Raw genomic sequence first — 49,933 nt, forward strand, 5'->3', positions numbered from 1 at the left:
GAAAATGGAATTCTATTCAAATCGTTTAGCAATTCAAAACAACTGAAACTATTATCTGCCAATATTTCAAAGAACTTTAATAAAAAAACGTTAGGACGTTAGTGATAAATAAATTAAACTTAATTATTATTTATATATGGAAAAGATACTTGTTATTGGCTCTTTGGGACAAATAGGTTCTGAGTTAACAAATGAACTTTGCGAAATTTATGGTGCAGAAAACGTTATTGCAAGTGATATAAAAAACAAACCTTCGGGAAAGCTTTTAGATACAAGCTATTTTGAATTTGTTGATGCTACCGACAAAAATTTGCTGGCAGATGTTTGTAAAAAGCATAATATAAATATGATTGTAAATTTAGCTGCAATATTGTCGGCTACAGGTGAGCAAAAGCCAATGTTTGCATGGAATGTAAACATGAACAGTTTGCTCAATGTTTTTGAAATTGCACGTGAATATAAAATGAAACAGATTTTTGTGCCAAGTTCAATTGCTGTTTTTGGTCCGAGTACACCCGTTGATAATACTCCGCAGGAAACAATTCTTAGACCTACAACAATGTATGGTGTTACAAAAGTTGCAGGTGAATTGCTTGCAGATTATTACGTTGCCAAATATGGGCTTGACATAAGGGGATTAAGATATCCTGGAATTATAAGCAACGAAACTCTTCCCGGTGGCGGCACAACCGATTACGCAGTTGCCATTTATTACGAAGCAATAAAAAATAAAAAATATACATGCTTTGTAAAAGAAGATACACGGCTCCCAATGATGTATATGCCCGATTGTCTGAAAGCAACAACAGATTTGATGCAAGCTGACTTCTCAAAACTCAAACATCACAGCGATTTTAATGTTGGAGCAATGAGCTTTTCGGCAGGCGAATTAGCAGCTTCAATAAAAAAATATATTCCCGATTTTCAGATTAAATATGAACCAGATTATCGTCAGGAAATTGCCGATTCATGGCCCAACTCAATTGACGACAGCGATGCACGCAGCGAATGGGGCTGGAAACCAAGCTACGACCTCGATGCAATGACAAAAGATATGTTAAAAGTTATCGGCGAAAAACATAAGAAAGGATTGATTTAAATTCGGAAGTAAATTATAATGTCTCAAAAGTCCTCTGTGTAACTCTGTGTGTTCTCTGAGTTTCTCTGTGTAATTTTTTATTGTTACACAGAGTCTCACGGAGCTGACACAGAGAGCCACAGAGAAAAAAATAATAAATATTTTTCTTTTGAGGCATTCTCTTTTTTTTGTTAATTTTGAAATACTTTTTCAAACTAAAATGTACAATGAATTTAATTTATCATAAAAACCTTACAGTTGAAAAATGGTCGGTTTATTCAAAAGCCCAGCAAATACTTATGATAGCCAATGAACTGAACAGGGCAAAAAATATGCCCGAAAAAAACAAAATAAATGAAACAAATCTTTGTTATGAAAGAGCTTTTGAATTGATTGATTTGACTGTTTAAGATATAAAATGGGGAAAAACTCTGAGTGAATTATTAAGAATGCGGGAAATGTTAGGAATGCTTATGTGAATAATAATAAAGAAATAAAATTAAATAATCAGGTTCTTGATTGTCTCGTAAAAATGCACCACGACTCATATAAAATGTTTTTATAGCATATTAAATGAAAACAAAGTTTATTTTTTTTTCAATATCAGTTTTTATTTCAGTTATTGTCAATGCCCAGCAATACTATAAATTTGATGATTTTCAAATTAAACCGTTCGAAAAAGAAATTTATAAAGCAGATTCATTAAATAATTTTCACTCTTCAATAAAACCATATTCAGACATTGATATTTCAAGGATTCCAAAAAGCGATTCTGTTTCCAATATTTTAAAAAATAAAAAAACAAAAACTTTAGGTGGCAGAATATTATTTAATGAACCGCTTATAAAATTTGATAAAAAGAAATTTTATTTTGATTTGAGCATTCCCGAATTTACTGCAGAATACAATTATGATGTAAGGGAAAAACAAAGCAATTTTGAAACAGGAATCGGCGGAGAATTTAATTTCAAGTATTCCAATAAATTGGCTTTATTTGCTGATTTTACTTATAATTACTCTATGTATCCTTTGTTTATTCAGGATAAAATTGAAAAATCAAAAGTAGTTCCGGGGCAGGGTTTTGCGAATGATAATAATGCAATAATATCTACAATTCCTTTTTTTTATCGCAGAAATTATGATTATAACAACTATAATTATTACTTGTCATATAACATTTATAAATATTTCAATCTGCAATTAGGACAAGGCAAAAACTTTTTCGGCGATGGTTACCGTTCAATGTTCCTTTCAAATAATTCATGCAACTATCCATATTTTAAAATTACTACAACCATCTGGAAAATCAAGTTTGTAAATCTTTTCACCGAAATGAAAGATTTTGATTGGAATGGAAATGATATAATAAGATACAGAAAAAAATATGGTGCTTTTCATTATTTAAGCTGGAATGTTAACAAACGATTGAACTTATCATTTTTTGAAAGCGTTATAAGTTATGGGAAAGACAGTACAACAAATAAAAGTTTTGATTTAAGTTATTTGAATCCAGTTGTATTTTATCGTCCTGTTGAATTTTCAAATGGCAACCCCAGCAATAGCTTCATGGGTTTTGGTACAAAATATAAAATTGCAAAGAAAAATGTTGTTTATGTTCAAATACTCATTGATGATATGATACTAAGCGATATCAGAGCCGACATCAAACATATTTTTAAACCAATCGACAAAAAAAATACAAAGTGGGGACATTGGATGGGAAAGCAATCAGCTCAGTTTGGATTCAAAAGCTTTGACATTTTAAAAGTAAATAATCTTAATATTCAGTCAGAAATAAATTTTGTTCGTCCTTACACATATTCTCACCGTTATGTTTTACAAAATTACAGCAATTACAATCAGCCCCTTGCTCATCCCATGGGAGCTAACTTTTGGGAATCAGTGAATTTCTTGAAATATAATTTTAAAAAAATATTTTTTGAAATGGAATTCATTTATGCAGTAATTGGCTACGATACTAATGGCAGTCATTTTGGACAGGATATTTACAAACTTTCTTTCGATTCAAATATTCCCGGAGCAAATAATATTATAGTACCAAAATTTTATCATAATTACATCGGACAAGGTATAACCACGCATTTTATATACAGTAATTTTAAAATTTCTTATCTTATAAATTATAAAACAAATTTTAGAATTGAAGCAGGAATAACAAATGCAAATATCTATTCCAAACTCGAACATAAAAATCAGCAATTTTATTATATTGGAATTAGGACAACTTTGGATAATTGCTATTGGGATTATTAAGAACTTAATTTTACTAAACTTTGAAAGTTTAGTAATTAGCTATTCACAATCAATTCTGTCCATGTCAATTGTAGGAATCCACGCATCACTGAAACCGAGTTTTATTATTTCCTGTCGCAATGCTTCTGCCTCTTCGCGGGTTTTGAATTCGCCTATTATAAAGCGCTTGAGACCATCTTTGCTCACACACTCTTTAACACCATACAAAACATTAAAAGCACCAATTTTCAGGTCTATTCCTGCACCAATTTGAACGGTATAAATTACATCTCTGCCGGCAGTAAGTTTTTTCTCTGATGGAATGGTATCTGTAAATGCTGTTTTATCAAGCAGTTCTTTTATGCTTTTTGCATCTTCAACATTAAATTTTTTCACCGAGAAAATATCGGTTGTGCCGTCCAATCCTTTTTTTGCTGATGAATAAAGAATTGTTTTTCCATCATTCGAAATATTATAATACTGGTCATCATAAGTAGTATTAATTGGACAACCAAGATTAACGGGAGCTGACCAATTTCCATTTTCATTTTTACTGTAAAAAATATCGAAACCACCCATTGACTTATGTCCTCTCGAACTGAAATAAAAACTTTTTCCGTCTTCCGATGCAAACGGTGATTTTTCATCATAAGTAGTATTAATTGTACTGCCAAGGTTAACAGCTTCTTTCCATGTTCCTTCATCAAGTTTTTTTGACATATAAATATCTCTTCCACCAAAACCATCTTTTCTGTCGCTCACGAAATAAAGTGTTTTCCAGTTCTGAACAAGCCATGCATAAGTTTCATTTGCTTTTGAATTCACTGTTGACTCGAGCTTTCGCGGAGTTGACCATTCGTTGGTTACTAATTTCAGGCAATAATAAATATCGTATTGGCTGTCTTCCCTGTCGGAACTAAAAAACAAAACATTTCCGTCTGCCGACAAACTACAGAAATTATCATTTGCTTCACTGTTTGCATTTTTAAAAGGAATTGCCTCACTCCATTTATCACCTTCTTTTTTTATATAATAAATATCGCTTTTATATTGTCCGTCTTTATCGAGCGCACCGAGATTTCCTTTGCGTTTAGATGAGAAGAAAATCATATTCCCGTCTGCCGACATTTGTGCTCCATAATCAAAAAAAGTACTGTTCAAAGCCGGGAAAGATTCAATCACGACATTTTTTAAAGGATTATCAGTAAGAATTTTTGCATATCCGCAAACTTCAATCATTCTTGCTACTTCTTTCAAAAGTTTTTTATTGCTCGATGGAATTAATGATTTGAATTTTATTAAATTATTGTATGCCTCTTCGTATTTATTATCGAGCATGTATAACCGGGCTTTATAATAATAAACAAACGCAGGAGAGCGGCGTTCCGAAACGTTATCATTATAATCAACAACCGTTTGCTGTGAAGCTTTTTCGAAATACGGCAGAATAGTTGATTTTGGTGCCTTCAAATTAAAATAACAAATACCGACAAAAAAACTAAAACTATAATTATTCGGGTCCTTTTTTAGAAGCTTTTTAAAAAGAGGAAGAGCTTTATCGTATTCTTCACTGTATATGTATTCAATAGCTTCTTTAAATATTTTTTTAACTTTTCTCTTTACAAGTTTTGGTTTATCCTTCGGAAAGACATTGCTTTCTTTCAAATCATAATTGAATGAAAAGCAATATATCGGCATTAGAAAAAATATTACCAGAATTATCTTAAGAAATTTCTTCATATTTTTTAATAAATATAATGCAAAATAAACATTTTTTATTTTAAAAAATATATTAATTTCAAAATATTTGACTTTTGCTAATTTAAATCATTTTGTGATTAATTCAATATTTACTTCTTGTTGAAAAATAATCTTTTATTGTTAATAAACTATAATTATTATTTTGATTGTAAAATAATTTTTTATTATACATTTGTTGCCATTCATAAAAAAGGTAAAATTATGAGAACAATAAAAAATCTGTTATTATTTTTATTTATTATTTTCACTGTCAACATAAATAAATCTTACGGTCAGAATATCATAACAGTTGGAAACGATAAAATTTCACAGAGAAATATGCCATGCAACGGATTTTTTGATTATAACTGGTCGGCTTTGATGTACAGACAAAACGAAATAAATTCCGAAGGTTATATCTCGAAAATTTATTTTGAAGTCGATAATTCAGCAGATATAGTTTTGCAAAATCAGAAAATATATATTGCATTAACATCAGAAACGGCATTTGAAAATGGTAATAAACCTGATGTTTCAAAAATGCTTCTTGTTTACTCTGGTGATATTTTATTCAGCAAATCGGGATGGCAGGAAATTATTTTGAATACTCCATTTTATTATGATAATAAAAAAAACATAGTAATATATTATGAAAATTTTTCCGGGAAATGGAGTGAGGGCTATGCATGGTTCAATTCTACAAATACAGCAAATAACAATCTCACCTTATACAGCGGAGCTGATTTTGCTTTTCCCACAGGAATTGGCACTTTATCAAACCTCAGACCTAATGTGAAATTTGAATTCAGCAAAAATGCCGTTGCTAATAATAAATTTGAATGTTATCCAAATCCTGCAACTTCAGATATTCATATAAATTATGATGGAAATAGTAATGCCGAATTGCTCATAAGTAATATTTACGGACAGGTTTTAATACAAAAACCTATATCTGCACAAGCACAGGAATTAATCGATTTAAAAGAATTTTCAAAAGGTATTTATAATGTTTGTATTCAAAACGATGAGGGAATTGAAATTAGGAAAATAATTCTGGAATAGAATTAATTATCAAACAATTATACCGTTATGCCCGCATTAGCGGGCTTTTTTATTGATATGTCTTCAGAAAAAATCCATTAGTTATATATTGTTTTCTTTATGTCGAAAACCAAGGAAACTTTTTATGAAAAAATTGTTTCCTGAGTTTTTTATTTGTATTTTTGCAATCCTTATTATGAAAGAAAAAAGAAACAACATACTTGAAGAAGTATCACACTTGTACATTAAATACGGAATAAAAAGTGTTACAATGGACGATGTGTCCCGCGAATTAGGCATATCAAAAAAAACACTTTATAATTTTTTTTCCGATAAAAATGATTTGGTAAAGAATGTAATTTCATATCAAATAAACAAACAAACAAACAAATCATTTGAAATTATAAAACAAAAACATAATTCCATTGACGTATTGCTTGAGGCAAGCAAACATATAATAAAATTCATGGAAACTTTCAATCCGTCAATCAGGCATGATTTGCAGAAATATTATCCCGATGTATTGAAAATTTTAAAAGAACACAGAAGAAAACATATTTTTGAAAATATCAGGGCAAATATTATTCAGGGAATAAAAGAAGGGTTGTACAGAAAAAACTTGAATCCCGACATCATTTCTTCCATATATGTTTCGAGATTAGAAATATTGTTCAACTACGAATATTTTCCGAGCGATAAATTTGAATTTTCAACAATATTTGATGAAATGTTTAAATATCATATCAGAGGAATTGCAAGTAAAAAAGGAATTGAATACTATGAAAGCAAAATGTAGAAAAATATTGCACTATGTATTTATAAAATTTTGTTTCCATTTATTTAACGGATATTTTCCGCCATTTACCAATTAACTGTTCTTTAGAAATTTTATATAAAATATTTTTGTAGGAAATTAAAGTAATTCTAAAATGAGGAGAAATTTTAATATAATAACATTAATTTTTGTTGGTTTAATAATAAATTTAAATTCTTATTCTCAGCAAAATAAAAAGGATTCGGTTTTTTCATTCACACTTAAACAAGCACAGGACTACGCTTTGCAAAATAATCCTATTATAAAAAATGCAAATCTTGATATAGAAAGTGCAAAAAAGAAAATTTGGGAAACCACAGCAATCGGCTTGCCTCAGATAAATTCAAAATTAGCTTATTCATATATGTTAACTATTCCGAGTAAAGTAGAAGAGTTTTCAAGCTTAACTACGTTGGGAAGTTGGATGTATGGGGTTGACCAGGCAATGAAAAATATCACAGGCGATAACGCACATTTCGGATATGTTACTGCACCCGACCCAAATCAGAAAACTCCTTCCAGTAATGATTTGAAATGGGGATTAACTTATGATATAACAGTTTCGGAAATTATATTTAACGGTGGGTACATTGTGGGATTGCAAACAGCAAAAATATACCGTCAGCTTTCGGAACTCGGAGTTACAAAATCGCAGAACGACATTGTTGAAAGCGTTACTAATGCTTATTATCTTGTTTTAATTGCTCAGGAAAATAAAAATATTATTGATTCTACTTATTCAAATACCGAAAAAATATTTAATAATATTAAAGCAATGAATGCTCAGGGCTTGGTCGAGGAAACCGATGTTGACCAAATGCAACTCACATTAAGCACACTGAAAAATACAGCCGAGATGTTAACCCGCCAGCTCGAAGTTGTGAGAAATCTTTTGAAATTTCAATTGGGAATTGAACTTAACCAAAATGTTACATTAACTGATAAGCTTGATGCTTTAATCGGAGCAGGAGATTTAAGCTTAGCATCAAAAGAATTCAATGTGGAAAATTTTGCCGATTACAAACTTATGGACGTTCAGGCAAAACTTGCAGGACTCAATTTAAAACTTCAGAAAACATCGTTCTTGCCTGATATTGCTGCTTTTTATAATCATCAGGAAAACTTTAACAAAAATTCATTTTCATTTACTCCTCCCGATATTATTGGCTTAAATGTGAATATTCCGATTTTCGGAAGTGGCATGAAACTGGCAAGAATAAATCAGGCAAAACTCGCATTGGAAAAAGCAATTAACTCGAAACAACAGGTTTCTCTCGGATTACAAACTTCCTTTGCAGAAGCTAAATCTTCATATCTTAATGCATTAAGTAAATTTCAAACAAATAAACAGAATATAACATTAGCTGAGAAAATATATAAAAAAAATTTAATAAAATATAAAGAAGGAGTGGCAGGCAGCTTGGATTTAACGCAATCGCAAAATCAATACCTTCAGGCACAATCGAGTTATTATAGTGCAATTATAGAACTCACAACAGCTAAATCGAAACTTGAAAAAATGTTGAAATAATAAAAAATGATTATTTTATGAAAAATAAATTATTTGTTGGAATATTTGTTATTGCTCTTATAGCATGCAATAACAACAGTCAAAAAGAAAAAGAACAGACACTGAAAAAAAGCAAAGAAGTTTCCATAAGCGAAATAAAAACCCGGGAATTTTCTCACTATATTGAGGTTCAGGGAAAAGTTGACGGCGAGGATAATGTTGGCGTCTTCGCAAAAACTATTGGAGTTGTTACAAATATATTTGTAAACGCCGGTGACGAAGTTAAAAAAGGTCAGATTCTCGCACAAATAGATGACCAATTTGTAAAGCAATCAATAAAGGAAATTCAAACTCAAATTGATTTTACAACTGATTTGTATAACAAGCAAAAAAATCTCTGGGAACAGAAAATTGGCTCGGAAGTACAATATTTATCAGCTAAAACAAATAAGGAAGCAATGGAAAATCGCAAAGCAAGTGCGCTCGAGCAGTTGGATATGTTTAAAATTATTTCGCCTATTGACGGCACAATTGAAGATATTCCTATTAAAGTCGGGCAATCTGTTGCACCCGGCTTACCTATTTTCAGAGTAATTAATTTTTCTAAAATAAAAGTGGTTGCTGATGTTGCTGAAGTGTTTACTGCTAAAATAAAAAAAGGAAATGATGTTTTAATTTATTTCCCCGATTTGAATCAGGAAATGCCTGCACAACTTACTTTTTCGAGTAAATATATAAACCCAACCAACAGAACATTTGCAATTGAAATACGTCTTCAGCCCAGCGAAATCGAATACAGAGCGAATATGATTGCAATTATAAAAATTAAAGATTACACATCTGCAAATGCTTTTGCATTGCCCGTAAATATTGTGCAATCAGATGCAAAGGATAAATATGTTTTTGTTGCTGAAAATGTAAACGGAAAAAATATTGCAAAAAAACAACTTGTAAAAACAGGACAATCTTATAATGGTATTATTGAAATTACTAATGGCTTGAAGCCGGGAGATAAGGTTATTACAACAGGTTATCAGGATTTGGATGATGGGCAGGAAATTAAATATTAAATTTATTTATTGTTTAATTGCTAAAAAAATGATATTATTAATCAAGTATTGTTCTCCGTGTTCTTTGTGAAATTTTCTTTGTGAACTTTGTGGTTATCTTTTTTTACTACAAAGGTTTACACAAAGTCCACAAAGTTTAAAATTATGATTACTGTACAAAAATTAGCAATACCGTGAAACGTTTTGAACAACAATTCAACAATTTAGCGATTAAACAATTCACAAAAAAACAGAATAAAACAAAATACAATACGGAAAGACATGAAAGGAATAAAAGAATTCAAACCGACAAGTTGGTCAATTGACAATAAAACCAGTATTTATGTTTTGGTATTTATAATTTTTATTTTCGGAATAATAAATTACATGACTATTCCGAAAGAACAAATTCCGGATATTGTTATTCCTACAATACTTGTCAACACTGTGTATCCGGGAACCGGTCCTTCCGATATGGAAAACCTTATTACGCGTCCGTTGGAAAAAAGCATTAAATCCATTAACGGAGTTAAAAAAATCACAAGCAACTCAATTCAGGATTTTTCGATGATTGCCGTTGAATTCAATGAAAATGTCAAAGTTGATGATGCAAAACAAAAAGTAAAAGATGCTGTTGACAAAACAAAAAAAGACCTTCCGAGCGATTTGAGTAAATACGGCGACCCGCAGGTTATGGATATTGACTTATCAGAAATTCCCATAATGAATATAAACCTTTCGGGAGATATTGATTTAAACAAGTTGAAGAAATATGCCGATGATGCAAAAGACAAAATCGAATCTTTCAAGGAAATAACAAGAGTTGACATAATCGGAGCTTTGGACAGGGAAATTCAGATTAATGTTGACATGTATAAAATGCAGGCGGCAAGTGTTTCGTTTAACGATATTGACAGAGCTATTTCTTCGGAAAATGTTATTATTTCGGGCGGTAACATAAACATGAGCGGAATGAGCCGTTCGATAAGGGTTGTCGGTGAATTTAAAAATATCGAAGAAATAAAGAATATTTATTTTCATTCGTCAAGCGGTGCTGTTGTCGCATTAAAAGATATTGCAGAAATAAAAGATAGTTTTAAAGACCAGGAAAGCTATGCACGGTTAAACGGAAAAAATGTTGTTACACTGAATGTAATAAAGAAAAGCGGGCAAAACCTGCTTGATGCATCGGATAAAATTAAAAATGCTTTAAAAGAACTTAAAGAAACAAAATATCCCGAAAAGCTTAAAATTTCAATAACAAACGACCAGTCGAAATTTACGAGAACCACACTCGAAGATTTGAACAATACAATTATTATAGGTTTTATTCTGGTTGTTATTGTTCTTATGTTTTTTATGGGTTTGACTAATGCCATTTTCGTAGGATTGTCAATTCCTTTGTCAATGGCTCTTTGTTATCTTGTTTTGCCAAGCATGGGCTATACAATGAATATGCTTGTTATGTTTTCATTCATATTTGCACTTGGAATTGTTGTTGACGATGCAATAGTTGTTATTGAAAACACACACAGGATTTTCAAACAAAATAAAGGCAAACTTAATATTATTCAATCAGCAAAATTAGCTGCCGGCGAGGTGTTCGGACCTATTTTATCGGGAACATTAACAACACTTGCTCCATTTTTTCCGTTAATCTTTTGGCCCGGAACAGTTGGAAAATTCATGCATTTTATTCCTGTAGTTTTAATTTTAACTCTTTTTGCATCTTTAATTGTTGCATACATATTTAATCCAGTGTTTGCAGTATCTTTTATGAAACACGATGATGAAAATGAAATATCGGGAAATAAAAAGAAAATAGTAATGACAAGTTTGATTATTGCAGGTATCGGCGGGTTAGCTCACCTTGCAGGATTCAGAGGAACAGGAAATTTTGCTTTTTTTATTTCCATATTTTTTATTTTTCACAACATTTGGGGGTATAAAATTTTATTGAAATTTCAGCATAAATTTATTCCTGCAATAATGAACAAATACGAAAATCTATTGCGATGGTGCATTTTTAAAAGACGTCCTTATTATATTTTAGGAAGTGCAATAGCATTATTAATTATCACATTATTAATGTCAAGCAGTTTGAAAGTCGTTTTCTTTCCAGGTGGTGAACCAAAGTATGTTTATACATTTATAAAATTACCGGTTGGAACTGATGTTACCGTTACCGATTCAATCACAGGAGTTGTTGAAAATAAAATAAAACATGCTTTGGGTGAAAATTATCCTGATGGAAAAAATCCAATTGTTGAATCAATAATTTCAAATGTTTCGCTTGGCGCTGGCGAAAACATGTTCGACAGGTCGTCAACTTCAAATAAAGGAAAAGTTACAGTCGAATTTGTTGATTCCAAATTCAGACATGGTGAGTCAACAAACAAATATCTGGAAAAAATGAGAGAAGCAGTTAAGGGAATTCCCGGAGCTGAAATTACGGTTGATGCAAGCAAAATGGGTCCTCCTTCTGCAGGCAAACCCATAAACATAGAAATTAGCGGTGACAATATTTACGATATTGTTGCAACATCAACTGACTTAAAAAAATATATAGAGTCATTAAAAATACCGGGAATTGAGCAATTAAAATCCGATTTTGATTTGACAAAACCCGAAGTTATAATTGATATTGACCGTGAACGTGCAAACCGCGAAGGCATATCAACAGGGCAAATTGGCATGGAAATAAGAACTGCTGTTCTTGGAAAAGAACTTTCAAAATACCGCGAAGACGAAGACCAATACCCAATACAACTGCGTTATAATAAATATGTAAGAGAAAATATAGATAAAATTTTAAATCTGAAAATTGTTTATCGTGATATGAATTCGGGATTACTGCGACAAATACCTCTTTCGGCAGTTGCAAAAGTAAATTATGAAAATAGTTTCGGCGGAATTAAAAGAAAAAATCTTAAAAAAGTAATTACTCTTGGTTCAAATGTTTTAACCGGATATAACGCTAATGAAATAAATCAGGGAATTACAAAAGCTTTACCTGCTTTTAAGAAAAAAGAGGGAGTTGAAATTAACCTCACCGGCGAACAAGAAGACCAGAAAGAAACAATGATTTTTCTTCTTAAAGCCATGTTGCTTTCACTTTGCATGATATTTTTTATTTTAATAACTCAATTTAATTCCATAAGCAAACCTTTGATTATTTTATCCGAAGTAATATTTAGCGTTATCGGAGTATTGGTCGGTTATACAATTTTCAGAATGGAATTTGCTATTGCAATGACAGGCATGGGATTAGTTGCGCTGGCTGGAATAGTTGTCCGTAACGGTATTCTTCTTGTTGAATTCACAGATGTTTTAAAATCACGCGGTGTTAAAACCCGTGAAGCAATTGTGCAGGCAGGGAAAATCCGTTTTACTCCTGTTTTTCTGACTGCCACGGCAACAATACTTGGCTTGATACCGATGGCTATCGGATTCAATATTAATTTTGAAACTTTATTTACTCATTTTAACCCGCAAATCTGGATAGGTGGCGACAGTGTTCGTTTCTTCGGTCCGCTTTCATGGGCTGTAGTTTTTGGCTTGAGCTTCGCTACCTTTCTTACTTTGATTCTTATTCCTGTTATGTATTACATTATGTATGCCGGAAAAGTTGATGCTAAAAGAAGAAGAGAAAACAGACTTGCTAAAAGAGCAGTTCATAGTGATGTTTTGATATAAGATTACAGTTTATGTATGATGTAATAATTATGATTTAAGAGTTTTTTACTAATGACTACTGACAATCTCCAGAACAATCAATATTTTTTTTGCGGATTAATTATTCTGTCCTTTATCATAACGCGAATTCCTTTTGTCGGCAAATTTTTCAGAGTTGCCAACACATTAATTCACGAAAGCGGACATGCTTTTATGGCTTTGCTCACAAACGGTTCAATTGAATCGGTTGAATTATTCAGTAATACCGAAGGAGCTGCTGTTACAAAATCAAAAAATAAATTTGGTCAGTTTTTTGTTTCTATTGCGGGATATCCCCTTTCATCAGCTTCGGCATTCGGTTTATTTTATCTGATAAAAGAACAGCAATATAATGCATTGTTGTTTTGTCTTGCTTCAGTAACTTTGATAAATATTGTTGTATGGATTAGAAACTGGTACGGAACTTTGTGGTTGCTGACTTTTGCTGTCATATTGGTTGCAGTTTATTTTACAAAAAATTTATTTGTTACACATTGTTTTTCGGTGATATTATCGGGAATAATTTTAACCGATTCATTTTATTCAACTCTTGAATTGTTATATTTAAGCATACATAAATCAAAAAATGCAGGTGATGCAACTAATTTGAAAAAGCAAACCCATATTCCTGCTTTTTTTTGGGCTTTGTTTTTTGTTGCACAATCGGTATTTTTTATTTATGAAACTATAATGTTGGAATAAAAAAACTTTAATATCCCCGATAAACCATGCAAGGGTTTATCAACCCCAACCCATCACCAAAAAATCAAACCGATATTTTGAAATTATATTCCAGCAAAGCATCTTCCTGTGCATAATCAACACCTATTCTTTTGCTTGCTATTATCTTCTTTTTATCAATTTTAAGTCCTCTATCTTCGAGCCATATTTTATTTCCAAGTAAACTTTCTCCTGTGTATTTGCAGCTTATTCCCAGTGCCTGACAAACTGTTCCGGGACCAAGAGTAATTTTTTTATCAAGTTTTGTTTTGTTTCTTCTCTTTAAAATTAAATCTATTCCATCTGTTGATTTTATTGCTCTTATTAAAATAGCATGAGGAATATCTTTTTTATTTGTAACAATATTAAAAAGTGAGTGCATCCCGTAGCAGAAATAAACATAAGCAACTCCGCCTTCATAAAACATTATTTCTGTTCTCTTTGTTCTGCGGTTATTGTATGCATGCGAAGCTTTATCGGTTGCACCCACGTAAGCTTCAGTTTCGGTAATTATTCCACCGGTTATTATCTTACCATCAATTTCTGTCAATAAATATTTACCCAATAAATCTTTAGAAATTTCAACAACATCATCGCGTAAATAAAAATCTTTTCCGAGCTTTAACATAAAATAGTTTGAAGTTTAAAAAGTTATTAGTTACAAAGATAGTGTCTCAAAAGTGCTCTGTGTAAATCTGTGTATTCTCTGTGGCTCTCTGTGTAATTTTTTATTTTATTGTTACACGGAGATTCACAGAGTGATTACAGAGAACCTCAGAGAAAAAAAATATTAAAATTTTATTTTTGAGGCACCCTCATGCTAATTCCAATATTTAACCCACATTATTAATTATTAATTTATTTCAACTTCCATTTCAATTTATTTTCCTCATCATAATAAACTTTTCCGTTATCGAGAAGCCATTGAATTACTTTAATTGTTTTATCTTCCTTAATACCTTTTACTTTTGCAACAATTTCCTGAATTGATAATGATTTCGATTTCAAATCGGGTTTTATTTGTTCAACGACATTATCAAATTCAATCTGACCAAGTTCAAGTTTATTTCGTTTTTCACATACGTCGCAGATTCCGCAGCGATATGAATTATCCTCATTAAAATAAGAAAGAAGATACTGGCTTCTGCATTTGTTTGAACTTGAAACATAATGAATCATTGAATTCAAGCGTTTTTCGGCTTCTCTTCTTCTGAACTCAAGATTTTCTTTTGAAATCGTAAGGTCTTTGGCATCAATGCGTGATTCAGTAAAAATTATCTGCGGAAGATTCGTTATAGGAAGATATTTCAGTACTCCGATATTTTCAAGTTTTTTAATGCTTTCAATAATTATTTCATTTGTCGAATTTGTTCTTTTTGCAAGTTCGGTTTCATTTATTTTTACAAAATCACTAAATATGCCCGAATACGAACGCAGTAAAAGTTTAATAAAGTTATCGGATTTCGGATTTTCAACCTGAAAACGATATAGTGATTCTTTATCGGTAGTGATATGAATACGCGATGGCATATTTATTGAATCAGTTACAACAAGATATCCTTCCTTTTCAATAAATTTAAGACAGTTGTAAACATTGAGCGGTTTCAGATTATATGTATGACAAAAATCATTCATGTCGAAATTAAATGATACTCCTTTACCAGCATTGACAGCTAACTGATAATAATTTGCAATTGCCTGATAAGTGGTTTTTATTTGTTCAATTTCCGGAAAACTTTCAGTAAAATTTCTTCTCAGGTCTAAAATATCAGAATCATTGTATAAAAGCACGGCATAAGCGTTTTTATCGTCTCTGCCTGCTCTGCCTGCTTCCTGAAAATATGCTTCAAGACAATCGGGCACATCAAAATGAATTACAAAACGCACGTTATTTTTGTCAATGCCCATGCCGAAAGCGTTTGTGCAAACAATAATTCTCGTCTTACCTTTGAACCAGTTGTTTTGTTTTTCATCACGAAGTTGTGGAGCAATCCCAGCATGATAGTAATCGGCAGAGATTTTGTTTTTGAGCAGAAAATCTGAAATTTGTTTTGCACGCATACGACTTCTCACATATATAATTCCTGTGCCTTCAAGTTTTTTTGTAATGAGCAGAATTCTGTTGAGCTTGTCTTCTTCAAAAAGCACACGGTATGCAAGATTTTTTCTTTCAAAACTTTTTTTCAGAACATTTTCCTTTTTAAACAGCAGTTTTTTCTGAATATCGTCGATAACTTCGGATGTAGCAGTAGCAGTAAGTGCCAGCAATGGAACATTTGGCAGTAATTCCTTTATTTCGGCAATTTTCAAATATGAAGGACGAAAATCATAACCCCACTGCGAAATGCAGTGTGCCTCATCAACAGCAAGAAGATTAACTTTCATTTTTTTTATTCGTTCTCTCGCAATGTCGGTTGATAAACGTTCAGGCGACATATATAAAAACTTAACGTTTCCGTATATGCAATTATCAAGAACAATGTCAATTTCGCTGAAGTGCATTCCCGAATGAATTGCAATTGCATTAATGCCTTTTTGTTTTAACCGCCATACTTGGTCTTTCATCAGTGCTATCAATGGAGATATTACGATGCAGATACCGTCTTTTGCAAGTCCGGGCAACTGATAGCAAACTGATTTACCTCCACCGGTAGGCATCAGAGCCAACGTATCATTTCCTGCCAGAACGGAATTTATAATTTCTTCCTGCAGCGCACGGAAAGCTGTAAAACCCCAGTATTTCGTGAGTATTTGCTGAATAGTCATAAATTATTATCTGCAAGATTAAAACAAGTAACCGGTAACTGGTAATCAATTACCAAATATTTAAATAGATTGCTACAGAATCAATTCGTTGATACATTAGTATTCCAGACCTTTTATAGCTCCTGTATTCTGATAATATAATATTTTGAATTTGTTTTTTCTTTTAGGAAGATATGAAACTATGCCATACTGCGAAACAGAGATATTACATTGCTTCAAAATTTCATTTCCTGTTTTTAAAGTAAATTTTGTAAGAGCAGGTATTGTATAGGAAAAACCATTATTTTTTTCTTTAATTGGTATAAAATTTTTAATTTGATTTTCACCTTTTTCGATGAGTAGTGTAACTTTATTTCCCGTAGAATCTTGTTTTGACAATATTCCGTTGTCGGCATCGAATCTGAAAACAAGATTTTCTTTTTTCAGGTTTGAAGAATCGGGAATAAATGAAAATTTATATTTTAATGTATTTGTGAATGTATATCCCGTAAAAAGACGGATATAATTTTGGAGTTGACTATCAATTTCATCAATCATAAATTTTATTGTTCCGGGTTGATAGGGTATATCCGACTCACCAATGATGAGTGATATTCTTTCTTTTCGAAGTTTTGTAATTATTTCCGAAATCTCTTTTGCTTTTTCTTCATTTGATTTTTCAACAATAAATTTTGTAACTTTCTTATGCTGAATGACAGAAGTGTCTACTAAAATTTTTTCTATTGAAGTATCATATTTTATTTTCAGATTTTCGATAAATTGCAAATCAGATTTATCAGGAGAATCATCATTTTTAATAATCATCTTTTTTTCAATAATGTTTTTTTCGGGGTTGAAGTTTTTGAAAAAATTCACCGAAGAAATTATTCCATTTTCATTTAAATTAACAAACAACTTACTATGAAACTTTTTGTTTTTTGAACATTGAGGAAGTTCAACAAAAAAAGTTTTTTCTTTGTCGGATGTAAAATCATCAGAAATATTGATATCAGAAATTTCATAACTTACGGAATTGTTTATATAAACATCGGTCAAACCCAGATATTTTGAAGCATATTGAGCAAATGGTCCTTTAACAATAGTGATTTTATTTATTGCAACATCAATGTTCAGGACTGTTTTCGGAAGTGAATAGTAAACTCCGTATTTTCCGGTAGCATTGAACTTGTCATCAACATGAATAATTTTATAACCGGTACACTGAGAAAATAAAATTATTAATAATAAAAACACCAGATGAATTATCTTCATAAGCAATAGTTGTTTTAATTAAAAAAAATTCTGTTTAAATTAATAAACAAACTCTGAAGTAAAAAAAATAAAATATATCTGAATTTAATACTTTGGCTCCTTTAAAATATTATTGTTCCTTGCTTTTTCCTATTTTAAATCGCAAGCCAAGTGTAAAAATACTTTGATTATAGTCACCGAAGACATGTTTTAATTCAATAAAAGGAAGAATGGATTCTAAATTTAATTGAAAGCCCACACCTGCATTAGCTCCGTATATTGCTTTTTTAGTGCTATTGTTTTCTTTCGGGTTACCTGTAAGAGGCGAACTGTATTTAAATGCGGTGTCAATTTTTGTATTTGCGATATTTAAACCTGCAATAGGATAAATTCCGATAATATCCCATTTAAATATATAACGTAAATTAAAGTTTACATCCCACAGTGATGTAGTTTTGCTATAAGCAACAAAATCCTGATTAAGCTTGGAAAATGTTGATAAGTTAAGCTCCAGATTCATCTTCTCTTTGAAAAAAGCGAAAAGACCTCCGACATTAATTCCGGCTGTACTGATTTGAGTTCCATATGAAAATCCGATTCCAACACCGAATTTCTGAGCTCTTGTTGTTAAAGTTAAAAATGAAAATACTGCTAAAATTAATATGAACTTTCTCATGTTTTTTAGGTTTTACGTAATAAAATGTATTTTACAAAAATAAAAATTTATTTATAAAAAACTAATCTATTTTAATTTTACTTATAGTGAATTTATAATTTTAATATTTCATACTTTAATTATTTTTACAAATATACATTTTTTGATTAATTACAAAAAAAATTATTATTGCTCATAAATAGCAGTTCCTATTACATTTTTACTGCTGCTTGTAGCTGGTGTTGCATTAATTGACTTCTTTTTAGTCCAGTCGTAGGCAAGTTTTGTTTTCTTGGAATGGAACAAAATCAATGAATCACAGTATTCTTAGAATAGAAAAAAAATATAAATAGAGTTTATATAAGTTAATATTATTTTGTTGTATTAATGAAACTGGATGTTAGATGCTTGATACTTAAAAATTTTTAGCTTCTATCATCAAATTTCTAACTTCTTTTTCACGTCATTTTAAGCACTATTATATATTTTCTATTTCCATTAAAACATCGTCTTTCATCACCGTATCGCCGGGTTTTATATTTATTTTTTTTATTATTCCCGATGTGTGTGTTCTGATTTCATTTTCCATTTTCATAGCTTCAAGTATCAGCAACGGGTCGTTTTCCTTGACAGAAGCGCCTTCTTCAGCAAGAAGTTCAATAATTTTTCCGGGCATTGGAGCAAGAACATCTTCTTTTTTTGAGCCCTCAAGTATTTTATCAAGATGTTTTTTTCTGCTGAATGAAATAGGTGTTTCAACCGTAAACTTGTAACTTATGCCATTTATAAGAATGGTATATTTATTCTGACTCCTCTCAAGAATTTCTACCGGATATATCAGATTTCCCAAAACTATATAAGTGAATCCATCTGTTCCTTCTTCAATCTGAACATTTAAAACTTTTTTGTTCACCTTAATAATATTTTCAGGACTGATATTTACTTCAAATTTATTTTTATCACTAAGTGTAATATATTTTATTGTTGAGGCGCTATCACTTGATTTAAAAAGAATATTCATATCGGTTTGTTTTTAATTTATTACAAATAACTATTAACTTTAAATTATAACGATTTCATTCTTTTATTAAGTACCCATGCACTTATGTTTTTACGTCTGTCAGGTTCGAGGTTCGACTCTTTATAGCTTGTAGCTTCAGCGTGATAATCAACAGTAGCTAAAAGTGCAGCCAGCATTTCTTCTTCCGGTTCGCGGTAACAAAGGTCATCCAGTTCTTTTTCAATAAAGTCGGTGCTTATGTTTCCTTTTACGAATGCCTTATTATTTAATACTGCTTTGAAAAAAGGAACTGTTGTTTTCAATCCTTTTATTTTAAATTGATTTAATGCTTTCAGAGTATTTTGAATAGCTTTATTTCTGGTATCTCCGTAAACAATTAATTTTGCAATCATGGAATCGAAATCGGAAGTAATTGCCGAACGTTCCTGTATGCCTGTATCAATACGTATGTTCGTACCTTTTGGTAAAACAAGCAAATCAATAATTCCCGTATTAGGCGAAAAATTGGATTGAACATCTTCGGCATTTATTCTGCACTCAATTGCCCAACCTTCAAGGTTTACGTTATTTTGAGTAAATGGAAGTTTTTCACCTTCAGCAATTTTGATTTGCATTTCAACAAGGTCGGTATGTGTTATCATTTCGGTTACGGGATGTTCAACCTGAATGCGGGTATTCATTTCCATAAAATAAAATTTTTTGTCTTTGTCTAACAGAAATTCAACGGTACCTGCATTTTCATATTTCGCTGCTTTTGCCATTTTAATTGCCGTATCGCCCATTTTCTTCCTCAGCTTTTCATCTAAGGCAACAGAAGGCGCTTCTTCAAAGAGTTTCTGATGACGTCTTTGAATGGAACATTCTCTTTCTCCGAGATGAATTACATTTCCGAATTTATCACCGAAAACCTGAAATTCAACATGTCTTGGTTTATAAAGGTACTTTTCAACAAATAGAGCAGGATTATTAAAAGCTTTTTCGGCTTCGGAAGATGCCTGTTTGAAAAGCTTTTCCATTTCCGATGCTTTTTCAACAATACGCATTCCTCTTCCGCCGCCACCTGCAACAGCTTTTATAATTACCGGATATCCGATTTTTTTTGCAATTTTAATTGCATCATTAACATTTTTTACTTCACCATCACTTCCCGGAATTAAAGGAATACCAGTTTCTGTAGCAATTTTTTTGGCAATAGTTTTTTGCCCCATGTTGTAAATAACTTCATGTGAGGGTCCTATGAATATAATATTTTCTTCTTTACATCGTCTTGCAAAATCAGGATTTTCGGCTAAAAATCCGTATCCCGGATGAATTGCCATAATCTTTTTTTCTTTTGCAAGTGCAACTATTCCTTCAATATCAAGAAATTCGGAAGCAACGGCAGGATTTTCAGGAATTTCAAAAACGTCATCTGCCAAATCAAGATACAAGGCATTAGCATCTTTTCTGGATTTAATGACATAAGTTTTTATTCCGAGCCGCTTGGCTGTTTTCATTATTCTAACAGCTATTTCCCCTCTGTTCGCAATTAAAATGCTTTTGATTTTCATCTTTTTAAAATTATATTGTCAAATTGTTTAATTGTTAAATTGCTAAATTGGTGTTTGTATATTTTAAACTTTGTGAAAACCTTTGTGTTCTTTGTGGTAAAAAAAGATAACCACAAAGTTCACAAAGAATATTACGCAAAGAACACAAAGAAATATACTTTATAATAATATCATTTTTCTACAATTAAGCAATTTTAATTTATAATGGAATATTCCCATGTTTTCGTGCTGGTTTCAAGTCTTGTTTATTTTCCAGTGCTTCAAAAGCAGCAATTAATTTCATTCGTGTTGCGGCAGGGTCCATTACTTCATCAATAAGTCCTTTTTCATAAGCAACATAAGGATTAGCTATTTCCAGTCTGTATTTTTCTGCCATTTCTTTTTTGAATTGTTGTGGATTCTCAGCAGCTTCAAGTTCTTTTCTGTAAAGTATTGCTACAGCACCTTCGGGACCCATGACGGCAATTTCGGCAGTAGGCCATGCAAAATTAAAATCGCTTCCGAGTCGCTTGCTGTTCATTACACAATATGCTCCGCCATAAGATTTTCTAAGAATAACTGTTATTTTAGGAATAGTTGCTTCGCTGTATGCATACATTAATTTTGCCCCGTGTTTTATTACACCGCCATGTTCCTGATTTATTCCCGGTAAAAAACCCGGCACGTCTTCAAGTGTTAATACAGGAATATTGAAAGCATCGCAGAATCTCACAAATCGAGCTCCCTTCATTGAAGAATTAATATCCAGACATCCTGCCAGAACTTTCGGTTGGTTTGCCACAATTCCTATAGTTTTTCCATTCAACCTTCCGAAGCCAATAACAATATTCTGGGCAAAATTTTCCATTACTTCGAGAAATTTTTCCCCATCAATAATTAATTTTATTACATCTTTTATATCATAAGCTTTATTAGGGTCGTCGGGAACTATATCGCGAAGTTTTTCAACAGGACCGATTGTTGTTATACTTGCATTTGAAATTGGAGGGTCTTCCATATTGTTCGATGGAAGATATGATAAAAGTTTTTGAACGCCGAGCAAAGTATTTTCTTCATCTTCATATATAAAATGAGCCACACCACTTTTTTTTGCATGAGCAGTAGCACCTCCTAAATCTTCAAATGATACTTCTTCATTCAAAACTTCCTTAACAACATTGGGACCGGTAACAAACATATAGCTTGTTTTATTTGTCATAAAAACAAAGTCGGTTAAAGCAGGAGAATAAACAGCACCTCCGGCGGCAGGACCCATGATTACCGAAATCTGAGGAATAACTCCCGATGAAGCAACGTTCCTGTAAAATATGCTTGCATAACCGGCTAAGCTCATAACTCCTTCCTGAATTCGTGCACCACCCGAATCCATAAGACCTATAATGGGAGCACCCATTTTAAGAGCCATATCCTGAATTTTATTTATCTTGGCAGCATGAACAGAACCAAGCGAACCGCCCATAACAGTGAAATCCTGAGCATAAATAAAAACCAATCTCCCGCTGATTTTTCCGTGACCGGTAATAACTCCATCACCTAATACTTTTTTTACTGTACCAAAACCGGCATCGGCAGGTTGTGCCTGCGCATCAATTTCATCGAAAGTTCCGGGGTCTAATAAAATATCTATTCTTTCTTTAGCGGTAAGTTTACCTTTAGAGTGTTGTTTTTCCCGTGCCTCTTTTCCTCTCAGTTCCTTAATGGCTTCGTTCCTTTTAGTGAATTCCTGAAAACGCTTTCCTTTTACATCCATTTATAATTGATTTAATTATTATTTAGAGTTTGTCCAAAATGTCCGATTTCTTTGTTATTCTCGTTTTAAAAATCAGTCATTTACTACAGTAAACTCCTGATTTTTAAAACTTCGAAAGCCTCGAACTCGGACATTCTGAACCAAACTCTCGACTTTATATACGATACTATTTAGTATTTCTAAGGTTTATAAAGAAAAAATATCTTCCCAAGATATTGCAAAGGTAGTAATTTTTAAAAAACAAAAAATATTGAGGTTGGTTTTATGAAATAATTAGTTTGTCCAAAATGTCCGATTTTTTCGTTATTATCGTTTTAAAAACCACAAATTACAAACATTTAAATTTTTGGGAATTAATCAGGTTAATGATTTAAAAATATTTTTTAAAAATAAGTTAATAAAATTGTGTTTTGAATTTATTTTTTTTAAACTTGCAATATAAAATACAAGGTTTCAATAATTAAAATTTCAATGAGAAACAAATCGAAAAGTTTTAAAATAATATCAATTTTTATTCTTGTAGCTTTTTTTATTTTACAAAGAAACTTGTCTTTTGCTCAGCAAAAAGAGGAAACTACCGTAAAATCCGATACCGCTGAAAAAAATATAAAAAGTAAAAAAGAAGGATTTAAACCAGGTCCATATATTATTCATCACATTCTTGATGCTCATGTATGGCATATAGCTGAAATCGGACATACAGAAATTGCAATTAATTTGCCTGTTATTCTTATTTCAGAAAAGGGAATTGATGTTTTTAATTTCAGTAAATTCAAAACCGAAGAGGAAGCACTTAAATATAACGGATACATTTGTTCTCACGAAAAAATAACTGCCGAAGATGGCAGAAAAATTTATGATTTTTCAATAACAAAAAATGTTATGTCGCTTTTTGTTAGTGTGCTTCTGCTTTGTATAATTTTTATTTCTGTTTCCCGTTCTTATGTTAAAAGAAAAGGGCACGCACCCAAAGGAATTCAGTCATTTCTCGAGCCATTGATATTATTTGTTCGCGATGATATTGCAAAACCATCAATCGGAGAAAAAAAATACGAAAAATATATGCCGTTTTTGTTGACATTGTTTTTCTTTATTTTCATTAATAATCTTCTCGGTTTAATACCAATTTTCCCGGGCGGTGCAAACCTTACAGGAAATATAGCCGTTACAATGATATTGGCATTATTTACTTTTACAATTACAACTTTCAGTACAAATAAATCATATTGGCTTCACATAATTAATACACCCGGAGTGCCATGGTGGCTTAAACTTCCCTTACCTATAATGCCATTTGTTGAAACCGTGGGAGTTTTCTCAAAGCCATTTGTTTTAATGGTCCGATTATTTGCAAATATAACTGCCGGACATATAATTGCACTTGCATTTATTGGTTTGATTTTTATTTTCGGACAAATAAACGTTTCCGTTGGATATGGTATTTCTGTGGTTTCTATTTTATTTTCAGTATTCATGGGATTGATTGAACTATTGGTTGCATTTTTACAGGCGTATGTATTTACACTTCTTTCGGCAATTTATTTCGGAATGGCAAAGGTAGAAGAAGAACATCATTGATATTTAGGATTTAGAAATCAGAAATTAGGATTTAAAAATAAAAACGTTGAAAATTATTTTTTATTAACTAAATATTTAAAACTATGTTAGCATTAATTTTATTAGATGTAGCGCTTGCAAAAATGGGTGCAGGCATCGGCGCAGGAATTGCAGCAGTCGGAGCAGGTATCGGCATTGGCAGAATTGGTGGAAGTGCATTGGAATCAATAGCACGTCAGCCGGAAGCTCTTGGTGATATCCGTTCAAACATGATTGTTGCTGCCGCACTTGTTGAAGGTGTCGCTTTATTTGCAATAGTAATTTGCTTTTTGGCAATTATTATGTAACAGGCAAAAAATCTTTACACCTCAGCGGTTGGCTGAGGTGTGAGAATTTGAATTTGAAAATTTGAAATTTAAACTAAATCTCAAAACATAAAACTATGGAACTTGTAACCCCAGGTTTAGGATTGATTTTCTGGATGACAATTTCATTCGGAATTTTATTATTTATCCTTGGCAAATTTGCGTGGAAGCCGATAATAAGAATGCTTAAAGAAAGGGAAGAATCTATTGAAAATTCTCTTCGTGCTGCCGATAAAGCAATAGAAGATATTGAAAAACTAAAAATAAGCAATGAAGAATTATTGAGAGAAGCAAAAAATGAAAAAGACCAAATATTAAAAGAAGCAAGAAAAATAAAAGAATCTATAATTGAAGAAGCAAAAACAAAAGCTACCGATGAAGCTAACAGAATATTGGAGCAGGCACGCGAAAATATTAATAATGAAAAAATGGCTGTCATTACAGAACTCAAAAATCAAATTGCAACTCTTTCAATTGAAATTGCCGAGAAAATAATGAGAGAAGAATTATCAAAAGATGAAAAACAAAAAACTTTTATTAATAAACTTATTAATGAAGCAAAACTGAATTGAAATAATTGAGAAATTTAATTTTGCGTAAAGACGCAAAGAACGCAGATAAAAACTGGGAACTGAAAACTATAAACTGAAAAGTTGATTTATGAAACAAACAAAAGTTTCGTCGCGATATGCAAAGGCACTGTTTGAATTATCAATAGAAACAAAGCAACTCGAAGATATTAAAAATGATATAGATTTAATTTATCAGGTAACCACCGATTCAAGGGAATTTGATGTTGTTTTGAGTAGTCCTATTATCGGCGTTGATAAAAAAATCGCAGTGTTTAAGGCGGTTTTTGAAAACAAAATAAAAGAACTTACATTTTCGTTTATCAGGATAATTGTAACAAAAAATCGCGTATCATGTTTAAAAGAAATTGCAGAAAAATTTATTGAACTTTATAAAGAATACAAAGGAATAAAAACAGCTCACCTCACAACTGCCTCTAAAATTGATAACGAAATAAAAAATAAAATACTTCAATTAATAAAGAATTCCGTCAATTCCGAAGTTGAATTGATTGAAAAAGTAAATCCCAATATTCTCGGCGGCTTTGTGCTTACAATAGAAGATAAACAGTACGATGCAAGTATTATGGAAAAAATCAAGGAACTCAAACAGGATTTTAATATTAATGTTTATCAAAGAAAATATTAACCTCACCCCTACCCCATTTTCTGAATGAGTTGAGAATTAATCCGAAAAATTATAATAAAATAAATGACAACTGAAAATCATAATAAAATCCTTCTTTTTTAGTTTTAACTTTATAAACTTTTTAACTTTTTTTGATGTTTAAAAATCTCCTTGGCACCATTACAACCCGTTTTATAATAGCAGTAATAAATTTTATTATTATATTGTTAACTTCAAGAGAACTCGGTCCTGAAAAATATGGAACAATTAGTTTAATAATACTTGTAATTTCTTTTGTGTTGATATTTGGTGGATTTATTGGTTCTGCCTCGTTGGTTTATATGGCTTCACGATACGACCTTTTCAAGCTTTTTGTAATATCTTACGTATGGACATTTATTTCTTCTGTTCTTGTTACTGCAATACTTTATTTTTTAAATTTAATTCCTTCGGGATTTGCTGTTTCTGTTTTGTTTTTATCGTTGATTAGAACTTTAACCGAAGTGAACCAAACGATATTACTTGGCAAGGAAAAAATTGCAAAGTTCAATTCAATTACTTTAATTCAAACTATTATCACACTTGTTGTAATTATTTATTTGTTTCTGATAATTGGGAAAAAAGAAGTTACTTCTTATATTATTTCAATTTATATAGCTTACATCATAAGTTTTATAATAAGTTTTATTTATATTTTTAAAGATTTAAAATACACCGATTTCAAAGGCATTGACAAAATTGTAAAAGAAGTTTTTAAATTTGGTTTATTTGTTCAAACAAGCAACATTATTCAGCAATTAAATTATAGGTTAAGCTATTATATTGTTGATTCATTTCTCGGAAGGTATGCACTTGGAGTATTTACACTCGGTGTTCAACTTTCAGAAAGTATTTGGATAATAAGTAAAAGTATGGCTACGGTTCTGTATGCAAGAATTTCAAATTCAAGCGATGCAGAATATTCAAAAAATATCACTATACGTTTTGCAAAAATCAGCTTTCTTATATCGCTGTTCTGTATTATTGTTCTGCTGATTATTCCCGAAAACATATTTATTTTAATTTTCAGAAAAGAATTCGGAGGAATGAAAAATGTAATTGCATTTTTAAGCATTGGCATTTTGTCTGTAGCAACATCAACAATGTTTGGTCATTATTATTCAGGAACAGGTAAGCCGCATTTTAATACAATGTGTTCAATAATAGGATTGGTTTTTACACTAACTTTCGGATTTGTTTTAATTCCCGAATTAGGAATAACAGGTGCTGCAATGACTTCCACATTTTCATATTTTGCATCTTTCATGTTTTCCTTGGTAATTTTTATTAATATTACAAAAACAAAATACCGTGAATTGTTTGTTTTAAAAGATGATTTCAAATTAATAATTCAGGAAATAAAAAAATTTAAAAATAAAAATTAATTTATTTTTTACAATTTACAATTAACCATTAACTTACTTGACAATGGAATTTGAAAATAAAGAAAACCGCACAGAAATTGGCTCTTTAGGAGAATTCGGACTTATAAAACATCTGACCGAAAATATTAAAATAAAAAATAAAACTACAATAAAAGGAATTGGTGATGATGCTGCAGTCATTGATTTTAATAAAAAGAAAACATTGGTTTCTACAGATATTCTTGTTGAAGGAATTCATTTTGATTTATCATACACACCGTTGAAACATTTAGGATACAAAACAGCAGTTGTTAATTTTTCGGATATAGCTGCGATGAATGCGAAGCCAAGTCAGCTACTTATCAGCATTGCTCTTTCAAATCGTTTTTCTCTTGAGGCGGTTGAAGAACTTTATTCGGGAATACTTATGGCATGCAAAAAATATAATGTTGATTTAGTTGGTGGCGATACAAGCTCAAGTGAAAGGGGTTTGTTTATTTGTCCTACCGTTATTGGTGAAGCCGATGAAGAACAAATAATATACAGAAACACTGCAAAACCAAACGATTTGATTTGTGTCAGCGGTGATTTAGGTGCAGCATACATGGGATTACAGATTTTGGAAAGAGAAAAGGCGGTATTTAGAGTAAATCCCGAAATGCAGCCCGATTTGGCAGGATATGATTACATTCTGGAACGCCAGTTGAAACCCGAGGCAAGAACAGATATTGTAGATTTACTGAAAGATTTAAAAGTTAAACCTACTTCGATGATTGATGTGTCTGATGGTTTGGCTTCGGAACTGCTTCATATCTGCGCCGGTTCAAATGTCGGTTGCAGTATTTATGAAGAAAAAATTCCGCTCGATGAAAAAACTTTTAACACTGCTATTGAATTTAAAATGGACCCGACGGTTTGTGCATTAAGCGGAGGCGAAGATTATGAATTGCTTTTTACAGTTGACATTTCCGATTTCGAAAAAATAAAAGGAATAAGAGAATTTACAATAATAGGACATATTACGGAAAAAGAAGCGGGAGTAAATCTAATTTCACGAAGTGGTTCTCAAAATCCTATAACTGCTCAGGGGTGGGATTCAATATTGAAGAATAAAAAATAGCCATGAGCTACGAACATTGAGCTATGAGAAGAAATAGAATGTAACAACACTACAAACTTTTTAATTATCCCATTAGTCAATTTGCTTCAACGGCTTTTTTCAATTCAACAAATGAAATATTCCCGAGTGCAATAGGTCTGAGTTGACCCATAATCCAATGTGTTGCCACTTCTTCTTTTGGCGAAATTCTTATTTCGTTGAATTTATTTTTTAAGAAAGGTATCTTGGAAACAATATCTTCTGTTTTTATTTTCTTGAATTTTATTGTTGTTAAAACAGAATCGAAATCCATTTTTGAATGTTCATAAATCACGGGTAGCATTTTTTTTATCAGTTGCAAATCGAGATTATTATTTTTGAGGAATTTAAAAAGTTCATATATCTGGTTTTCGTTGAATTCTCTGCCTCGCTGATAATGTCCTTCAATATATTTGAAATTTTGTCCTAAAAATGTTCCTGTAATTTTCGGACTTATTTTAAGTTCTTCATGTATTTTTTCTATCAAAGGATATAAATTTTTCTTGAAGATATAAGTATAAGTATCTACGGGAACATCCCATTTCCTCAGTTGATTATATCTTTCAATTACATCATTTGGCAAATTTTCATGCAACTTGTTAATATGGCTGTCTTCCAAAGGTATCGGCGCTGTATCGGTATCGGGATACATGCGGTCTGCTCCGGGCAGCACTCTTTCGAAAATTGTGGTTCCGTCAATAAATGATTTTCGGGTTTCATTTGGAATACCTTCTATTGCCAACTTGCATCTTTCTTCAATTGTATCAAGAGCTGTTTTTATATCGGCTTCGGGTCCCCAGAAAATTATCTGTGCGTCATTTTCTCCGCTCTTCAACAATGTTTGTATTTTATCAAGGTCGTCTTTTGCAATACACGATTCGAGCTCTTCGGAATGAGTCATGTTTGGTTTTTCAATGCAAGCTATTACTTTCAGCCGGTCGCTTATTTCGTTTGCAAACATTTTTCCGGGTTGAGTGAAGTGAGAAAGAATTCCTTTGAATTCATAAAGATTAACCGCATAAATTTTATAATTCAATTCGCTTGCAGTTTTCACATAATCGCAAGGAAATGCGAAAAAATGAAGGTCAATTTCTTTTGAAACAATATGCCATTTTTTTGCATCTTTGATTTTTTCGTTCAGGAGATTTTTTACTCTAAGCAAAGCCCATTGCCTGAAACATTCGTTATGTGTCAGTTCGGGAATCCATTTTGTATGTGAAACTCCTTTTATTTCAACCCTTCTACCGCCTCTGCAACTTACGTTTACATCTTGTCTTCCGGCACCTATGCCTGTCCGCACTTTTCCTGTACTTCTGTTCAGAAATCTTATGTAGTCGCATGCTTCTTTTACTTCATCGGGATTAACCATGTCGGGATATGTAACTGTTTCAATCAGAGGCATACCAAGGCGGTCGGTGCGATATATTCTTCTATGACCGATATCAGATACTTCACGGCATGAATCTTCTTCAATACTAAGCTGAATCAATCGTACTTTTTTGTTTTTTAATTCTATTTCTCCTTCAACACCTATAATTGCTGTTCGCTGAAATCCGGTGGGAATGCTTCCGTCGAGATATTGCTTACGTGTAACATGAACTTCACCAACAATATTGAATTTTGAAAGCAAAGATATTTGTATTGAAATATCAAGTGCATCTTTATTTATATGAAACGGTGGTGTATCGTCAACTTCATAAGTACAAGTAGTTTCATTTTTAATCCTGTAAACAATTTCTTTTCTGGTTTTAAATTCCATGAGAGCAGTTCCATCGTATTCACCGAGTTCGCTCAAAGTGGGACGCATGTGCCGTATAACTTCCGCATCGTATTGCTCTGCTTTCTGATAAATTCCGGCAGGACAATTACAGAAAAGTTTTTTATCCGTGAGTAGCTGCTGGTGAACTTCAAGTCCCGACATAAACCCTATATTGGTATATGTTTCCTGTGTTGCTTCCTTTCGACTCACATAACCAATGGCTTTCTTTGATTCATTATAGTTGGAAAGGGCATCAAATTTATTTTTCATCTTCCTGTTCGTGTTTAGTTCTTCTAAAAGGGATACCAAAATTATAAAATTAAATAAGAAATAAAAAAAGTTTTATTAGTGGATTTTAATATTATTCGGAAAACATTGCTTTTTCAATAAGATAAAATATTTTTATTATAATAAAATTTATTAATTTTACTAACAATTTCACTTAAAGGTTTACATTAAACAGCCAATTTGAATATGATAGAGAATGATAATATAAATAAGAGAAATACCGATATCGGAAGTAAAGATAAATTAAAGGAATTAGCTGCAATTAGTCTCACAACTAACATTGTTAAGGAAGCAAAATCAATAAATGAAACACTGCAGCAAATTTGTTCAATTCTGCCCAAGGCATTGCAGTATCCAGAATCTGCCGTTGCCAGAATAAAGTTTGAAGAAAATGAATTCACTACTTCAAACTTCAGGGTTACAAAGTGGAAAATGATGCATGAGTTTGAAACTATAGATGAAAAAACAGGTGCTATCGAGGTTTATTATATAAAAGAATTTCCGGAAATCGAAAATAGTCCTTTTTCAAAAGATGAAACTCAACTTGTCGGCAATATTGCAAAAATAGTTACCGGTTACATAAATAGCATAAGAATAAAAAACACAATTACAAAACCACAATTAAAAAATGATTTGCCAAAACAACGAAGTCAGAGTTCATCAAGTCGTCAGCTATTACAACAATATTTGAACAAAAGCAATCAGGACAGGTATATTTATCATGACCTCATGCCTTTCAAGGTACGTGAAATATTGCTGGTTTCAACAATGTATGATGCATTTATCATTGAAAGCGAAGGAAGATTTTCCGAATATGTTCTCGGTGAATATTATCAGCTTAATCTTACTTCGATACCAAGAATTACAGGTGTTTCAACTGTTGAAGATGCTTTCGAACTTCTTAATTCAAAACATTTCGACCTTGTAATAATAATGATGGGAGTTGATAAAAATACTCCGATTGAACTGAGTAAACTTATAAAAAATGAATATTCATATATTCCTGTACTTCTTCTTCTCAATAATAATAACGACATAGCAATTTTTGAAACTGATAAAAATAAACTTGTAAATATTGACAAGATTTTTATCTGGAACGGAGATACAAAAATATTTTTTGCAATGATTAAGTATATTGAGGATAGGGTAAATGTTGAAAACGATACTGAAAAAGGTTTGGTAAGAGTTATTCTTTTGGTTGAAGATTCGCCAAAGTATTACTCAAGATATTTGCCTTTGCTTTATACTATTGTTCTTGAGCAAACGAAAAGAATAATGAAAGATGTTACAACCGATGAATTATACAAAGTGCTACGCTTACGTGCCCGTCCTAAAATACTTCTTGCTTCTACTTATGAAGAGGCGATAAATATTTTCAACAAATACAAGGACTATATGCTTTGTTTAATATCCGATGTTAAGTTTGAAAGAAAAGGAAAAGTTGACAGTGACGCAGGATTTCATTTGGTTAAACATATAAAATCACAGATTGAAGATTTGCCGACAATAATTCAATCTTCGAATATACAAAATCTGAGCAGAGCCTATGCTCTTAAAGCAAGTTTTATTGATAAAAATTCAGAAAGTTTGCTGCACGACTTTAAAAGTTTTATTATTCATTATCTTGGGTTCGGTGATTTTGTATACAAAGATGAAGACGACAATGAAATAGCCGTGGCGAGAACATTGAAAGAATTCGAATCACACCTGAGTACAATTCCCGCAAGTTCGCTTAATTATCATGCTACAAGAAATCACTTTTCACTATGGCTGATGGCAAGAGGCGAAATTCAAATTGCAAAAATCATACATCCTGCTAAAACCAGCGACTTTAGCTCTCCTGATGAATTAAGAAATTATCTGATTAGTGTTATTGAAATATTCAGAAGTGAACAAAACAGGGGAAAAGTAATAGGCTTCGAAGAATCGGCATTGCAGGATGAAACAAATATAATGAGTCTTGCAAGCGGTTCATTAGGCGGTAAGGGAAGAGGACTCGCATTTATAAACACACTGGTATATAATTTTGATTTTTCTAAAATAATTCCCGACATTAAAATCTGTACACCGAAAACCTCAATTATAGGAACAGATGAATTTTTGCTTTTTCTCGAAAGCAATGACCTGAAAAAAGTATATACTGAAAAAGATCATAACCTGATAAAGGAGTGGTTCTTAAACGGGAAGCTCTCAGAAGCTTTGATGACTAAGCTTGAGAAACTCCTTAATGTAATTAATAATCCGGTTGCAATTCGTTCATCAAGTTTGTTTGAAGATTCTTTAATGCAGCCATTTTCGGGCGTTTTCGATACAATTTTATTACCTAACAGCCATCCCGATATAAGAGTAAGAGTTGAACAAGCTGCTAATGCAATCAAGCTTGTTTATGCTTCAATTTTTTCCGATAACTCTCGTGCATATTTTGAAGCGGTTAATTATAAAATTGAAGAAGAAAAAATGGCTGTCATCATTCAGGAAGTTGTGGGTAATAAATATGAAAATTACTATTACCCTCACATCAGCGGTGTGGCACAGTCGTATAATTTTTACCCTTATGCTCACATGGAGCCGGAAGAAGGATTTGCTGTCATAGGAATCGGACTTGGAAAGTATATTGTTGAAGGCGAAAAAGCATTCAGGTTTTCTCCGAAATATCCAAGCGTGGAAATTAATTCCACAAAAGACCAAATCAAAAATTCACAATTATTGTTTTATGCAGTTGATACAAACAGGTATGATATAAATATAATGAAAGGCGAAGATGCCGGATTAGAAAAATTAGACATTGATGCAGCCGAAAGACACGGCAACCTAAAACATTGCGCATCAGTTTATGATGCTGAAAACGATAGAATAATTCCGGGAGTTGATTCACCGGGACCGCGACTTTTGAATTTTGCCAATATAATGAAATACGATTATATTCCTCTCGCACGAACAATTGATAGTTTGCTTGGCATTATTAAGGAAGCAATGGGAAGCCCTATTGAAATTGAATTTGCAGTTGATTTAACAAAAAATGAAGAAGGACTGGCTTCTTTTTATTTGTTGCAGATTAAACCCCTCTTCAGTAAAGAACATGAATTTAATCTGAATCTCGAGGATATTGATAAAAAACAGATTTTACTTTATTCAGAAAAGGGAATGGGAAACGGAAAAATTGACGAAATATATGATGTTATTTTTATTGATGCAGAAAAGTTTGACAAATCTAAAACAATGGAAATGACAGATGAAATAGAACAACTCAACGCAGAAATGGTTAAACAAAATAAAAAATATATATTGATAGGACCGGGTAGATGGGGTACACGCGATAGATGGATTGGAATTCCTGTTCAATGGACACAGATATCAAATGCAAAAATAATTGTTGAAACAAGTACTGAAGATTTGCCGCTTGATGCTTCACTCGGTTCGCATTTTTTTCACAATATAACTTCATTGAATATCGGTTATTTCTCGGTCAAACATTCATCGCAAACAGAGTTCATCAGATGGGATGTTTTGCATAAACAAAAAGTAATAATGGCTACAAAATTTTTCAAACATGTGAGGTTTAGCAAACCCCTGTCAATTATTATGGATGGTAAAAAAAGAATTTCTTTTATTACGTGGAATTGAAAAAATAGTTAATGGTTAATAGTTAATAGTGAATAAAGATGCTTTCTCTCATAGCTCGATGCTCGTAGCTTTTAGCTAATAACTATCAACTAAACTAACATAAAACAATATATTTAATTTAACATGAATTTAGGAAGAATACTAATTATTGATGATGAAGAAAAAATTCGTTTTCTCCTTCATAGAATTCTTGAATTAGAAAAATTTGAAATTTTTGAAGCTCCTGATGCCAAAACAGCTTTTAAAAAACTCGAACAATCCGATATAGATGTTGTACTTTGTGATGTAAAACTTCCCGACGTTGATGGTGTTGAACTTTCTCATCAGATAAAAATAAAATATCCACTCGTCGAAATTATTATTCTTACCGCTTATGGAAATATTCCCGATAGCGTAAAAGCCATTAAATACGGTGCTTTTGATTATATCACAAAAGGTGATGACAATGATAAAATTATTCCGCTTGTTCATCGTGCTTTGGAAAAGGTGAAGCTTCAAAAGCGTTTGCAACGATTGGAAAAACATATAGAAAAATTTTCGCTTGATGGAATTATTGGCAAATCAAAAAATATTCTCGAAGCTATTGAACTTGCTAAAAAAGTTGCACCAACTGATGCTACGGTTCTTTTACTTGGAGAAACAGGAACCGGAAAAGAATTATTTTCACAGTCAATTCATAATGCAAGCCCCCGAAAAGACAAGCCATTTATTGATGTTAATTGCAGTGCATTCCCAAAAGAGTTGCTTGAATCGGAAGTATTTGGACATAAAAAAGGTGCATTCACCGGAGCCAATTATGATAAAAAAGGGTTATTTGAAGAGGCAGATGAAGGAACATTATTTCTTGATGAAATCGGCGATATGCACATTGATTTGCAGGGAAAATTATTGAGATTCCTCGAAACGCAAACATTTACCAGAGTCGGTGAAACAAAGCCCACTCATGTTAATGTTAGAATTATTTCTGCAACAAATAAAAACTTAGAAAACGAATGTAAAATCGGAAACTTCAGAGAAGACCTTTACTATCGTCTTTCGGTTTTTAAAATCCGAATTCCTTCTTTAACTGAAAGAAAAGAAGATATTGAGCTTTTGGCAAACCATTTCATTGATGTTTACTCAACAAAAATAAAGAAGAATATTAAAGGAATGAACAAAGAGTTTTTTAATAAGCTCATGAATTATAACTGGAAAGGAAATACAAGAGAATTAAAAAATATAATTGAACGCGCAGTAATTTTAGCAGAAAAAAATATTCTGACAATTGATTTGCTTCCTTTTGAAATCTCAGATTCAAATGCCAGTTCATCAATCAATATCGAAAATGCTTCACTTGCCGATATTGAAAAATCATATATCCTGAAAGTTCTTTCTCTCTCGGAAGGAAATAAATCCAAAGCCGCTGAAAAGCTTGGTATAGGGCTAACTACACTGTATAGAAAATTGGAGCAATATCAGATAGAATAAATTTAAGTTAGAAGTCCGAAGACAGAAGTAAAAAGCTTTTAGCTACGAACTTCTATCCACAAGAAAAAAATTATTTTTCACTATTCATTTCTTTCTATTCCAATAAAATTTTCTCAAATTCTAAAACGCCTGTTGGCGAAAGGTTTTGCACTCTTAAAAACGGAATACCGTTTTCTTTTTCTGCATAATATTTTTCACTTTCAGTTGCCTTTGGAGTTGCACCGCTTGAAATACATATTACATAATCGCGTAGTTTTTTCGGCTTCTTTGCTAATACCTTTTTTTAAAGTTCTAATAATTCGGGAACATAATAAAAAGGGTCAAAACGTTTTTCCAATTCGCTTTTTTGAACCAAAAAAACTTTGTCTTTATTCAGTGTTGGCGATATATTGAAACTGCTCATTATTTCTTTGGCTTTTTGGAGTTTAATTTTTTAGCAGTAGTTTCTATTTGCTTTACGAAGTGTTTTTCGGCTTCTGAGAGTTCGTTTTTTGTTAGCTCTTTATATTTTTCATATTCTACATTTGCTTTTTTCAACGCTTGTTGATGGCTTATTGCACCTGCATTTTGCAGAATATTATTACCTGTCATTTTTAAAAAATCGTCTAAACGTTTAATCCAATCTTTCATATACATTGGCGTTCTGTTTAGTGCCTGCAATTCTGCCAACTCTAAATATGCCGTCACCATTCGGTTCAATATGTTCAATTCATTTTCATTCAAATAGTTTTTGGCTATTTCGGTTTCATGTTTTGTGGGCTTGCTTCCTTTAAAATTAGTTAAACCTAAGTTAGGTTTAACAGCATCTATTCGCGAGTATATCACTTCTGCGGCTGTTTGTCCGTGTGCTGCCCAGTGCATTTTGTTTTGTACGGTTTGAAAAAACTGAATGGATATTTCCAAATTCGGATCGTAATCAATACTTGTAGCATAAATATCTAATACTTTTCGCCAAAAAACTTTTTCGGATGAACGAATATCACGAATACGAGATAGTAATTCATCAAAATAATTACCACCACCGGCTTGTTTCAGCAATTCATCGTTCATTGTAAATCCCTTTACAATGTATTCTTTCAGCCTTGTAGTAGCCCATTGGCGAAATTTTGTGCCTTGATGACTTTTTACTCTGTATCCTACCGAAATAATTACATCAAGATTGTAAAATTTTACCGGTCGGTCGGTTCCACTAATGTGCAAAATTTGCACATTGCTTTTTTTGTCTAATTCTCCTTCACCGAAAATATTATTTATATGTTTGGTAATAACACTTCTTTCTTTTTGAAAAAGTTCACTCATTTGATTTTGAGTAAGCCACGCTGTTTCGTTCTCTAAACGAGTTTCTATTTTAGTATTTCCGTCTTCGGTTTGATAAATAACAATATTTGTATTTTTCATCTTTATTTTTCTGTATTATTTATATGAGCAATAAAGTTTGAAAGTTCTTTGCCTTTTTCAATTAAATTCATATTGTCTTTATATTGAATACATGTTTTGTCAAATTTATAAAAATTATGAATATAATATTAAACTTTTTGTTAATAAATCTACTTCGCAGCTTATATCTTAAAAAAAATATTTTCCCTTCCATTCTGAAAAACAATTTTTCATTTCGATAAAGATTATTTATCTCCTTCTTAAATTAAATTCTTCTGCATCCCTTTAAATTCAGGCGATATAAATTTCTGGCATAATATTAGTAAAGAGGTAGTTCAAAATTTAAATTTATGACAACTCTTGAAACTTTATTACTGATTGCTATTGGATTATTTTGTTTTGTTATTTTTTTTAAATCAATAGATTTTTTTGACAAAATTTAAAAAAGGAAATTATGGTCGCATTGTTAATTTTATCAATAGTAGTGTTTGGGTATTTAGTTTATGTATTGCTTAAGCCGGAAAAATTTTAAAATAATTTTTTAAAAAGTATTATGATATGATGAGTGAATATTATGGAATAATTGCAATGTTTGGAGTAGCTATCATACTTGCTGTTCCGCTTGGAAAATATATTTCAAAAGTATATGGAGGAGAAAAGAATTTTATGGATTTTATAAATCCATTTGAGAAATTTATTTTTCGATTTTCAGGTATTGATTTAAAAAAAGAAATGAACTGGAAGCAGCATTTGATAGTGATGCTTACAATTAATATGGTATGGTTTGTTTATGCAATGTTAATGCTCGTTACACAAAAATATCATTTTTGGAATCCTGATAATAATCCTTCTATGACGCCAGATTTAGCGTTTAATACTGCAATAAGTTTTGTTGCTAATTGTAATTTGCAGGATTATTCAGGTGAAACAGGAGCATCTTATTTATCACAAGTAGCTGTATTTACTTTCCTTCAATTTGTTTCTGCAGCAACAGGAATGGCAACAGCAATTGTGGTTTTTACTGCTTTAAAAAATAAAACTACTGATAAACTTGGAAACTTCTATAATTTTTTTGTTAAAAGTATTACACGCATTTTATTACCATTATCGCTGCTAACTGCAATTATTCTGGTATTAAATGGTACACCTCAAACTTTTAAAGGAAAAGATAATATTGTAAATCTTGAAGGGAAAAAGGTTCAGGTTTCACGAGGTCCGGCGGCATCTATGATTGCAATAAAACATGTAGGAACAAACGGAGGCGGATTCTTTGGGGCAAATTCTTCTCATCCTTTTGAAAATCCCAATTATTTAACTAACATGGTTGAAATGATTGCTCAGCTTATAATTCCGCTTGCTTTGATTTTCGGATTAGGTTATTATATAAATAGAAAAAGGTTTGTGTGGCTCATATTTGGTGTAATGACATTCGGATTTTTATGTCTAGTTATTCCTACAATTTACTGGGAAGTTAAGGGGAACCCAGCAATCACACAAATGGGAATTACTCAAACTGTGGGAAATATGGAAGGTAAAGAAGTTCGTTTCGGAGTACCGTCTTCTGGCTATTGGAGCATACTTACAACAGTTATTTCAACGGGCTCTGTGAATTCCATGCACGACAGTTTTACGCCGCTGTCAGGAATGATGCAAATGCTCGCCATGATGATTAATTCTTTTTATGGTGGATGTGGAGTCGGATTTCTTAATTATTATATCTTCATAATTTTAGCTGTTTTTATTTCGGGGTTAATGGTTGGGCGAACTCCTGAATTCCTTGGCAGAAAAATTGAAGCTCGTGAAGTTAAAATTGCAGTTATAGTTACATTGCTCACATCACTTTTAGTTAAGGGCTTTACAGCAATAGCGGCATATATGTACGTAAGTAATCCTGTTTCACATGCCGGATGGTTGAATAATCATTTGTTTCATGGGTTTTCGGAAATGCTATACCAGTTTACTTCATGTTTTGCAAATAACGGTTCCGGCTTTGAAGGATTGGGAGATAACACTAAATTCTGGAATATTACAGGAGGATTAGTGATCATTTTAGGACGTTATTTGCCAATTATAGGACCTGTTGCTATTGCCGGATTGCTTGCTCAAAAGAAATATGTCCCTGAATCAGTCGGCACTTTACAAACTGATACAATTACATTCGGAATAATGACTTTTGCAGTTATTATTATTACTACTGCATTATGTTTTTTACCAGGATTAACATTAGGACCGATTGCGGAATATTTTAGTTTTAAATAAATAATAAATAAATGAAACGAAATAAAATATCATTATTCGATAAAAAGTTTTTGAAAAAATCTTTGTTTCAATCTTTCGTTAAATTAAATCCAAAAACTCTGATTAAGAATCCGGTTATGTTTACCGTAGAAATAGGAACATTTGTAATGCTTATAGTTTCGATTTATATATTGTTTACAGGACATTCTGAACAAGGCAGTTTTGGTTATAATTTTTCTATTACGCTTATTCTGTTTATAACTGTTCTGTTTGCAAATTTTGCTGAAGCCATGGCAGAAGCGAGAGGAAAAGCGCAAGCAGAATCTCTTAGAAAAACAAGAGAAGAAACTGTTGCTAATCTTGTTTTACAAAACGGAAACATTAAAAAAGTAAATTCGTCCGAATTAAAAAAAGGAGATATTTTTATTGTTACCGAAGGGGAAATTGTTCCTACAGACGGCGAGATTATTGAAGGATTAGCATCTATTGATGAATCGGCAATTACCGGAGAATCGGCACCGGTGATACGCGAAGCAGGCGGCGACAAATCAAGCGTAACTGGAGGAACAAAAGTTTTATCAAATGAAATAAAAGTTATTGTTACTACTCAACCCGGCGAATCGTTTCTTGATAAAATGATTGCATTGGTTGAAGGATCAAGCCGCCAGAAAACACCTAACGAAATTGCATTAACAATTTTACTTGCCGGCTTCACAATGATTTTTATTATTGTTTGCGTTACACTGAAACCTTTTGCGGATTATGCTAAAACAACAATTACAATTTCTTCACTTATTTCGCTTTTTGTTTGTTTAATTCCCACAACAATCGGAGGATTATTATCTGCCATTGGAATTGCAGGAATGGACAGAGCTTTACGAGCAAACGTAATAACAAAATCAGGTAAAGCAGTTGAAATTGCCGGTGACATTGATGTGCTGCTTCTTGATAAAACAGGAACCATCACAATAGGTAATCGTAAGGCAACTAACTTTTACCCTGTAACAGGAATGGACGAAAATCATTTCATCGAAAGTTGTGCATTAAGTTCATTTGCCGATGAAACACCCGAAGGGAAGTCAATAGTTGAATTAGCAAAATCAAAAATAAAAATTTATGCACCAGACATACATACTTCAAAGTTTATAAAATTTTCTGCTGAAACCCGCCAGAGCGGAATAAACTTGCAGGATGGAACAAAAATAAGAAAAGGTGCATCTGATGCGATTAGAGATTTTGTGATACGAAATGGAAATAAATTTTCTCATGAAATAGAAATTAAAATTAAAAAAATATCTGAAAATGGCGGAACTCCGTTAGTCGTTTCTGAAAATGATAAAGTTATCGGAACAATCGAATTACAGGATATAATAAAACCAGGCATACAGGAACGTTTCGAACGTTTACGCAAAATGGGAATTAAAACAGTTATGGTAACCGGAGACAATCCGCTTACTGCGCGATATATTGCAGAAAAAGCAGGTGTTGATGATTTTATTGCCGAAGCAAAACCCGAAAATAAATTCGAATACATAATCAAAGAACAATCGGGTGGACGGCTTGTTGCAATGATGGGTGACGGAACTAATGATGCTCCGGCATTAGCTCAGGCAGATGTGGGAGTTGCCATGAACAGCGGAACACAGGCAGCAAAGGAAGCAGGCAATATGGTTGACCTCGACAACGACCCTACAAAACTTATCGAGATTGTTGAAATAGGTAAGCAAATGCTTATAACAAGAGGAACACTCACTACATTTTCTATTGCAAATGATGTAGCTAAATATTTTGCAATTGTTCCTGCTTTATTTATTGTTTCTATACCCGGATTACAGGCATTAAATATAATGCACCTTGTAAGTCCGCAATCGGCAATATTATCGGCAGTGATATTTAATGCTATTATTATTCCTATGCTTATTCCTTTGGCATTAAAGGGAGTTGTTTACAAGCCAATCGGAGCAAGCGCTTTACTTCGCCGCAATCTTTTGATTTACGGACTTGGCGGAATAATTGTTCCTTTTATAGGAATTAAAATAATTGATTTGATTATTAACTTTATTATCTAATATATTATGAAATATCCATGCAAACAAAATAGTTTGCACAAACCGTAAATGATTAAAAATTCAGTGCTATTTTCAACAAAGAAATGCATGGATATTCACGAGCAGGTTGTGCGGTTGGCTTTTGCGGGAGCGAGTAACTAAAAAAGTTTATTAACAAAAACAGCAAATTAACAGCAGAAATTTCAATTACTTACAAAATTTAAACAGATGAAAACACACATTATTCCAGCACTAAAATTAACTCTTGTACTATTATTATTTTTATCTTTTGGATATACTTTAATTGTTTGTGGTATTTCATATTTATCAACCGGAAAAGGAGAAGGGAAAAAGATAATTCAAAATGGTAAAGTATTGGGTTACGAATATATCGGACAACATTTTACAAATGACAAATATTTCTGTGGTCGCCCTTCAGCAAATAATTATGATGCTTCTGTTTCTGGTGGCTCAAATAAAAGCACAACAAACACCGATTACATTAAAACAGTGAAAGCAAGAATAGATACTTTTTTAATACATAATCCGGAAATAAAAAAAAGCGATATTCCTGCAGAATTGGTAACAGCATCGGGAAGCGGTTTAGATCCTGATATTTCGCCTGAAGCTGCTTTCATTCAAATACCGAGAATAGCAAAAGTTAGAAAAATTAGTATAATCAAATTGCAGGAACTTGTGAAAAAAAATACAGAACATCCATTATTCGGAATATTTGGTCCTGAAAAAATAAATGTGCTGAAGCTAAATATAGCTTTGGACATTATTAAGTAAACTTGTTATCACGAGATAAAACTTTTATGCAAAAAAAAGAATTAAAAGATAATAATGTTGAAAGGTTTCTTGAGCTTATAAAGAAGTCAAGAAGAGGCAAATTCAAGTTGTATGTTGGCATGATTGCAGGCGTTGGCAAATCATACCGCATGCTGGAAGAGGCAAGAAGTTTGTTGGAAAACAATGTTGATTGTAAAATTGGTTATATCGAAACTCATGGAAGAAAAGAAACAGAAAAATTATTAGAAGGATTGCCAATTATTCCGCGAAGAAAAATTTTTTACAAAGGAAAAGAATTAGATGAATTGGATACGCAAGCCATTCTTAGTATTCGTCCCGAAATTGTTATAATTGACGAGTTAGCACATTCCAATATTCCGGGTTCGAAAAATGAAAAACGATGGCAGGATGTTAATGAAATTCTCGAAGCAGGAATAAATGTAATAAGTGCGGTGAACATTCAACATATAGAAGGGTTATCAAATGAAATTGAGAAAATAACCGGTATCGAAATAAAAGAGAAAATTCCCGATAGTGTTTTAAGAATGGCCGATGAAATTGTAAATATAGATTTAACAGCCGAAGAATTGATAAATCGCTTAAAGCAAGGTAAAATATACGACCCGAGTAAAATTGAAATTGCATTGAATAATTTTTTCAGAGAAGAAAAAATATTGCAACTGCGTGAACTCGCATTAAGAGAGGTAGCCGGTCAAGTAGAAAGAAAAATAGAAACGGAAGTATTCTCCGATTCAAAGTTAAAACCCGAAAAATTTCTTGCATGTATAAGCACTAATGAAAAAGTTGCACGCAAAATAATAAGCAAAACTTCGCGTATTGCTAATTTTTATGCTGCAAAGTGGTATGTACTTTATGTTCAAACTCCCGGTGAAGCTTTTGATAAAATCGGACTGGCAGAGCAGCGACATTTGCTCGATAATTTAAAACTTGCAACCGAATTGGGAGCAGAAGTAATTAAAATAAAAAACAATAAAATAGGAGATGCAATATTTTCAACAGCAGAAAAAATGCAAATTACTACAATACTGATAGGATTGCCAACTTTCAGTTATATGAAATTCTTTTACGGCAGAATTTTTCTGAATAAATTATTAAAAAAAATATCGGGAACGAAAATGGATTTACTGATAGTTTCTTAAATTATTAAACCTATGTACGTACCTGATTTTAAAATTCATATTCCTTTCCATTTTGAAAAACAAATTTTCATTTTGAAAAAAATCCTGTTTTCGCATTTTATCAAACAGCTGATTTACAAACTCTGCGGGCTCACATTTTTATGGCATGAAAATAGAGCATTGCAGATAAAATTATTGAAATATAAATATGTCTGCTTCAGAAAAAATATTATCAGGTAAAAAACTCAGGAATTTTTTTATAGGCAGAGCACGTGATTTAACTGACAAATCTATTTTTCATAAAATATCGCTTGTAGCTTTTTTTGCATGGATAGGACTTGGCTCGGATGGAATTACTTCATCATGCTACGGACCGGAAGAAGCATACCGAAATTTAATGACTCATACGAGTTTAGCGATATTTGTGGCATTCGCAACTGCATTCACGATTTTTATAGTAAGCACGAGTTACAATCACATCATTAAATTATTTCCGTATGGCGGCGGCGGATATATTGTTGCAAGCAAATTATTATCTCCAACAGTTGGAATGATTTCCGGATGTTCTCTTTTAATTGATTATGTTCTTACAATAACATTATCCATATCAAGCGGGGCAGATGCAATTTTTAGTTTCTTTCCTGCCGAATGGCAGGCATTTAAAATTATTGTAGCGCTTTCAGGTGTAGTTCTGCTTATAATTATGAATCTTCGCGGAGTGAGGGAATCCGTAATGACACTTACTCCTATTTTTATTCTGTTTATTTTATTGCATGTTTTTGTTATTATTTATGTTTTTATCTCAAACGCCGAAAATTTTGGTCATGTTGTTTCAAATACTTCAACAGATATTCATCATACGGTTTCACAAATCGGATTATGGGGAACAATATTTTTAATTTTAAAAGCATACAGTATGGGCGCTGGAACTTTCACGGGAATTGAAGCTGTCAGCAATGGTATTCCTATTCTACGCGAACCGAAAGTTAAAACAGCAAGAAAAACAATGGTGCTTATGGCAACATCTTTAACTTTTATTGTTGTAGGATTAATGATTGCATATTCACTCTATAATTTAAAATTTCAGGAAGGAAAAACTCTGAATGCAGTACTTTTTGAACAAATGACTCTTGGATGGAATAAAAATTTATCTTATTCCTTTGTTTTATTAATACTTGTTTCCGAAGCTGCTTTGTTATTTGTTGCTGCCCAAACAGGTTTTCTTGATGGTCCGAGAATAATGGCAAACATGGCTTATGATTCATGGTTTCCAAAAAGATTTGTTTCCATCAGCGACCGCTTCGTTACTCAGGATGGAATAATGCTCATGGGAATTTCTTCAATTATTTTACTTGTTGTTTCTGGAGGTTCTGTTAGGTTTCTTGTTATTCTTTATAGTATAAATGTATTTATTACTTTTTCATTATCACAATTGGGAATGGTAAAGCATTGGTGGACTTCAAGAAAAGAAGAAAGAGGATGGCTCTATAAAATTATTATAAACGGAATCGGTTTATCGCTTACTTCATTTATTTTAATTACCGTAATTGTGATTAAATTCACCGAAGGCGGCTGGATAACATTATTAATAACAGGCGTTCTTATAATTATTGCTATAACCATTAAGAAACATTATTATTCCACTACTTTAAAAATGCAAAAACTGCAAACAGAATTGATGACAAATTTTAATGAAAGAATTTCAAAACTTGCAAAAGATTATAAAAATGTTTTCACTTCAATAGTAAAAAACACCAAAGCAAAAACCGCAGTAGTACTTGTCAGCGACTACAATTCTACGGGAATAACAACATTGCTAAATGTCATAGAGTCGTTTCATGGATTATATAAAAATTTTATTTTTCTGCAAATAGGTCTTGTAAATGCTCATAATTTCAGAGGAGCCTATGAAGTGGAAAAAATAAAATCGCAGGTAAACGATGACTTGCAAAAATATGTTGATATAGTTAACCGTTTCGGCTATTTCGGAACAAGCTATTGGACAGTAAAAGCCGATGTCATTAAAGCAGTTGATGAACTCGTACCCGAAATACAAAAGGAATTTACCGATTTTACCTTTTTCGGCTCAAAATTGGTTTTTGCTCAAACAAATATTTTATCCAGAATATTACACAATCATACTATTAATGCAGTTCAAAGAAAATTGCATAAAAAAAATATAAATTCCGTAATTTTTCCAATTAACTTAGAAAACTAAAATTTCAGCAAAATGAAAATGAGTATTAAAACAAAATTGTATCTGGGCTTCGGGTTTCTATTCTTGCTAATAGTTCTGTTGTGGACTTCAAGTTTTTTCTATCTCTACAGGTTAACCAATTATTCTGATGCTATGCTTAAAGATAATTACAAATCTTTAGTTTCTACAAAATTAATGGCACAAACTCTCGACGAAATTAAAATTTTGCAAACAGAATATTTTTATTCAAAAAATAATGTTTTTGATGAAAAATTATATGAAAAAAACATTAAATATTTTTGGGGAAATCTAACTGATGAAGAAAAAAATGTTACCGAAAAAGGAGAGAAAGAACACGCAGCAGAATTAAGAAAAAATTTTAAGAATTATATAAAAGCATTTGAGAAAGCAAAATCAGAAAAGGTATTAAATAAAGATATTTATCTTAATGAACTTATTCCCGGCTATAATAATGTGAATTCATTAATAATGGATATTTCCGATTTAAACATGAATGCAATTATTAAAAAAAATAATGAATTAAAAGCAACATCTCATAGAGCTTTCCTTTATATATCCATTTTGGGAACACTTTGCTTTTTAATATCGTTTTCTTTTTGCCTTAACTTTCCCCGAAATATTGCAAACCCAGTGAAAAATCTTACAAATGGAATAAGAGAGATTGCAAGAAAAAATTATGAACAGCATTTATACATTGATTCAAAAGATGAATTCGGCGAAATGGCAGATGCATTCAATACTATGGCAAAAAAATTAAGTGAATACGAACACAGTAATGTTTCACAGTTATTATTCGAAAAGAAAAGAATAGAAGCTATTATCAGTAAAATGAGAGATGCCATAATCGGTTTAAATGAAAAAAAAGAAATTATATTTTCAAATCCGTTAGCTTGCGAATTGCTGAATGTAAAAGCAAAAAATATAATTGGCAAATCCGCCTCCGAGGCAGCATATAAAAATGATTTACTTCAGAATATATTTCATAACCTGTTTGACAACTCTTATAAAAAAAATGGAAAAGAATCAAAAACATTAAAAATATTTGCTGATGGGAAAGAATCTTTCTTTACGAAAGATATTCTGGAAATTATCACTACCAAAACCGGAGAAGAAAAAAATGTTCTTGTAGGATATGTAATTATTTTAAAAAATATTACAAAATTTCAGGAACTTGATGAAGCAAAAACAAAATTCATTTCAACAGTTTCGCATGAATTCAAAACACCTATTTCATCTATTAAAATGAGCTTGAAACTGCTCGAAGACGAACGTATAGGTACAATTAATGATGAACAGAAACATCTTATTCAAAGCATAAAAGATGAAAGTGACCGGTTATTGAATATTACCGGTGAATTACTAAACATATCGCAAGTTGAAACAGGAAATTTGCAGCTTAATATTCTGAATGTAGAGCCAAATCAGATTATTGACTATGCTTTTGATGCTGTAAAAATTCAGGCAGAACAAAAAATGATAAGCATAAATGTAATTAAAGAAGGAAATTTGCCACAAATAAAAGCTGACCCTGAAAAAACCGCATGGGTGCTGATAAATATGTTATCCAATGCAATCCGACATTCTTCGGAAAAAAGTAAGATTATTGTAGATGTAAGAAGAAATGAAAATAAAATTGAATTTTCCGTAAAAGATTTCAGTGAAGGAATTGAGGCAAAATATTTGGGTAAAATTTTTACCCGATATTTTCAAATTCCGGGTGGCGATAAATCCGGTTCAGGTCTCGGTCTTGCTATTTGTAAAGAATTTATCGAAGCTCAGGGTGGAAATATTTGGGCGGAAAGTGAAGTCGGTAAAGGAAGTAAATTTTATTTTAATTTGAATGTGTAAAATTTGATGTTGTTGAATCTTATATTAAATCCTGCAAGAGTTCCGAGCTCTTGCAGGGTTTTTATATCTTTTTATTTATCTGAAGTCAGAAATATTTGTAAATTGAAACTTTTTATTGATTTGTGAAAAATATTTTTATTATTCTGTTTTTATCAATATTTTATTAAATATTTTCACGGAAGTAATAACAGAATAAAAATATGTTCCACTTATTAATTTTGAACCATTAAAATCAAAATAATTTTCTCCTGTAATAATTGATTTAGTTTCAGAATAAACTAATTGACCAAAAGAAGAATAAACATTAAGAACAGCCTTATCACTTTTACTTGCAACAATGCCAATTTGAGTGAAATTATGATATGGATTGGGCTTACTTTCAATTAGTTTTGTTTCAACAATTCCGGTATTATTTGAAATATCAGTAGCAGTAGCAGCATCTACAATTAACGGAATACGATAAGCTCTGGCATTTTTTTGTGTATACGGAATAAATATAATATTCACATTAACGTCAGCATAAATACTAATAGTATCTATTCCTGCCATTGTGGGAGTGCCTTTAATAGTTCCACATTGCCAAGTAAGTTTATCCCATTTATCAAATGTGCTGCCACCGTTATTGTCAACAACAGTCCAAATGTTTCCTGTAAGATAATTGGTTATTTTTGTGAACTGTGCCCAATTAATACTATATTTTGTTCCTCCATATTTTACATGAGCCGGAACTCCATATGTAACAGATAGTTCATAATAAACACCCACAGTAGCGTGTGGTGGCCAAAAAGGAATCCTAACTCCGGTATCAGGAACGGTAGTGTACCCGGTGTGGTCTGGAGTACAAAGTTGAGCATTAACAATTAACGAAAAACTCGTAAATAAAACAAAAAGAAATGCTTTAAATAAAGAAAACAATTTTTTCATTTTAAGTAAAATCATTAATAAAAAATCAGGTAAAAATAATAAAAATTATTTAAGAATAAATTAGGTTTGATTCTTTTGTTATTAAGAAGCTTCTCAAAAGTCACCTTGAACTTATTTTCATTGCAAATTACATTTATAAATCTCTATTAACTTTTCCGATTCTTTTTCCCACGACAAATTCTCTCTGATTTTTAAAGCATTTTGTTTTAAAGTTTCATAATTTTCGAGGCAATTATGTATTGCTTTAATTAAATCATTTTTTTTATCACCTCTGTAAAAAACAGCATTATTAAATTCATTTCCTAATCTCACAAATTCAGGTTGACTTGTGCAAACAATTGGTAAACCTGCTAAACAGTATTCAAAAAAACGATTTGGAAGCGAGTGCCAGTGTGATTTCCATTTCGGCTGCCATGTATGAACTAATCCAATATCTGCATTTGATATCAATTTACCTATTTCCTGTGATGATATATAATCGTGAAAAAAAACTTTATCACTAAGATTTAAACTTTCAATTCTATTTTTTAATTTTTTATGCTTTGGTGTACTGCCAATAAAAAGCAAGTAAATATTTTCACTTTCACGAGCAGCATCAATAAGCATTTTAACTCTTTTTTCACCAAAATAAAGATTTCCCGAACTGACAATTACTTTTTTATCAAATGAGATATTGAATTTTTTATGAAAATATTTTTCGCTACTCAAAGCAAACAACGACGGAATGTTTCTTAATACTAAAGGTGCATCAGGCAAATCAAAATGTTTGCGCATTTCTTCTGCAATTCCCTGACTTATTGTAATTATTTTATCGGCATATTTAATTGATTTTTTTTCTTGTTCGAAATAATATTTCCAAATAAACCAACCTTTAACTTTTCCTTTTAATGTTGGTATTTCTTTGTAAAATGGAAAACCGGCAAGATATTCATGCGAGTCGTAAATTAATTTAATATCATTTTTTTTCTTTTTTATTTCAGCACCAAGTAATAACATTTTGTAATCATGGCAATGTAGAATAGAAAAATCTTTCTTCACGATTTCATCAACAAATTTTTCTTTAAAAAAATTATATTCCTTTGAAAGTGGTCTGTGAATACTTTTATCAATTTCTCTGAAAATTTTTATATTATTGCGAACTTCGTAATTTAGCAAATCATCAAATTTTTCTGCATAAACTTCAACATCATATCCGTTTTCAAAAAGTGAAATAGCTTCTCTTTCAACCCTTGCATCGGATTTAAAATTATTGTCGAGAAGCATTATTACTTTTTTCATAAAAAATTTGGAATGTGAAATGATTTACAAATTTAAATAAAAATAAATTAGCCACAGATTAAACTTAAACCACAAAAAAGATAATTTTATAATGCATGTCTAATTTGATTACACAAATTATCCGTTTTAGGACTATCTTTTTATTAATAGGCAAAACTCTTAAAAAATAAACTGTAAACTCCTTAAATTTTCATGAGTATTTCAAAAAAATATTGATTTTTATTTTTTATTTATGTCGGTTTTCTAAATTTGTGAAATGAATGACCCCGAGGCAGAGCCTCGAGGTATCAGTGCAATTTACATACGTCTTTCTAAACATCAAACAGTTTTAATTGCCCACGATATAATTGTTTATATTCCTTTCCCTTTCCTTGTTCTCGCA

Annotated in this window: 37 protein-coding genes; 24 read left to right on the top strand and 13 right to left on the bottom strand. The window is 31.7% G+C overall.

The genetic code is table 11. The annotated features are described in order from the left end of the window. The first annotated feature begins 136 nt into the window (after positions 1-136). From WC223_08550 to WC223_08560, 3 genes are all read left to right on the top strand, one after another. Positions 137-1,099: an NAD-dependent epimerase/dehydratase family protein gene (locus WC223_08550; GenBank protein ID MFA6924288.1), complete on the top strand. Its 963-nt coding sequence runs from the start codon at positions 137-139 to the stop codon at positions 1,097-1,099. Positions 1,100-1,305: 206 nt separating this feature from the next. Continuing rightward, positions 1,306-1,488 carry a hypothetical protein gene (locus WC223_08555; protein ID MFA6924289.1) on the top strand — a complete coding sequence of 61 codons (183 nt, stop codon included), beginning with the start codon at positions 1,306-1,308 and terminating at the stop codon, positions 1,486-1,488. Positions 1,489-1,651: 163 nt separating this feature from the next. Next, complete coding sequence (locus WC223_08560; GenBank protein ID MFA6924290.1) at positions 1,652-3,352, top strand: hypothetical protein; 1,701 nt, start codon at positions 1,652-1,654, stop codon at positions 3,350-3,352. 39 nt (positions 3,353-3,391) lie between these two features. Here WC223_08560 and WC223_08565 read toward each other — a convergent pair whose 3' ends face one another. Beyond that, positions 3,392-5,071, bottom strand: a complete 1,680-nt coding sequence (locus WC223_08565; protein MFA6924291.1) for a hypothetical protein — start codon at positions 5,069-5,071, stop codon at positions 3,392-3,394. Positions 5,072-5,293: 222 nt separating this feature from the next. On the opposite strand from WC223_08565, the gene WC223_08570 reads away from it, so the two are divergent. The 6 genes from WC223_08570 to WC223_08595 all read left to right on the top strand — a co-directional run bounded on the left by WC223_08570 (position 5,294) and on the right by WC223_08595 (position 13,901). Further along, positions 5,294-6,133 (top strand): T9SS type A sorting domain-containing protein, encoded by an 840-nt coding sequence (locus tag WC223_08570; GenBank protein ID MFA6924292.1) that lies wholly within the window; start codon positions 5,294-5,296, stop codon positions 6,131-6,133. Between the two features lie 175 nt (positions 6,134-6,308). Then, positions 6,309-6,908 (top strand): TetR/AcrR family transcriptional regulator, encoded by a 600-nt coding sequence (locus tag WC223_08575; GenBank protein ID MFA6924293.1) that lies wholly within the window; start codon positions 6,309-6,311, stop codon positions 6,906-6,908. A 133-nt stretch (positions 6,909-7,041) separates the two neighbouring features. Then, a complete protein-coding gene (locus WC223_08580; GenBank protein ID MFA6924294.1) occupies positions 7,042-8,457 on the top strand; it encodes a TolC family protein in 1,416 nt (471 codons plus the stop codon). A gap of 17 nt (positions 8,458-8,474) precedes the next feature. After that, complete coding sequence (locus WC223_08585) at positions 8,475-9,506, top strand: efflux RND transporter periplasmic adaptor subunit (GenBank protein MFA6924295.1); 1,032 nt, start codon at positions 8,475-8,477, stop codon at positions 9,504-9,506. 261 nt (positions 9,507-9,767) lie between these two features. After that, the gene (locus WC223_08590) at positions 9,768-13,181 is read left to right on the top strand and encodes an efflux RND transporter permease subunit (GenBank protein ID MFA6924296.1); all 3,414 of its coding nucleotides are present in this window, start codon (positions 9,768-9,770) and stop codon (positions 13,179-13,181) included. Between the two features lie 51 nt (positions 13,182-13,232). Further along, positions 13,233-13,901, top strand: a complete 669-nt coding sequence (locus WC223_08595; protein ID MFA6924297.1) for a M50 family metallopeptidase — start codon at positions 13,233-13,235, stop codon at positions 13,899-13,901. A 64-nt stretch (positions 13,902-13,965) separates the two neighbouring features. Here the strand turns inward: WC223_08595 and WC223_08600 are convergent, their stop codons facing one another. The 8 genes from WC223_08600 to WC223_08635 all read right to left on the bottom strand — a co-directional run bounded on the left by WC223_08600 (position 13,966) and on the right by WC223_08635 (position 22,891). Next, positions 13,966-14,547, bottom strand: coding sequence for a DNA-3-methyladenine glycosylase (locus tag WC223_08600; GenBank protein MFA6924298.1), 582 nt, complete (start codon positions 14,545-14,547; stop codon positions 13,966-13,968). Between the two features lie 230 nt (positions 14,548-14,777). After that, positions 14,778-16,685: an ATP-dependent DNA helicase RecQ gene (locus WC223_08605; GenBank protein ID MFA6924299.1), complete on the bottom strand. Its 1,908-nt coding sequence runs from the start codon at positions 16,683-16,685 to the stop codon at positions 14,778-14,780. A gap of 96 nt (positions 16,686-16,781) precedes the next feature. Then, complete coding sequence (locus WC223_08610) at positions 16,782-17,936, bottom strand: DUF4831 family protein (GenBank protein ID MFA6924300.1); 1,155 nt, start codon at positions 17,934-17,936, stop codon at positions 16,782-16,784. A 109-nt stretch (positions 17,937-18,045) separates the two neighbouring features. Then, entirely contained in the window at positions 18,046-18,591 is a 546-nt protein-coding gene (locus tag WC223_08615) for a hypothetical protein (protein MFA6924301.1), read from the bottom strand. A gap of 165 nt (positions 18,592-18,756) precedes the next feature. Then, a complete protein-coding gene (locus WC223_08620; GenBank protein ID MFA6924302.1) occupies positions 18,757-18,882 on the bottom strand; it encodes a hypothetical protein in 126 nt (41 codons plus the stop codon). A gap of 166 nt (positions 18,883-19,048) precedes the next feature. Further along, positions 19,049-19,591, bottom strand: a complete 543-nt coding sequence (locus WC223_08625) for an acetyl-CoA carboxylase biotin carboxyl carrier protein subunit (GenBank protein MFA6924303.1) — start codon at positions 19,589-19,591, stop codon at positions 19,049-19,051. 44 nt (positions 19,592-19,635) lie between these two features. Next, on the bottom strand, positions 19,636-21,141 hold the full coding sequence (locus tag WC223_08630; protein ID MFA6924304.1) for an acetyl-CoA carboxylase biotin carboxylase subunit: 1,506 nt from the start codon (positions 21,139-21,141) through the stop codon (positions 19,636-19,638). Positions 21,142-21,340: 199 nt separating this feature from the next. Further along, complete coding sequence (locus tag WC223_08635) at positions 21,341-22,891, bottom strand: acyl-CoA carboxylase subunit beta (GenBank protein ID MFA6924305.1); 1,551 nt, start codon at positions 22,889-22,891, stop codon at positions 21,341-21,343. Between the two features lie 471 nt (positions 22,892-23,362). Between WC223_08635 and atpB the strand changes: the two genes are divergently transcribed. The 6 genes from atpB (at position 23,363) to thiL (ending at position 28,533) form a co-directional block, all read left to right on the top strand. Next, complete coding sequence (gene atpB, locus WC223_08640) at positions 23,363-24,469, top strand: F0F1 ATP synthase subunit A (protein ID MFA6924306.1); 1,107 nt, start codon at positions 23,363-23,365, stop codon at positions 24,467-24,469. 83 nt (positions 24,470-24,552) lie between these two features. Next, positions 24,553-24,795, top strand: a complete 243-nt coding sequence (atpE, locus tag WC223_08645) for an ATP synthase F0 subunit C (GenBank protein MFA6924307.1) — start codon at positions 24,553-24,555, stop codon at positions 24,793-24,795. A gap of 95 nt (positions 24,796-24,890) precedes the next feature. Beyond that, positions 24,891-25,385: a F0F1 ATP synthase subunit B gene (gene atpF, locus WC223_08650; GenBank protein MFA6924308.1), complete on the top strand. Its 495-nt coding sequence runs from the start codon at positions 24,891-24,893 to the stop codon at positions 25,383-25,385. An 88-nt stretch (positions 25,386-25,473) separates the two neighbouring features. Then, complete coding sequence (gene atpH / locus WC223_08655) at positions 25,474-26,031, top strand: ATP synthase F1 subunit delta (protein MFA6924309.1); 558 nt, start codon at positions 25,474-25,476, stop codon at positions 26,029-26,031. A gap of 134 nt (positions 26,032-26,165) precedes the next feature. Then, complete coding sequence (locus tag WC223_08660) at positions 26,166-27,434, top strand: polysaccharide biosynthesis C-terminal domain-containing protein (protein ID MFA6924310.1); 1,269 nt, start codon at positions 26,166-26,168, stop codon at positions 27,432-27,434. 43 nt (positions 27,435-27,477) lie between these two features. Beyond that, on the top strand, positions 27,478-28,533 hold the full coding sequence (gene thiL / locus WC223_08665) for a thiamine-phosphate kinase (protein MFA6924311.1): 1,056 nt from the start codon (positions 27,478-27,480) through the stop codon (positions 28,531-28,533). A 76-nt stretch (positions 28,534-28,609) separates the two neighbouring features. On the opposite strand, the gene gatE is transcribed toward thiL, so the two are convergent. Then, entirely contained in the window at positions 28,610-30,580 is a 1,971-nt protein-coding gene (gene gatE, locus WC223_08670) for a Glu-tRNA(Gln) amidotransferase subunit GatE (protein MFA6924312.1), read from the bottom strand. Between the two features lie 204 nt (positions 30,581-30,784). Here gatE and WC223_08675 point away from each other — a divergent pair, with 204 nt between their 5' ends. Then, the gene (locus WC223_08675) at positions 30,785-34,222 is read left to right on the top strand and encodes a PEP/pyruvate-binding domain-containing protein (protein ID MFA6924313.1); all 3,438 of its coding nucleotides are present in this window, start codon (positions 30,785-30,787) and stop codon (positions 34,220-34,222) included. Positions 34,223-34,345: 123 nt separating this feature from the next. Beyond that, positions 34,346-35,689: a sigma-54 dependent transcriptional regulator gene (locus tag WC223_08680; GenBank protein ID MFA6924314.1), complete on the top strand. Its 1,344-nt coding sequence runs from the start codon at positions 34,346-34,348 to the stop codon at positions 35,687-35,689. Positions 35,690-36,091: 402 nt separating this feature from the next. Here the strand turns inward: WC223_08680 and WC223_08685 are convergent, their stop codons facing one another. After that, positions 36,092-37,087, bottom strand: coding sequence for a virulence RhuM family protein (locus WC223_08685; protein MFA6924315.1), 996 nt, complete (start codon positions 37,085-37,087; stop codon positions 36,092-36,094). Between the two features lie 433 nt (positions 37,088-37,520). Between WC223_08685 and kdpF the strand changes: the two genes are divergently transcribed. The 7 genes from kdpF (at position 37,521) to WC223_08720 (ending at position 47,349) form a co-directional block, all read left to right on the top strand. Further along, on the top strand, positions 37,521-37,598 hold the full coding sequence (kdpF, locus tag WC223_08690) for a K(+)-transporting ATPase subunit F (protein MFA6924316.1): 78 nt from the start codon (positions 37,521-37,523) through the stop codon (positions 37,596-37,598). 26 nt (positions 37,599-37,624) lie between these two features. Next, entirely contained in the window at positions 37,625-39,325 is a 1,701-nt protein-coding gene (gene kdpA, locus WC223_08695; protein MFA6924317.1) for a potassium-transporting ATPase subunit KdpA, read from the top strand. Positions 39,326-39,336: 11 nt separating this feature from the next. After that, positions 39,337-41,373 (top strand): potassium-transporting ATPase subunit KdpB, encoded by a 2,037-nt coding sequence (gene kdpB / locus WC223_08700; protein MFA6924318.1) that lies wholly within the window; start codon positions 39,337-39,339, stop codon positions 41,371-41,373. A 207-nt stretch (positions 41,374-41,580) separates the two neighbouring features. Continuing rightward, on the top strand, positions 41,581-42,144 hold the full coding sequence (kdpC, locus tag WC223_08705; GenBank protein ID MFA6924319.1) for a potassium-transporting ATPase subunit KdpC: 564 nt from the start codon (positions 41,581-41,583) through the stop codon (positions 42,142-42,144). Positions 42,145-42,170: 26 nt separating this feature from the next. Next, positions 42,171-43,304, top strand: a complete 1,134-nt coding sequence (locus WC223_08710) for a sensor protein KdpD (GenBank protein ID MFA6924320.1) — start codon at positions 42,171-42,173, stop codon at positions 43,302-43,304. A 187-nt stretch (positions 43,305-43,491) separates the two neighbouring features. Further along, entirely contained in the window at positions 43,492-45,501 is a 2,010-nt protein-coding gene (locus WC223_08715) for an amino acid permease (protein MFA6924321.1), read from the top strand. Between the two features lie 12 nt (positions 45,502-45,513). Further along, positions 45,514-47,349: an ATP-binding protein gene (locus tag WC223_08720; protein ID MFA6924322.1), complete on the top strand. Its 1,836-nt coding sequence runs from the start codon at positions 45,514-45,516 to the stop codon at positions 47,347-47,349. Between the two features lie 138 nt (positions 47,350-47,487). On the opposite strand, the gene WC223_08725 is transcribed toward WC223_08720, so the two are convergent. Together WC223_08725 and WC223_08730 are read right to left on the bottom strand one after the other, a co-directional pair. Further along, positions 47,488-48,273 carry a T9SS type A sorting domain-containing protein gene (locus WC223_08725; protein ID MFA6924323.1) on the bottom strand — a complete coding sequence of 262 codons (786 nt, stop codon included), beginning with the start codon at positions 48,271-48,273 and terminating at the stop codon, positions 47,488-47,490. Positions 48,274-48,390: 117 nt separating this feature from the next. Beyond that, positions 48,391-49,551, bottom strand: coding sequence for a glycosyltransferase family 4 protein (locus WC223_08730; GenBank protein MFA6924324.1), 1,161 nt, complete (start codon positions 49,549-49,551; stop codon positions 48,391-48,393). Positions 49,552-49,933 lie beyond the last annotated feature (382 nt).

This window comes from Bacteroidales bacterium (assembly GCA_041671145.1).
In the GTDB taxonomy this organism is placed as follows: Bacteria; Bacteroidota; Bacteroidia; order Bacteroidales; family JAHJDW01; genus JAQUPB01.

What these genes read in the sequence shown, in the direction of transcription:
- WC223_08550 (MFA6924288.1), top strand. Translation starts at nt 137, where the DNA reads ATGGAAAAGATACTTGTTATTGGCTCTTTGGGACAAATAGGTTCTGAG.
- WC223_08555 (MFA6924289.1), top strand. Translation starts at nt 1,306, where the DNA reads ATGAATTTAATTTATCATAAAAACCTTACAGTTGAAAAATGGTCGGTT.
- WC223_08560 (MFA6924290.1), top strand. Translation starts at nt 1,652, where the DNA reads ATGAAAACAAAGTTTATTTTTTTTTCAATATCAGTTTTTATTTCAGTT.
- WC223_08565 (MFA6924291.1), bottom strand. Translation starts at nt 5,071, where the DNA reads ATGAAGAAATTTCTTAAGATAATTCTGGTAATATTTTTTCTAATGCCG.
- WC223_08570 (MFA6924292.1), top strand. Translation starts at nt 5,294, where the DNA reads ATGAGAACAATAAAAAATCTGTTATTATTTTTATTTATTATTTTCACT.
- WC223_08575 (MFA6924293.1), top strand. Translation starts at nt 6,309, where the DNA reads ATGAAAGAAAAAAGAAACAACATACTTGAAGAAGTATCACACTTGTAC.
- WC223_08580 (MFA6924294.1), top strand. Translation starts at nt 7,042, where the DNA reads ATGAGGAGAAATTTTAATATAATAACATTAATTTTTGTTGGTTTAATA.
- WC223_08585 (MFA6924295.1), top strand. Translation starts at nt 8,475, where the DNA reads ATGAAAAATAAATTATTTGTTGGAATATTTGTTATTGCTCTTATAGCA.
- WC223_08590 (MFA6924296.1), top strand. Translation starts at nt 9,768, where the DNA reads ATGAAAGGAATAAAAGAATTCAAACCGACAAGTTGGTCAATTGACAAT.
- WC223_08595 (MFA6924297.1), top strand. Translation starts at nt 13,233, where the DNA reads ATGACTACTGACAATCTCCAGAACAATCAATATTTTTTTTGCGGATTA.
- WC223_08600 (MFA6924298.1), bottom strand. Translation starts at nt 14,547, where the DNA reads ATGTTAAAGCTCGGAAAAGATTTTTATTTACGCGATGATGTTGTTGAA.
- WC223_08605 (MFA6924299.1), bottom strand. Translation starts at nt 16,685, where the DNA reads ATGACTATTCAGCAAATACTCACGAAATACTGGGGTTTTACAGCTTTC.
- WC223_08610 (MFA6924300.1), bottom strand. Translation starts at nt 17,936, where the DNA reads ATGAAGATAATTCATCTGGTGTTTTTATTATTAATAATTTTATTTTCT.
- WC223_08615 (MFA6924301.1), bottom strand. Translation starts at nt 18,591, where the DNA reads ATGAGAAAGTTCATATTAATTTTAGCAGTATTTTCATTTTTAACTTTA.
- WC223_08625 (MFA6924303.1), bottom strand. Translation starts at nt 19,591, where the DNA reads ATGAATATTCTTTTTAAATCAAGTGATAGCGCCTCAACAATAAAATAT.
- WC223_08630 (MFA6924304.1), bottom strand. Translation starts at nt 21,141, where the DNA reads ATGAAAATCAAAAGCATTTTAATTGCGAACAGAGGGGAAATAGCTGTT.
- WC223_08635 (MFA6924305.1), bottom strand. Translation starts at nt 22,891, where the DNA reads ATGGATGTAAAAGGAAAGCGTTTTCAGGAATTCACTAAAAGGAACGAA.
- atpB (MFA6924306.1), top strand. Translation starts at nt 23,363, where the DNA reads ATGAGAAACAAATCGAAAAGTTTTAAAATAATATCAATTTTTATTCTT.
- atpE (MFA6924307.1), top strand. Translation starts at nt 24,553, where the DNA reads ATGTTAGCATTAATTTTATTAGATGTAGCGCTTGCAAAAATGGGTGCA.
- atpF (MFA6924308.1), top strand. Translation starts at nt 24,891, where the DNA reads ATGGAACTTGTAACCCCAGGTTTAGGATTGATTTTCTGGATGACAATT.
- atpH (MFA6924309.1), top strand. Translation starts at nt 25,474, where the DNA reads ATGAAACAAACAAAAGTTTCGTCGCGATATGCAAAGGCACTGTTTGAA.
- WC223_08660 (MFA6924310.1), top strand. Translation starts at nt 26,166, where the DNA reads ATGTTTAAAAATCTCCTTGGCACCATTACAACCCGTTTTATAATAGCA.
- thiL (MFA6924311.1), top strand. Translation starts at nt 27,478, where the DNA reads ATGGAATTTGAAAATAAAGAAAACCGCACAGAAATTGGCTCTTTAGGA.
- gatE (MFA6924312.1), bottom strand. Translation starts at nt 30,580, where the DNA reads ATGAAAAATAAATTTGATGCCCTTTCCAACTATAATGAATCAAAGAAA.
- WC223_08675 (MFA6924313.1), top strand. Translation starts at nt 30,785, where the DNA reads ATGATAGAGAATGATAATATAAATAAGAGAAATACCGATATCGGAAGT.
- WC223_08680 (MFA6924314.1), top strand. Translation starts at nt 34,346, where the DNA reads ATGAATTTAGGAAGAATACTAATTATTGATGATGAAGAAAAAATTCGT.
- WC223_08685 (MFA6924315.1), bottom strand. Translation starts at nt 37,087, where the DNA reads ATGAAAAATACAAATATTGTTATTTATCAAACCGAAGACGGAAATACT.
- kdpF (MFA6924316.1), top strand. Translation starts at nt 37,521, where the DNA reads ATGGTCGCATTGTTAATTTTATCAATAGTAGTGTTTGGGTATTTAGTT.
- kdpA (MFA6924317.1), top strand. Translation starts at nt 37,625, where the DNA reads ATGATGAGTGAATATTATGGAATAATTGCAATGTTTGGAGTAGCTATC.
- kdpB (MFA6924318.1), top strand. Translation starts at nt 39,337, where the DNA reads ATGAAACGAAATAAAATATCATTATTCGATAAAAAGTTTTTGAAAAAA.
- kdpC (MFA6924319.1), top strand. Translation starts at nt 41,581, where the DNA reads ATGAAAACACACATTATTCCAGCACTAAAATTAACTCTTGTACTATTA.
- WC223_08710 (MFA6924320.1), top strand. Translation starts at nt 42,171, where the DNA reads ATGCAAAAAAAAGAATTAAAAGATAATAATGTTGAAAGGTTTCTTGAG.
- WC223_08715 (MFA6924321.1), top strand. Translation starts at nt 43,492, where the DNA reads ATGTCTGCTTCAGAAAAAATATTATCAGGTAAAAAACTCAGGAATTTT.
- WC223_08720 (MFA6924322.1), top strand. Translation starts at nt 45,514, where the DNA reads ATGAAAATGAGTATTAAAACAAAATTGTATCTGGGCTTCGGGTTTCTA.
- WC223_08725 (MFA6924323.1), bottom strand. Translation starts at nt 48,273, where the DNA reads ATGAAAAAATTGTTTTCTTTATTTAAAGCATTTCTTTTTGTTTTATTT.
- WC223_08730 (MFA6924324.1), bottom strand. Translation starts at nt 49,551, where the DNA reads ATGAAAAAAGTAATAATGCTTCTCGACAATAATTTTAAATCCGATGCA.